The 57,671-nt window shown below is 36.2% G+C and carries 60 protein-coding genes, 1 tRNA gene, 1 CRISPR repeat array and 2 other annotated features (1 of these 64 cut by a window edge); of the genes, 49 read left to right on the top strand and 12 right to left on the bottom strand.

The genetic code is table 11. The features are described 5' to 3' along the window. The first annotated feature begins 167 nt into the window (after window positions 1-167). Window positions 168-413: a binding site (T-box leader), on the top strand. A gap of 323 nt (window positions 414-736) precedes the next feature. Continuing rightward, window positions 737-987: a binding site (T-box leader), on the top strand. An 85-nt stretch (window positions 988-1,072) separates the two neighbouring features. The 5 genes from IGL36_RS08740 to IGL36_RS08720 all read left to right on the top strand — a co-directional run bounded on the left by IGL36_RS08740 (window position 1,073) and on the right by IGL36_RS08720 (window position 6,811). Continuing rightward, window positions 1,073-2,143, top strand: a complete 1,071-nt coding sequence (locus IGL36_RS08740) for a methionine ABC transporter ATP-binding protein (RefSeq protein WP_002356948.1) — start codon at window positions 1,073-1,075, stop codon at window positions 2,141-2,143. A gap of 18 nt (window positions 2,144-2,161) precedes the next feature. Then, window positions 2,162-2,842, top strand: a complete 681-nt coding sequence (locus IGL36_RS08735; protein WP_002359998.1) for a methionine ABC transporter permease — start codon at window positions 2,162-2,164, stop codon at window positions 2,840-2,842. 19 nt (window positions 2,843-2,861) lie between these two features. Further along, complete coding sequence (locus tag IGL36_RS08730; protein ID WP_002374505.1) at window positions 2,862-3,695, top strand: MetQ/NlpA family ABC transporter substrate-binding protein; 834 nt, start codon at window positions 2,862-2,864, stop codon at window positions 3,693-3,695. A 14-nt stretch (window positions 3,696-3,709) separates the two neighbouring features. After that, window positions 3,710-4,903 (top strand): amidohydrolase, encoded by a 1,194-nt coding sequence (locus IGL36_RS08725; RefSeq protein ID WP_002398070.1) that lies wholly within the window; start codon window positions 3,710-3,712, stop codon window positions 4,901-4,903. Window positions 4,904-5,272: 369 nt separating this feature from the next. Then, window positions 5,273-6,811 (top strand): ABC-F family ATP-binding cassette domain-containing protein, encoded by a 1,539-nt coding sequence (locus IGL36_RS08720; protein WP_002362078.1) that lies wholly within the window; start codon window positions 5,273-5,275, stop codon window positions 6,809-6,811. Window positions 6,812-6,865: 54 nt separating this feature from the next. Here IGL36_RS08720 and IGL36_RS08715 read toward each other — a convergent pair whose 3' ends face one another. From IGL36_RS08715 to IGL36_RS08705, 3 genes are read right to left on the bottom strand one after another with little or no spacing between them, the layout of a single operon-like run. Continuing rightward, complete coding sequence (locus tag IGL36_RS08715; protein WP_002356954.1) at window positions 6,866-7,792, bottom strand: metal ABC transporter substrate-binding protein; 927 nt, start codon at window positions 7,790-7,792, stop codon at window positions 6,866-6,868. Then, on the bottom strand, window positions 7,779-8,648 hold the full coding sequence (locus IGL36_RS08710; RefSeq protein ID WP_002369145.1) for a metal ABC transporter permease: 870 nt from the start codon (window positions 8,646-8,648) through the stop codon (window positions 7,779-7,781). Before IGL36_RS08710 ends, IGL36_RS08715 begins: the two co-directional genes overlap by 14 nt. Continuing rightward, window positions 8,645-9,394, bottom strand: coding sequence for a metal ABC transporter ATP-binding protein (locus IGL36_RS08705; RefSeq protein ID WP_002360005.1), 750 nt, complete (start codon window positions 9,392-9,394; stop codon window positions 8,645-8,647). The genes IGL36_RS08710 and IGL36_RS08705 overlap by 4 nt, the downstream gene beginning before the upstream one ends. A 212-nt stretch (window positions 9,395-9,606) precedes the next feature. Here IGL36_RS08705 and IGL36_RS08700 point away from each other — a divergent pair, with 212 nt between their 5' ends. The 4 genes from IGL36_RS08700 to mnmA all read left to right on the top strand — a co-directional run bounded on the left by IGL36_RS08700 (window position 9,607) and on the right by mnmA (window position 13,645). Next, window positions 9,607-10,581: a ribose-phosphate diphosphokinase gene (locus IGL36_RS08700; protein WP_002356957.1), complete on the top strand. Its 975-nt coding sequence runs from the start codon at window positions 9,607-9,609 to the stop codon at window positions 10,579-10,581. Window positions 10,582-10,737: 156 nt separating this feature from the next. Beyond that, window positions 10,738-11,883, top strand: a complete 1,146-nt coding sequence (locus IGL36_RS08695) for a cysteine desulfurase family protein (RefSeq protein ID WP_002356958.1) — start codon at window positions 10,738-10,740, stop codon at window positions 11,881-11,883. A 67-nt stretch (window positions 11,884-11,950) separates the two neighbouring features. Beyond that, window positions 11,951-12,295: a DUF1831 domain-containing protein gene (locus tag IGL36_RS08690; protein WP_002356959.1), complete on the top strand. Its 345-nt coding sequence runs from the start codon at window positions 11,951-11,953 to the stop codon at window positions 12,293-12,295. A gap of 225 nt (window positions 12,296-12,520) precedes the next feature. Beyond that, a complete protein-coding gene (gene mnmA / locus IGL36_RS08685) occupies window positions 12,521-13,645 on the top strand; it encodes a tRNA 2-thiouridine(34) synthase MnmA (protein WP_002398071.1) in 1,125 nt (374 codons plus the stop codon). A 179-nt stretch (window positions 13,646-13,824) separates the two neighbouring features. Here the strand turns inward: mnmA and IGL36_RS08680 are convergent, their stop codons facing one another. After that, entirely contained in the window at window positions 13,825-15,063 is a 1,239-nt protein-coding gene (locus tag IGL36_RS08680; protein ID WP_002356962.1) for a multidrug efflux MFS transporter, read from the bottom strand. A gap of 16 nt (window positions 15,064-15,079) precedes the next feature. Further along, entirely contained in the window at window positions 15,080-15,595 is a 516-nt protein-coding gene (locus IGL36_RS08675; protein ID WP_002425753.1) for a YbhB/YbcL family Raf kinase inhibitor-like protein, read from the bottom strand. A 132-nt stretch (window positions 15,596-15,727) separates the two neighbouring features. Here IGL36_RS08675 and IGL36_RS08670 point away from each other — a divergent pair, with 132 nt between their 5' ends. The 8 genes from IGL36_RS08670 to cydC all read left to right on the top strand — a co-directional run bounded on the left by IGL36_RS08670 (window position 15,728) and on the right by cydC (window position 26,780). After that, window positions 15,728-16,297, top strand: a complete 570-nt coding sequence (locus tag IGL36_RS08670; protein ID WP_002364252.1) for a TetR/AcrR family transcriptional regulator — start codon at window positions 15,728-15,730, stop codon at window positions 16,295-16,297. A gap of 97 nt (window positions 16,298-16,394) precedes the next feature. Continuing rightward, complete coding sequence (locus IGL36_RS08665; RefSeq protein ID WP_002356966.1) at window positions 16,395-16,760, top strand: DUF1033 family protein; 366 nt, start codon at window positions 16,395-16,397, stop codon at window positions 16,758-16,760. A gap of 130 nt (window positions 16,761-16,890) precedes the next feature. Next, window positions 16,891-18,972 (top strand): DNA topoisomerase III, encoded by a 2,082-nt coding sequence (locus IGL36_RS08660; protein ID WP_002362072.1) that lies wholly within the window; start codon window positions 16,891-16,893, stop codon window positions 18,970-18,972. Between the two features lie 84 nt (window positions 18,973-19,056). Next, window positions 19,057-19,920, top strand: a complete 864-nt coding sequence (locus IGL36_RS08655) for an AraC family transcriptional regulator (protein WP_002398073.1) — start codon at window positions 19,057-19,059, stop codon at window positions 19,918-19,920. A 158-nt stretch (window positions 19,921-20,078) separates the two neighbouring features. Continuing rightward, window positions 20,079-20,378: a CRISPR direct-repeat array (repeat unit 36 nt; unit sequence GTTTTAGAGTCATGTTGTTTAGAATGGTACCAAAAC). Between the two features lie 472 nt (window positions 20,379-20,850). Next, on the top strand, window positions 20,851-22,269 hold the full coding sequence (locus tag IGL36_RS08650; protein ID WP_002356974.1) for a cytochrome ubiquinol oxidase subunit I: 1,419 nt from the start codon (window positions 20,851-20,853) through the stop codon (window positions 22,267-22,269). Further along, window positions 22,266-23,279 (top strand): cytochrome d ubiquinol oxidase subunit II, encoded by a 1,014-nt coding sequence (gene cydB / locus IGL36_RS08645; RefSeq protein ID WP_002356976.1) that lies wholly within the window; start codon window positions 22,266-22,268, stop codon window positions 23,277-23,279. The genes IGL36_RS08650 and cydB overlap by 4 nt, the downstream gene beginning before the upstream one ends. A gap of 4 nt (window positions 23,280-23,283) precedes the next feature. Next, complete coding sequence (gene cydD, locus IGL36_RS08640) at window positions 23,284-25,017, top strand: thiol reductant ABC exporter subunit CydD (protein ID WP_002364369.1); 1,734 nt, start codon at window positions 23,284-23,286, stop codon at window positions 25,015-25,017. After that, window positions 25,014-26,780, top strand: a complete 1,767-nt coding sequence (gene cydC / locus IGL36_RS08635) for a thiol reductant ABC exporter subunit CydC (RefSeq protein ID WP_002364246.1) — start codon at window positions 25,014-25,016, stop codon at window positions 26,778-26,780. Before cydD ends, cydC begins: the two co-directional genes overlap by 4 nt. Window positions 26,781-26,859: 79 nt before the next feature. Here the strand turns inward: cydC and IGL36_RS08630 are convergent, their stop codons facing one another. Further along, on the bottom strand, window positions 26,860-27,840 hold the full coding sequence (locus IGL36_RS08630) for a polyprenyl synthetase family protein (RefSeq protein WP_002360015.1): 981 nt from the start codon (window positions 27,838-27,840) through the stop codon (window positions 26,860-26,862). Between the two features lie 121 nt (window positions 27,841-27,961). Here IGL36_RS08630 and IGL36_RS08625 point away from each other — a divergent pair, with 121 nt between their 5' ends. The 12 genes from IGL36_RS08625 to comGD all read left to right on the top strand — a co-directional run bounded on the left by IGL36_RS08625 (window position 27,962) and on the right by comGD (window position 42,106). Continuing rightward, a complete protein-coding gene (locus IGL36_RS08625; RefSeq protein ID WP_002360016.1) occupies window positions 27,962-28,867 on the top strand; it encodes a prenyltransferase in 906 nt (301 codons plus the stop codon). A 28-nt stretch (window positions 28,868-28,895) separates the two neighbouring features. Then, window positions 28,896-30,107 (top strand): NAD(P)/FAD-dependent oxidoreductase, encoded by a 1,212-nt coding sequence (locus IGL36_RS08620; RefSeq protein WP_002360017.1) that lies wholly within the window; start codon window positions 28,896-28,898, stop codon window positions 30,105-30,107. A 313-nt stretch (window positions 30,108-30,420) separates the two neighbouring features. Beyond that, window positions 30,421-32,844: a DNA translocase FtsK gene (locus IGL36_RS08615; protein ID WP_159154277.1), complete on the top strand. Its 2,424-nt coding sequence runs from the start codon at window positions 30,421-30,423 to the stop codon at window positions 32,842-32,844. Between the two features lie 129 nt (window positions 32,845-32,973). Beyond that, window positions 32,974-33,675: a GntR family transcriptional regulator gene (locus IGL36_RS08610; protein ID WP_002356983.1), complete on the top strand. Its 702-nt coding sequence runs from the start codon at window positions 32,974-32,976 to the stop codon at window positions 33,673-33,675. A gap of 117 nt (window positions 33,676-33,792) precedes the next feature. Further along, on the top strand, window positions 33,793-34,542 hold the full coding sequence (locus tag IGL36_RS08605) for an ABC transporter ATP-binding protein (RefSeq protein ID WP_002381711.1): 750 nt from the start codon (window positions 33,793-33,795) through the stop codon (window positions 34,540-34,542). Next, window positions 34,532-36,361, top strand: coding sequence for an ABC transporter permease (locus IGL36_RS08600; protein WP_002391458.1), 1,830 nt, complete (start codon window positions 34,532-34,534; stop codon window positions 36,359-36,361). Before IGL36_RS08605 ends, IGL36_RS08600 begins: the two co-directional genes overlap by 11 nt. A 125-nt stretch (window positions 36,362-36,486) precedes the next feature. Continuing rightward, window positions 36,487-37,560 carry a 23S rRNA (adenine(2503)-C(2))-methyltransferase RlmN gene (gene rlmN / locus IGL36_RS08595; RefSeq protein WP_002356987.1) on the top strand — a complete coding sequence of 358 codons (1,074 nt, stop codon included), beginning with the start codon at window positions 36,487-36,489 and terminating at the stop codon, window positions 37,558-37,560. 289 nt (window positions 37,561-37,849) lie between these two features. Continuing rightward, window positions 37,850-39,178: an APC family permease gene (locus IGL36_RS08590; protein WP_002360022.1), complete on the top strand. Its 1,329-nt coding sequence runs from the start codon at window positions 37,850-37,852 to the stop codon at window positions 39,176-39,178. A gap of 241 nt (window positions 39,179-39,419) precedes the next feature. Next, window positions 39,420-40,388, top strand: coding sequence for a competence type IV pilus ATPase ComGA (comGA, locus tag IGL36_RS08585; RefSeq protein WP_002398077.1), 969 nt, complete (start codon window positions 39,420-39,422; stop codon window positions 40,386-40,388). Further along, on the top strand, window positions 40,345-41,391 hold the full coding sequence (comGB, locus tag IGL36_RS08580) for a competence type IV pilus assembly protein ComGB (protein ID WP_159154278.1): 1,047 nt from the start codon (window positions 40,345-40,347) through the stop codon (window positions 41,389-41,391). The genes comGA and comGB overlap by 44 nt, the downstream gene beginning before the upstream one ends. Next, window positions 41,391-41,666 (top strand): competence type IV pilus major pilin ComGC, encoded by a 276-nt coding sequence (comGC, locus tag IGL36_RS08575; protein WP_002356991.1) that lies wholly within the window; start codon window positions 41,391-41,393, stop codon window positions 41,664-41,666. The genes comGB and comGC overlap by 1 nt, the downstream gene beginning before the upstream one ends. After that, window positions 41,663-42,106, top strand: a complete 444-nt coding sequence (gene comGD, locus IGL36_RS08570; protein ID WP_016617790.1) for a competence type IV pilus minor pilin ComGD — start codon at window positions 41,663-41,665, stop codon at window positions 42,104-42,106. Before comGC ends, comGD begins: the two co-directional genes overlap by 4 nt. 27 nt (window positions 42,107-42,133) lie before the next feature. Here the strand turns inward: comGD and IGL36_RS08565 are convergent, their stop codons facing one another. The 4 genes from IGL36_RS08565 to IGL36_RS08550 all read right to left on the bottom strand — a co-directional run bounded on the left by IGL36_RS08565 (window position 42,134) and on the right by IGL36_RS08550 (window position 44,839). Further along, on the bottom strand, window positions 42,134-43,282 hold the full coding sequence (locus IGL36_RS08565) for a tyrosine-type recombinase/integrase (protein WP_002381716.1): 1,149 nt from the start codon (window positions 43,280-43,282) through the stop codon (window positions 42,134-42,136). 99 nt (window positions 43,283-43,381) lie between these two features. Then, window positions 43,382-44,110, bottom strand: coding sequence for a potassium channel family protein (locus tag IGL36_RS08560; protein ID WP_002381717.1), 729 nt, complete (start codon window positions 44,108-44,110; stop codon window positions 43,382-43,384). A gap of 35 nt (window positions 44,111-44,145) precedes the next feature. Beyond that, a complete protein-coding gene (locus IGL36_RS08555; protein WP_002378467.1) occupies window positions 44,146-44,490 on the bottom strand; it encodes an ImmA/IrrE family metallo-endopeptidase in 345 nt (114 codons plus the stop codon). A gap of 16 nt (window positions 44,491-44,506) precedes the next feature. Then, a complete protein-coding gene (locus IGL36_RS08550; protein ID WP_002364355.1) occupies window positions 44,507-44,839 on the bottom strand; it encodes a helix-turn-helix domain-containing protein in 333 nt (110 codons plus the stop codon). A gap of 311 nt (window positions 44,840-45,150) precedes the next feature. On the opposite strand from IGL36_RS08550, the gene IGL36_RS08545 reads away from it, so the two are divergent. The 3 genes from IGL36_RS08545 to IGL36_RS08535 are packed head-to-tail and all read left to right on the top strand — an operon-like array spanning window position 45,151 to window position 46,413. Continuing rightward, a complete protein-coding gene (locus IGL36_RS08545; RefSeq protein WP_002364354.1) occupies window positions 45,151-45,327 on the top strand; it encodes a helix-turn-helix domain-containing protein in 177 nt (58 codons plus the stop codon). A 10-nt stretch (window positions 45,328-45,337) separates the two neighbouring features. Then, on the top strand, window positions 45,338-45,649 hold the full coding sequence (locus tag IGL36_RS08540) for a hypothetical protein (RefSeq protein WP_002381719.1): 312 nt from the start codon (window positions 45,338-45,340) through the stop codon (window positions 45,647-45,649). A 38-nt stretch (window positions 45,650-45,687) separates the two neighbouring features. After that, complete coding sequence (locus IGL36_RS08535) at window positions 45,688-46,413, top strand: Rha family transcriptional regulator (RefSeq protein ID WP_002381720.1); 726 nt, start codon at window positions 45,688-45,690, stop codon at window positions 46,411-46,413. 25 nt (window positions 46,414-46,438) lie between these two features. On the opposite strand, the gene IGL36_RS08530 is transcribed toward IGL36_RS08535, so the two are convergent. Further along, window positions 46,439-46,627 (bottom strand): YegP family protein, encoded by a 189-nt coding sequence (locus IGL36_RS08530; protein WP_002357001.1) that lies wholly within the window; start codon window positions 46,625-46,627, stop codon window positions 46,439-46,441. 54 nt (window positions 46,628-46,681) lie between these two features. Between IGL36_RS08530 and IGL36_RS08525 the strand changes: the two genes are divergently transcribed. Both IGL36_RS08525 and IGL36_RS08520 read left to right on the top strand, forming a co-directional pair. Beyond that, on the top strand, window positions 46,682-46,891 hold the full coding sequence (locus IGL36_RS08525) for a hypothetical protein (protein ID WP_002381721.1): 210 nt from the start codon (window positions 46,682-46,684) through the stop codon (window positions 46,889-46,891). Window positions 46,892-46,927: 36 nt separating this feature from the next. Beyond that, complete coding sequence (locus tag IGL36_RS08520) at window positions 46,928-47,122, top strand: hypothetical protein (protein WP_002381722.1); 195 nt, start codon at window positions 46,928-46,930, stop codon at window positions 47,120-47,122. Window positions 47,123-47,548: 426 nt separating this feature from the next. On the opposite strand, the gene IGL36_RS08515 is transcribed toward IGL36_RS08520, so the two are convergent. Beyond that, complete coding sequence (locus IGL36_RS08515) at window positions 47,549-48,103, bottom strand: hypothetical protein (RefSeq protein ID WP_002357006.1); 555 nt, start codon at window positions 48,101-48,103, stop codon at window positions 47,549-47,551. Between the two features lie 219 nt (window positions 48,104-48,322). On the opposite strand from IGL36_RS08515, the gene IGL36_RS08510 reads away from it, so the two are divergent. The 15 genes from IGL36_RS08510 to IGL36_RS08440 all read left to right on the top strand — a co-directional run. Next, window positions 48,323-48,640, top strand: a complete 318-nt coding sequence (locus IGL36_RS08510; RefSeq protein ID WP_002401330.1) for a hypothetical protein — start codon at window positions 48,323-48,325, stop codon at window positions 48,638-48,640. Further along, a complete protein-coding gene (locus IGL36_RS08505) occupies window positions 48,633-49,367 on the top strand; it encodes an ERF family protein (protein ID WP_002381724.1) in 735 nt (244 codons plus the stop codon). The genes IGL36_RS08510 and IGL36_RS08505 overlap by 8 nt, the downstream gene beginning before the upstream one ends. A 4-nt stretch (window positions 49,368-49,371) precedes the next feature. Then, window positions 49,372-50,013, top strand: a complete 642-nt coding sequence (locus IGL36_RS08500) for a putative HNHc nuclease (protein WP_010717044.1) — start codon at window positions 49,372-49,374, stop codon at window positions 50,011-50,013. A gap of 4 nt (window positions 50,014-50,017) precedes the next feature. Further along, window positions 50,018-50,218: a hypothetical protein gene (locus IGL36_RS08495; protein ID WP_002357010.1), complete on the top strand. Its 201-nt coding sequence runs from the start codon at window positions 50,018-50,020 to the stop codon at window positions 50,216-50,218. After that, window positions 50,218-51,075 (top strand): helix-turn-helix domain-containing protein, encoded by an 858-nt coding sequence (locus IGL36_RS08490; RefSeq protein WP_002357012.1) that lies wholly within the window; start codon window positions 50,218-50,220, stop codon window positions 51,073-51,075. The genes IGL36_RS08495 and IGL36_RS08490 overlap by 1 nt, the downstream gene beginning before the upstream one ends. Before the next feature lie 3 nt (window positions 51,076-51,078). Continuing rightward, window positions 51,079-51,381 (top strand): hypothetical protein, encoded by a 303-nt coding sequence (locus IGL36_RS08485; RefSeq protein ID WP_002357013.1) that lies wholly within the window; start codon window positions 51,079-51,081, stop codon window positions 51,379-51,381. After that, on the top strand, window positions 51,382-51,681 hold the full coding sequence (locus IGL36_RS08480) for a MazG-like family protein (protein WP_002357015.1): 300 nt from the start codon (window positions 51,382-51,384) through the stop codon (window positions 51,679-51,681). A gap of 8 nt (window positions 51,682-51,689) precedes the next feature. Continuing rightward, window positions 51,690-52,124, top strand: a complete 435-nt coding sequence (locus tag IGL36_RS08475; protein ID WP_025192316.1) for a RusA family crossover junction endodeoxyribonuclease — start codon at window positions 51,690-51,692, stop codon at window positions 52,122-52,124. A gap of 907 nt (window positions 52,125-53,031) precedes the next feature. Beyond that, the gene (locus IGL36_RS08470; RefSeq protein ID WP_002357018.1) at window positions 53,032-53,448 is read left to right on the top strand and encodes an ArpU family phage packaging/lysis transcriptional regulator; all 417 of its coding nucleotides are present in this window, start codon (window positions 53,032-53,034) and stop codon (window positions 53,446-53,448) included. Window positions 53,449-53,829: 381 nt separating this feature from the next. After that, a tRNA-Trp gene (locus tag IGL36_RS08465) sits at window positions 53,830-53,901 on the top strand. Window positions 53,902-54,164: 263 nt separating this feature from the next. After that, the gene (locus IGL36_RS08460; protein ID WP_010717042.1) at window positions 54,165-55,139 is read left to right on the top strand and encodes a DUF6731 family protein; all 975 of its coding nucleotides are present in this window, start codon (window positions 54,165-54,167) and stop codon (window positions 55,137-55,139) included. Window positions 55,140-55,160: 21 nt separating this feature from the next. Then, the gene (locus IGL36_RS08455; RefSeq protein ID WP_010717041.1) at window positions 55,161-55,754 is read left to right on the top strand and encodes a hypothetical protein; all 594 of its coding nucleotides are present in this window, start codon (window positions 55,161-55,163) and stop codon (window positions 55,752-55,754) included. 371 nt (window positions 55,755-56,125) lie between these two features. Continuing rightward, complete coding sequence (locus IGL36_RS08450; protein ID WP_002400650.1) at window positions 56,126-56,356, top strand: hypothetical protein; 231 nt, start codon at window positions 56,126-56,128, stop codon at window positions 56,354-56,356. Window positions 56,357-56,387: 31 nt separating this feature from the next. Continuing rightward, window positions 56,388-56,822 (top strand): terminase small subunit, encoded by a 435-nt coding sequence (locus tag IGL36_RS08445; protein ID WP_002364295.1) that lies wholly within the window; start codon window positions 56,388-56,390, stop codon window positions 56,820-56,822. Continuing rightward, a protein-coding gene (locus tag IGL36_RS08440) for a PBSX family phage terminase large subunit (protein ID WP_002381730.1) crosses the window boundary here: on the top strand, window positions 56,803-57,671 show its 5' portion. 415 nt of this gene lie beyond the right edge of the window; the window shows 869 of its 1,284 coding nt (coding positions 1-869); it begins with the start codon at window positions 56,803-56,805; the stop codon falls past the right edge of the window. The genes IGL36_RS08445 and IGL36_RS08440 overlap by 20 nt, the downstream gene beginning before the upstream one ends.

Below are 57,671 nucleotides of genomic sequence, written 5' to 3'. Positions count from 1 at the left end.
CCTTTTGAAAAATCGTACAAATCTCGTGCACAAGAAATAGAATAACGTATAGACGAAAGTTTGTCAATTGCTCTTTCGTAAAAAAAGAAAAATGATTTTTTTCTAAGAAAAACTGTTGACAATCTCTTTTTTCTCTAGTAAAGTGTAAATCAACATCACAGATAACTATTCATTCGTTGAAGAGAAGAGTAAATTTTGATGACCTTCAAAAGAGAGTCCTGATTGGTGAAAAGGGACAAGGTTCAGAAAAGTTGAAGATGGCCTCTGAGAATAAATTGCTGATAAGTAAGCAATTTCGGCTAAGCACCCGTTACCATGTGCACCAAGTTAATAAAGACTTGGATAAGAGATGAGATATAAAGAATCAGTTATATTTCGAAAAAAGGTGGTACCGCGAATCATTCGCCCTTTACTAGCAAAACGCTAGTGAAGGGCTTTTTGCTGTGAATCACTACGACTGGCGCGAAGCGACAGAGTAGATGCTGTCTGCGATTACTCGACGCAGTATGGCCTTTGTAAGTGATGAACAGTACAAGATGACCGAAGGGCAAGTTGTGTCATTTGCACGAAAGTGTTCCTACGATTCTCGCCACAGTCAAATCCTGTTGAGAAGAACTACGACTGATGCAAAGAGAGAGCAGCTATTATCTGCGATTACTCGATGCTTGAAGGGGTAGGAACTCTAGTCTGTTTGATTTTGAAAATAAACGAAAATCAGTTTAAAATGAATAGAAATAAAAAAGCAGTGATATAGTAAGTACAAGACTTGATTTGTCTAACAGAGAGCCTAGGTAGCTGAGAATAGGTGACAAAGACGTTTTGGAAAATGGCTATTGAGCAAGCGCTCCGAGTGTTAAACACAAGGCGGCGACGGGGGCTCCCGTTATCGAGCTAGGGTATCGAACATGTTGTTCCGTACTTGAAAAGGGAATTTGTGTGAGCAAATTCTGAACATGAGGTGGTAACACGCAAAAAAGCGTCCTCAACGATACAACTCGAGTTGTGTCGTTGAGGATGCTTTTTTCTTTTTTATGAAAAAATGCAGGTTGGTAAGAATGAAGGGGGATAAAGAATGATTGAACTAAAAAATATCAGTGTGACATTTCAACAAAAAAAACAAGAAATTCAGGCTGTCCAAGATGTGTCTTTGACAATTGATAAAGGGGATATCTACGGAATTGTTGGTTATTCCGGTGCTGGAAAAAGTACGCTAGTACGGGTAATTAATTTATTGCAACGACCAACAGCGGGCACCGTTATTATTAACAAAGAAAATATTTTAACTTTTTCTAAAAAGGAATTACGACAACAACGAAAAAAGATTGGAATGATTTTTCAACATTTTAATTTGATGAAAGAGCGGACCATATTTAGTAATATCGATTTTTCATTAAAATATTCTGGGCTAAGTAAAAGTGAACGGCGTCAAAAAATCAGCCATTTATTAGAGCTAGTTGGACTAAGTGAAAAACGGGACGCTTACCCCAGTCAACTATCAGGAGGGCAAAAACAGCGAGTTGCGATTGCCCGCGCTTTAGCAAATGATCCTGAAATTTTACTTTGTGATGAAGCGACGAGTGCGTTAGATCCAAAAACAACGGGACAGATTTTAGCCTTGTTAAAAAAGTTAAATCAAGAACTGAACTTGACGATTGTCTTAATCACCCATGAAATGCAAGTGGTTAAAGAAATTTGTAATAAAGTCGCGGTGATGGAAAATGGCTGCGTTGTCGAATCAAACGATATTGTTTCGATTTTTAGTCAACCCCAACAACCTTTAACCAAAGATTTTATTCGGACAGCAACTCATATTGATCAAGCATTAACCACGATTCTTGAACATCCTAAATTAGCTGATTTAGATAAAAATCAAGAATTAATTGAGTTTTCTTATGTGGGAGATCAAACGAACGAGCCATTAATTGCACAATTGTATAGCCAATATCAGGTGTATACGAATATCCTTTATGGCAATGTCGAAATTGTTCAAAATGTTCCTATTGGCCATTTAATTGTGGTGCTTTCTGGTGATGAGGCCCAGCGTCAACAAGCCCTTACTTATTTAGCGAAACAAGGCGTGCGAACCAATGTTTTGAAAACCTATCAGCAAACGAAGCAAAAGCAGAATTTACAGGTGATTTAAAAAAGGAGTGAACTGAGAATGTATCAATTATTTGAGAAATATTTTCCGAATGTTGTCCAATTAAAACAAGAGTTTCTTCAAAGTACATGGGAAACATTATACATGGTTTTTTGGACAGCATTGATTGCTGGTGTGTTAGGAGTCTTGTTGGGTGTCGTGCTTGTTAGTACTGGCCCCAGTGGTGTTTTGAAAAATCCACCCCTGTATAGTGTCTTAGAAAAAATTATTAATGTTTGCCGCTCTATTCCTTTCATTATTATGCTTGCACTGATTCAACCATTAACACGAATTTTGGCAGGAACGACAATTGGTACAACCGCAGCGTTAGTCCCATTAGTTATTGGCGTAATTCCGTTCTTCGCGCGCCAAATTGAAAATGCGTTATTAGAAGTGGATCCTGGCGTTATTGAAGCGGCAGAAGCCATGGGGACGAGTCCCTTAGGGATTATTTTTCGGGTTTATCTAATTGAAGGGTTACCAAGTATTATTCGTGTTTCAGCGGTGACAATTATTAATTTGATTGGATTAACAGCCATGGCAGGAGCGATTGGAGCCGGTGGTCTGGGCAACTTAGCGATTACTCGAGGATACAATCGGTTTCAAACCGATGTGACATTTATGGCCACGTTAATTATTTTAATTATGGTATTTATTAGTCAAGCCATTAGTAATCAATTAATCAAAAAAACATCACATTAGAAAAAAGGAGAAATGACAAATGAAAAAATTTAGTAAATTAATTGGACTTATTGGGGTATTAGCTTTTACGATTGCAGGTTGTGCATCGGGGGCTGCGAAGGATACTAAGACAGAAACCGTTAAACTAGGGGTTGTAGGAACAAAAAATGATGAATGGGAATCGGTCAAAGACCGTTTGAAAAAGAAAAATATTGATCTACAATTGGTAGAATTTACAGACTATACGCAACCCAATGCAGCATTAGCAGAAAAAGAAATTGATTTAAATGCCTTTCAGCATCAAATCTTTTTAGACAATTACAATAAAGAACATGGGACGAAATTAGTATCAATTGGCAATACAGTCAATGCACCATTGGGAATTTACGCCAATAAATTGAAAGATATCACGAAAATTAAAGACGGCGGAGAAATTGCTATTCCTAATGACCCAACGAATGGTGGGCGGGCGTTAATTTTATTACAAACTGCAGGACTGATAAAAGTTGATCCTGCGAAACAGCAACTACCGACTGTCAGTGATATTACTGAAAATAAACGCCAATTGAAAATAACTGAATTAGATGCTACGCAAACAGCGCGCGCTTTACAAGATGTCGATGCTTCAGTGATTAATAGCGGCATGGCTGTCGATGCTGGGTATACACCAGATAAAGATGCTATTTTCTTAGAACCTGTAAACGAAAAAGCGAAACCTTATGTGAACATTGTCGTGGCCCGAGAAGAAGATCAAGAGAATAAACTTTATCAAAAAGTTGTAGAAGAATATCAACAAGAAGAAACGAAAAAGGTCATTGCAGAAACATCAAAAGGCGCCAATGTTCCAGCCTGGGAAACATTTGGTAAAAAATAAAGGAGGCATTTATAATGAGTACAACAACGATTCAAACAATCCAAGAAGCTATTGCTACAGAAAAGGAATGGATAATCCATTTAAGACGCCATTTTCATCAATACCCTGAAGCAAGTTTAAAAGAATATGAAACGATTAAGCGAATTAAAGAAGAACTACTAGCCTTAGCTATTCCTTTTGTAGAAGTAGGGGAAACGGGTGTTTTAGCAACCATTGAAGGAAGTCTTGGCGCTGGCAAAACGATTTTGTTACGTGCAGATATTGATGCGTTGGAATTGCCAGATGCAACAGGTGCTGCCTATGCTTCTAAAAATCCAGGACTCAATCATGCTTGTGGACACGATGGTCATGCGGCAGCATTGCTAGGTGCAGCTAAAGTGCTCAAAAAACATCAGGATACCTTTTCAGGAACGATTAAACTGGCCTTCCAGCCAGCTGAAGAAATTGGTGCAGGCGCTCGACAATTTGTGGAAGGAAATTATTTAGAAGCAATCGACCAAGTGTTTGGGATTCATTTAGATTCTAGTGTGCCGGTCGGGAAATTAGTCGCTACCAAAGGCGCCACCAACGCCTCTTGTGATATTTTTAAAATTGAAGTCAGTGGTCAAAGTAGTCACGTCGCTCAACCACAGAATGGCCGAGATGCTGTTTTAGCAGCAGCCAGTATCGTTGTGGAATTACAAAAAATTGTAGCTCGCGAGATTGATCCTTTAGATTCTGTCGTAGTAGGAATTGGCGTTTTACAAGCAGGAACACGCTATAATATTGTAGCAAACCAGGCAACCATTGAAGGTACTGTTCGAACATTTAGTCAGGAAACGCGCCAATTTGTTTTACAACGAGTCGAAGAAATTGCCCATGAAATTGCCCAGTCTCATCGCACAGAAATTGCTGATTTTTCTGTTTATGCGGCAGCGAATCCATTAATTAATGAAGAACAAGCAACCAAGCGTGCACAGCAGGTAGCCAGTGAAATTGTTGGTTTTGAAAATGTTGTGACCGATCATCCTAAAAGTTTAGGGGCGGATGATTTTGCTGATTACTTAGCGGTAATTCCTGGTATCTATGGACGGGTCGGTTCACGAAACCCTGAAAATCCTGCTACTCATTTTGGACACCATCATGAACAATTTGATATTGATGAACGTGCCTTACTTTTAGCAGCAGAGTACCACGTACGCTATGCATTAAACTATTTGTCAGAATAATAGGGATAGGGAGCCGACAAAATGATTGTTTGTGGGCTCCTTTCGTTATAAACCAACGTGGCTTGCTTTCTTGTCATTCTATGGTAGAATACAAGCATAAGAAAGGTGATTCACATGTTTTTTGTTTTAACTGATAAATTAACAAGAAAAGTAGCTCCCGATAGTTTAAGAACAGATGAAGCACTGTTGTGGAGCCGAGCAATTAATTTCTTCATCGCTTGATAGCACATTTTTTGACTAGAAAAGCTAGTCTTATTTGAGTGTACGTACAAGCGGTTGTCGGGGTTTCTGTCAGGATGGACGACGTGCAGACGTGGTTCTTTTTTTGTTGTCCCAAAATAATCAGTTAACAAGAAAGAAGTGACGAAAATGAGTATTTTAACTATTGAACATTTAACGCATCGATTTGGCGAAAAGGTCTTGTATGAAGAGGCTTCATTGCAAGTGAATAAAGGGGATCATTTAGGCTTAACTGGCCAAAATGGTGTCGGCAAATCCACCTTAATTAAAATTTTAACGGGGGAAGTATTGCCAGACGAAGGAACGATTCAGTGGCAAAAAAATTGCAAGATTGGGTACTTGGATCAGCATGTTTCTGTAGAACAATCACTAACGATGGTTGATTTTTTGAAACAAGCCTTTCAAGAACTTTTTGATAAAGAAGCGAAACTGACAAAACTTTATGAAGAATACAGTCAAACGGCTTCGGAAAAACTTTTAGAACAAGCAGGCAAATTACAAACAGATTTAGATGAAAGTAATTTTTACCAAATCGACACGATTATTCAGGATTTAGCCAATGGGTTAGGACTACAAGCAATTGGTTTGGATAAAAAGTTAGGGGAGCTAAGCGGTGGTCAACGTTCAAAAGTGATTTTAGCAAAATTATTGTTAGAGGCCCCTGATGTGTTACTTTTAGATGAACCCACCAACTATTTAGATGATACACATATTCAATGGCTTGTTCGCTATCTGAATAATTTTGAAGGAAGCTTTCTATTAGTCTCTCATGATTATCAATTTTTAAATGAAGTGACGAATTGCATCGCAGATATTGAGTTTGGCAAATTAACCAAATATACTGGAAATGTAGAAAAATCTTTTGCACAAAAAGAGCAGAATAAACAAACCTATTTGAAACAGTATCAGGCCCAACAAGAAAAAATTGAAAAAATGGAAGCTTATATTCGTAAATACAAAGCTGGAAATCGAGCAACGATGGCTAAAAGTCGACAAAAACAATTGGACCGGTTGGAACGATTGACTCCGCCAGGTTCCTTGACTAAGCCAGCGATTGAATTTCCTTATCAAGGGTTAGTTGCAACGCAAGCACTAACGACCCAGAAGTTAGTTGTCGGCTATCGGGAACCTTTGTTAGAACCGTTAGATTTAATGGTTCATGTCGGTGAAAAAGTCGCATTGAAAGGCTTTAATGGGATTGGCAAATCAACATTAATTAAAACGTTGACGAAAGTGATTCCTTCATTAGATGGAGAATTTCATTATCCGCTGAATACCAAAATTGCTTATTTTACCCAAGACTTAGCGTGGCCTAATGAGCAGTTAACGCCGCTAGACTATTTATCAGATCGTTTTCCAGATACAACGATTAAAGAGCGAAGAAGTCATTTGGCTAGAGCAGGTTTACCAGATAAGTTAGCAATGCAGTCGTTAGCCCTGTTAAGCGGTGGTGAGCAAACAAAAGTAAAACTAGCGGAACTAATGATGCAAACTAGTAATTTGTTATTTTTAGATGAGCCAACCAATCATATTGATGAAGCGGCCAAAAAAAGTTTACAAGAAGCAATTCACGTTTATCCAGGAACGGTTTTTCTGGTTTCCCATGAAGCAGATTTTTATGAAGAAATTGTGGATCGAGTAATTGATATTGAGGAATTAGTTAAATAAAGAAGAAAGAACCAAGTTGAGGGGGAGTCAACTTGGTTCTTTCTTCTTTATTATTTATTTACTCATTAAGCCATCATGGATTTTTGTTAAATTCCAGTTCATCATGCTGTAGTACGTATCGCCTTCTGTTCCTTCTTTGGCAAGGGAGTCTGTGAAAAGTGTATCGTAAATTGGTCGTTTCACTTCTTTTGAGACCCGTTCCATACTACGTTTATCGACACTGGTTTCAACAAATAACACAGGTGCTTTTGATTTCTTAATGGTATCAATAATCGTGGTCATTTGTTCAGGTGTTCCTTGACTTTCTGTGTTAATTTCCCAAATATAAGCGGCATTTAAATCATAAGCTTTGGAGAAATATTTAAAGGCACCTTCACTTGTAACTAATAATTTTTTATCATCAGGAATATCAGCAAATTTAGCTTTGGCTTCCTCATGTAGTTTGCTAAGTTTTTCGGTATAATTTTTCGCGTTTTCTGTATAGAAATCTTTATTTTTTGGATCTTTTTCTACTAACACGTCACGAATGTTTTCTACATATTTGATGCCATTTTCAATGTCTAACCAAGCATGCGGATCTTCTGTTTGTTCTTGACCGGCACTTGTTAAATATTGTGGCGTAACATTTTTGCTTGTAGAAAAGTAATCTTTATTCTCAACTTTTTTGGCCGTTTTCATTAATTTGTTAAACCAGCCATTTCCGCCTGTTTCTAAGTTCAAGCCGTTAAAGAATAAAATGTCCGCTTCAGAAGCTTTCGCAATGTCTTCTGGTAACGGTTCATATTCGTGAGGGTCTGTCCCAATTGGCACAATACTATGCAGCTCAATTTTGTCTTGCCCAACATTTTTCACTAAATCAGATAGGATCGAGTTCGTTGTCACAATTGCTAATTTTTCTTTCTTTTCAGCGGCTTGATTCCCGCAAGCAGCTAACGTTAACCCTGCTAAAAGTGTTAAAAAAAATAAACTAAATTTTTTCATTCGTTGATTCCTCCATTTCTTTCTCACGGTTTACAAATACTAGGCCTTTCTTTGGTGAGAAAAAGAAAGCCAATAAAAAGAATAAGGCGGCGGTTAAAACAATCGTCGCACCAGAAGCTAAGTTATAAGAATAACTGAAGAATAGGCCAATCACTGAACTTAAAATCCCAAAAGTAGAGGCTAAGCCAATCATTGTCGGTAAGTGATTTGTTAATAGATAAGCTGTTGCCGCTGGTGTAATCAGCATGGCAATGACTAAAATAGTTCCGACGGTTTGCAAAGAAGAAACAGCGACTAATGTTAGTAAAAACATCAATGCATAGTGGAAAAATTGAATATTTAAACCATAAGCCTGAGCCATTGTGGGATCAAAAGAAGTGAGTTGCAACTCTTTATAAAACAATGCCACAAAAATCAAAACAATCACGCCGACGACACAAGTAATTAAAATATCGGTATCTGCGACCGCTAATACATTTCCAAACAGAATATGATATAAATCGGTGGAACTTTTTGCAAAAGAGATAAAAATAATCCCTAAAGCAAAAAAAGAACTAAAGACAACACCAATGGCAGTATCATTTTTTAGTGGACTTTTTTGGGTAATAAAGCCGATCGATAATGCAGCTAGTAAGCCAAAAATAGAAGCGCCAAAAATATAATTGAAACCAAACATATAAGAAACAGCGACCCCTGGTAAAACAGCATGTGAAATCGCATCACCCATCAAAGACATCCCACGTAAAATAATGAATGAACCAATTACCCCTGAAATGAGTCCGACAATTACAGACGTCAAAAGGGCATTTTGTAAAAATTGATAACGGAATAAACCATCAATAAATGCAGCAATCATTTTGCAACCCCCTGTATTAATAAATCACCTAACAAATCACCGTATGCTTCTTGGAGCGTTTCTGCAGTAAACGTTTGTTCAACAGGACCCGCAGCAATTAGCCGGTTTTTCAAAACGATTAATTCATCAAAATAGTGGGATACTTTGTGCAAATCATGGTGAACAATGATAATCATTTTACCTTGATTTTTTAATGATTTAAGAATATCCATAATCACTTTTTCACTAGACATATCAATGCCGACGAAAGGTTCATCTAAAAAAATCACCTCAGCACCTTGGGCCAAAACACGGGCGATAAACACACGTTGTAATTGGCCACCAGAAAGTTCGCCAATCTGGCGTTGCGCATAGTCTTCTAATTGCACCATTTTTAATGCAGCCATGGCTGCTTGCTTTTCTTTCTTTCCTGGGCGTTTTAATAGTCCCAAGTTTGGATAGGTTCCTAGCAAGACCGTTTCAAAAACGCTAATTGGGAAACTAAGATCCAAGGCGCTACGTTGTTCTACATAGGCAATGGTTGTTTTTTGTTGGTCAATCGCTTGATTATTTAACAAAACATCACGTTCCTTTGTTTTAATCAAGCCTAATAACCCTTTAATAAATGTTGACTTTCCAGCACCATTTGGTCCGATAATTCCAGTAATTTTACCGGAGGGAATAGTAACGTGGATATTATTTAAAGCGGTCCGTCCTTGATATTGAACGGTTAACGCTTGAACAGCTAAGTTAAAGCTTTTTCTCATGAAATTCCTCCTTTTTAGGTTTGCCTTAAAATCAGTATAAGGGATAGTTTAAGAAAATGCAAATAATTTTTAGGTGCACCTAAATACAAGCGCTTTTTTCACAAAGAAAACCGTTTCTTTCAATAAATTAAGGAGGATCCCATGATTTTTATGACAAAAAATGGTAGAATATGAATGAAAACGACTATTATTTTATATTGACGGAGGATATCATGACCGAAAACTATCAAGATGACACCTTACGCATCTTCAGTTTAAATGCAAATCGACCACTTGCTGAAAAAATCGCAGCATCAGTAGGAACAGAATTAGGAAAAAGCACCGTGCGCCAATTTAGTGATGGCGAAATTCAAATTAATATTGAAGAAAGTATTCGTGGCGATCATGTCTACATCATCCAAGCAACGAATGCTCCTGTAAATGATCATTTGATGGAATTGCTTATTTTAATTGATGCATTAAAACGTGCTAGCGCAAAAACAATTAATGTTATTTTGCCTTACTATGGTTATGCTCGCCAAGACCGCACAGCGAAACCAAGAGAGCCCATTACTGCGAAATTAGTTGCTAATATGTTGGTAGAGGCAGGCGCAACACGTTTGTTAACATTAGACTTGCATACTGTTCAAGTCCAAGGATTTTTTGATATCCCAGTAGATAATTTATTTACAATGCCTTTGTTCGCTCATTATTATCGTCAACAAGCATTAGTAGGGGAAGAAATTGTGATTGTTTCGCCTAAAAACAGTGGCGTTCAACGCGCACGTAGTTTATCGGAGTACTTAGATGCGACCTTAGCAATTGTAGACCATGAAGAGATTGATGGGGTGCGTCAAGAAGGTTACGTTATTGGGAATGTCGCTGGGAAAAAATGTATTCTTGTTGATGACATTTTGAATACTGGTCAAACGTTAGCCACAGCGGCGGAAGTTTTAATGAAAAATGGTGCGCAAGAAGTATATGCTTGCGCCTCGCATGGTTTGTTATCAGAAGGCGCAAAAGCAACCTTAGAAAATGCGCCAATTAAGGAAATTAGTATTACTGACTCTGTTTATACGACAACAGACCGCCAACCAGCAACCTTGAATATTATTTCTTGCGCTGAGTTAATGGGGGAAGCGTTACTTCGTATTCATGAAAATAAACCAATGAGTCCATTATTCCGTTTAGAACCAAAAGGAGAATAAGTGATTCCTTAAACTAGAAATAGGTCTAACAACTTTAATAGTGTTGGGCCTATTTTTCTTATCTCTTTTATAAATAGAAGAGAAAGTATTCTGATTTTGTGTTTTAAGCTTTTTATGCTAGAATAACGCCAGAACATAAGGAAAGGGACGAGTCATTTGGAACCCATTTATTTAGATCATGCGGCAACAACACCGCTTCATCCAACGGTCATTCAAGCGATGACTGAAAATATGCAAACGACTTTTGGCAATCCATCAAGTATTCATCAGTTTGGACGAAAGGCACACGGTCTTCTGGAAGAAGTGCGTCAAACGATTGCCGAGAGCTTACAAGCCAAACCCCACGAAATTATTTTTAATAGTGGTGGCACAGAAGGGGATAACACAGCCATCTTGGCAGTTGCTTTTTCTCGTCAAAAGGAAGGAAAACATATTATTACTACGGCAATTGAACATCCCGCTGTGTTACGAACGATGGAATACTTAGAAACGTTAGGCTTTGAAGTGACTTACTTGCCTGTGAATGAAAATGGTCAGATTTCAATGGATCAATTCAAAAAGTCTTTACGCGAAGAAACGATCTTGGTTTCAATGATGTATGGCAATAATGAAATTGGAAATCGATTACCGATTGCTGAAGTTGGTGCAATTCTTAAAAATCATTCGGCGATTTTTCATACAGATGCCGTCCAAGCTTATGGAAGTGAAGTCATTTTACCTCATGAATTAGGGATCGACTTATTAAGTATTTCCGCTCATAAAATCAATGGTCCAAAAGGCGTAGGTTTTTTATTTAAAAGCGATGCAATCCAATTACCACCTCTTTTACATGGTGGGGAACAAGAAGAAAAACGACGTGCGGGCACGGAAAACTTAGCTGGAATTATTGGCATGGGTACTGCCGTTTCATTACTAACTTCTGCAGAAAAGCAAGCAAGAAAAACAGCCTATCAAAGTTTTCAAACGATTATTTTAAAAGCGTTAGAAGAAGCCAATATTGATTTTTCAATTAATGGTGAACCAACGAATCGTTTAGCGCATGTCTTAAATCTTCATTTAAAAGGAGTTCCCAGTGATTTGCTCTTAATGCATTTGGACTTAAGAGGTATTGCGATTTCAACAGGATCGGCTTGTACAGCGGGAACTGTGGATCCTTCGCACGTGTTGACAGCGATGTATGGAGAAAATTCCTCAGCTATTAAAGAATCAATCCGGATTAGTTTTGGCTACGGGAACACACCAGAAGAAATTGCGACTTTTTCTGAAGTACTAGTTGCAGTGATTCAACAATTGAAAAAATAATCTGATTGCGGCAGCTACAGGTTTTCGCTATAATGAAGATAACAATGAAAATAATGAGGTGGAACCCATGGCATTTACAACAACGGCTGCTGTTGAAGGCTCAACAGTTTTTTACAAAGTACATCCTAGTGCAAAACGCTATACATTAAAAGATAACGGCTTTACTGAAACAAAATCAGGGAACTTTCAATTGATTCGTTCCTTAGATCCAACGCCTCAGAGAAATGAAGGCTTCAAATTGAAAATTACGATCACTGCTGATCTAAAAGAGTTGAAAATGTCCATTACAACGGCAAATGGTTTAAAACCAATGAATATTTTCAAGAATGAACAACATGAAATGAGTAAAGAAAAATACTTTTTCTTAATGGATGGCTTAATTAGCCGTGGTGTATTAGAGAAAGTAGAATAATTTAGAGAAACCTGAAGAAACAAGTGAAAGTAGCTTGTTCCTTCAGGTTTTCTGTTTATTTGAAAGCAACAGCTTGTTGGCTGTGTCTTTGTTCCAAGTATTTTCTCATTATACGCCCGGCTTGCTTTACTTATTTCAAAAAAATAGTATAATGAAAAGCACTGAAAAGTTACGACCTTCAAATCGTGGATGATTTCAGAATCTAATTGAAATGATGGTGATAAAATGGCAGATAACAGCAAAACGCGTGTCGTGGTAGGCATGAGTGGCGGTGTCGATTCATCTGTCACAGCGTTGCTTTTAAAAGAGCAAGGCTATGATGTAATTGGGATCTTTATGAAAAATTGGGACGATACAGACGAAAATGGTGTCTGTACCGCAACTGAGGATTATAAAGATGTCGCAAAAGTAGCGGATCAAATTGGGATTCCGTATTATTCGGTCAATTTTGAAAAAGAATATTGGGACCGTGTGTTTGAATATTTTTTAGCAGAATATCGGTTAGGACGGACACCAAATCCAGATGTCATGTGTAATAAAGAAATTAAATTTAAAGCATTCCTAGATTATGCTATGCAACTAGGCGCTGACTATGTTGCAACTGGCCACTATGCGCAAGTAGAAACGGATGAAAATGGCGTAGTGCATATGTTACGTGGAATTGACAATAATAAAGACCAAACCTATTTTTTAAGCCAATTATCACAAGCCCAATTGGCAAAAACAATGTTTCCATTGGGTGGCATGGAAAAATCAGAAGTTCGTGCAATTGCTGAACGTGCTGGATTAGCCACAGCCAAGAAAAAAGACTCAACGGGCGTTTGTTTTATTGGTGAAAAGAATTTCAAAGAATTTTTGAGTAATTATTTACCAGCTAAAAAAGGCAACATGGTGACAGAAGATGGCGAAATCAAAGGACAACATGATGGTCTGATGTATTATACTATCGGTCAACGCCAAGGCTTAGGAATTGGTGGCGGCGGTAAAACACAAGAACCATGGTTTGTGATTGGGAAAGATTTAACCACCAATACATTATATGTGGGACAAGGATTTCACCATGAAAAACTATATGCAACACATTTAGAAGCTAGTGAGGTTCATTTTACTGTTGATACACCAATGCCAAAAGAGTTTGACTGTACGGCTAAATTCCGTTATCGTCAAGCAGATATTCCAGTGCATGTTTCCTTATCTGAAGATGGCACAAAAGCAACCGTTACGTTTAAGGAACCAGCGCGCGCAGTCACTCCAGGTCAAGCTGTTGTTTTTTATGATGGGATGGAATGCTTAGGGGGCGGCTTAATTGATCTCGCCTACCAAGATGAAAAAGAACTACAATACGTCTAAAAAGTTTCACGAGTTGTGAAACAAAAAGGATGAAGTTAACCAAAAGAAAAGCGGATATGCTGGTTATAAAACCAGTAAATATCCGCTTTTCTTTTTTGTTTTATATGCCTATTTTTTTTAAAATAAGAAAAAGAGAAAAATTAAAAATTCAAATTGTGGATAACTTTTCTGTGTATAACTTAGTCATCATTTTTCTCTTTTTTTAATTCGGCGGTGCTTCGACGAACCCATAGAAGGTTAATGAGAACCAGACAAGAAGTGGAAATAAAGACTCCACGATAACCGAAAGCGGCAGATACGCTTGAACCAATCATAGGACCAATCACATTTCCTGTCGCTTGGAAAGATTGATTGTAACTGAAAATACGACCTGCAGCGTCACTTGGGGAATAACGAGTGATCAACGTTTGAACAGCTGGTAGTAAACAGGCATCGGAAATCCCAACTAAGAAACGAAGCATGGCAAGCTGCCAGACATTTTGAACAAAGGCCATTGGTAGGTAAACGAAAATGGCTAAAATTAAGCCAATTGTCAAGATGCGTTCACTGCCAATACGATCGCCTAACCGGCCGAAACGAGGGGCGGCTATTAACGTTGCAATCCCTGGAATAGAAGCAATGACTCCGCTAATTAAGGTGACATTTCCGTGACCACCCAACAATTGTTGAATATATAAACTGATGATGGGACTAATTGAATTATTGGAAGCTTGAATGATTAATGTCGTAATAAACATTCCAAGAATCACGTGGGGATGTTCTAGTTTTTTTAAAATTTGTTTCCCAGATGCGGCTTGATTTTTTTCAATTGGCACAAACTCTTCATGGACAAAGACGAGACTCAAAACAAAAACGAGTAATAAAATCGTACCAGTAATGAAAAAGGTTGGCCGATAACCGAAAATAGACGCAGTGACACCGCCCAAAAGAGGACCAAGCAACGTGCCGGTAACAGAACCAGTGGCTAAAGTACCAAGCACTTGACCGCTTTTTTCCTTAGGTGTGCCTGTAGCAACTAACGCAGTCGCATTACTGATATAACCAGAAAAAACACCTTGTAATAAGCGTAAGCCAATCAATTGATAAACACTTGTGACTGCGCCCATTAAACTAATGACGATAGCCATCCCTAATGAAGCGCGTAATAACATTAACTTGCGTCCTTTTCGGTCGGCTAAACGGCCCCACCAAGGTGAAACAATGGTTGTGACTAAAAAAGTGGAAGAGAACGTGATTCCGCTCCAAAAATTCAATTGTTGGTGGGTAAAAGTACCTAATGTGTTGATATAAAGAGGCATGAATGGCATCACTAAGCTAAAGCCAATACCAGCCATAAATGTGCCAAACCATAAAACAAGCAGATTTTTTTCCCAAGGTTGTCTTGGACGGAAAATTTTACTTTTAATTAATTCATACATTCTATTTCCTCACTTTCTAGTAAAGAAATTCAAATTTGGCTTTGGCGAGTCGTTGATCATTCAATGCTTGATGCAATTCATTCGCAAAAAAGCCTTCTTTTAAATTTAGTGGATTTTTTGTAGCGTATACATATAACGTATAGATGTGCACACCAGAGCGAGGGCTTAACCCCAGATAACGTTCGGTTAACTCAGGTAACGTTTCAGTGGCAAGCGCAGGAATCATCTGTTTCCCCAAAGGAGAAGCAAGACTATTTTTTCCTTGAATGGTAGGCTTGAGTGCTGTTCGACTAAAGTCTTCAGGAATCTCATTGGTTACAGGAACATTGGCAGCTAACCAATGAATAAAAGGGAAACCAATTAGAGGAATCGTGTCATAATCAATTAATTCCCAGGATAAATAACGGGCTTCTTTAGGAATGGCCGCTAAAGAAATAGGAAAAGATAAAATAGGACGTTCGTGTAATAAAAATTCTGCACTGGTTCGTTTGCCATAACGATCGGCCAAATGAGAACGGTTGGTAATATGCATGCCAAACAGCCTTCTTTCAAAAATGATGTTTACAAATTATTATTATAAACTATAATTTATAGTTTAAAAAGAGTCAATAGATATGATAAACTAATACTTGTCCAAAATTTAAGAATTGGAGGCGTCAGAAAGATGGCAAAAAAACGGAATTTAACGAAAGCCAAAATCCTTGAAAGTGCCCGCAACCTAGCGGAAGAATTGGGCGTTCAACAATTAACCTTTCAAAATTTAGCCGTTGATTTAGGCATCAAGTATCCTTCACTCTATAATCACTTTAAAAATATTGCTGAAGTAAAAAATGCTCTAGTGGACTTGTTAATTCAAGAATTAAATGATGCATTGCGAAGAGCCTTAGTGGGTAAGAGTGGCGCAGAAGCAATTCGGATATATGCTGAAACGTACCAACAATTTGCTTTTGAAAATTCTGCAGTCTATGAATTACTTATCAGTGTGCCGAAAACGCAAAACCAACAATTAATTGAAGGCATCCATGAAACCAATCAAATTATTTTACAACTTTTAGCTTTTTATCCATTTAATAATGAAGAACGACTGCATAAAAGTCGAGAATTACGTAGCTTAATCCATGGTTATATTACCTTACGTTTTTTAGGTTATTTTCAACGCGAAGAAGCCACGCCGGAAGAAAGTTATCGTCGCATGATTGAAGATTTTATTGCTTCTTTAGAAGTGGCAAGATAAAATAAATTTCAAAAATTTCTCAGTCCGAAACCAAATCCTTGCAACTTTTTCAGAAAGTGACTATGATACCTACAGTAGCAAAAAAAGGAGCGGTTCAATGTATCAAGTAATTACAATGTATGGCGACAATGAACCTTGGTGGTTTTTTGATGATTGGCAAGAGGACATTGTTCAAGAAAAAACCTTCGATAACTTGACCGATGCAGAGACATATTATGTGGAAGTTTGGCAAAAACTTTCTCAGAATTATACATACGTCAACACAAAGCCTAACTATTTAACGGCTTTCTGGAATGATGGGGAAGAACGCTGGTGTGAAGAATGCGATGAAGATTTACAACAATACTTCGGTTTAGCATTACTAGAAAATCATCATGCGGTTACTTTTGAAAATAAAGCTGAGTTTACCACAATATCCAATCATTTTGGCAAAACAAAATTCTGCAAACGGAAAGTTATTTGAAACGCATGAGTTTAAAGAAAAACCTCAGGGAATTTTCTTTAAACTCTTTTTCTATTCTCGGAATTTAGAGAAAATCGAGCTAATATTTGGTATAATACGAAAAGATAGCACTCAAAAAGGAGCGAAACTAGTGGTTGCAAAACAATTAATTATTGCTGAAAAACCTAGCGTAGCAAAAGATTTAAGCCGCGTTTTAGGAGCAAATCAAAAAAATAAGAATTATTATGAAGGACCCAACGTGATTGTCACATGGGCTTTAGGCCATCTCTTAGGACTAAAAATGCCAGAAGATTTAAACAAAGAATGGCAAACGTGGCAAATGGAAACTTTACCGATGATTCCTAAGAATTTAGGGATTAAACCGTTACCGAAAACGGGACATCAATTAAAAGCGATTAAACAATTAGCCAATCGTAAAGATGTTTCTGAAGCCGTGATTGCCACCGATGCTGGTCGTGAAGGTGAATTAGTAGCCCGCTGGATTTTAGAATATGTCCGTTTTAACAAACCAGTCAAACGCTTATGGATTTCATCTCAAACAGACAAAGCCATTAAAGACGGGTTTAAGAAAATTCGCCCAGCGAAAGACTACGATAATTTGTATTACTCTGCCTTGGCGCGCGCAAAAGCTGACTGGTTAGTTGGGCTAAACGTCACACGGGCCTTGACAGTGAAATATCAAGATAACTTATCCGCAGGTCGTGTTCAAACACCAACTTTAGCAATGGTGCGCCAACAAGAAAAAACGATTGAACAATTTAAGCCTCAAACTTATTTTACTATCTCGTTATCTGTTGAATCAGAAAAAGCAAAGATGACCCAAAAAAATCCATACGCTTTAAAAGAACGGCAGGAAGCAGAACAATTAGTCAAAGAACTCTCAAAACAAAAGGGCTTAGTTACCGATATCCAAGAAAAAGTTAAAACAGAAAACGCGCCGTTACCGTATGATCTAACCGAAATCCAGCGTGAAGCCAACCAGCGATTCCAATTTTCTGCAAAGAAAACGTTGTCTCTTGTACAAAGTTTATACGAAACCCATAAAATTGTTTCCTATCCTCGAACTGACAGCAAATATCTAACAACGGATATGAAAGGAACGATGAAAGAACGACTTCAAGCCATTGCTGATTTTTCACCTGAAGTGAAAGGCTACCTTAAAAATGGGGCTGTTGTTAAACAACAAAAAGTTTTCCAAAATGCAAAAGTCACGGATCACCATGGGTTGATTCCAACTGAACAACGTCCTCGTTATGAAAAGCTAAGTAATGATGAACAAAAAATCTATCAAATGATTGTTCAACGATTCTTAGGTTTGTTTGCTGAGCCAAATCAAACCAAACAAACAAAAGTTACAGTCGCTTTTGGAAAAGAAACATTTGTCTTTCATCAAAATAAAGTAGTTGTTGCTGGCTGGAAAACAACAGCCGAACAGCCGCTATCCACTGTCCAATGGCAAAAAGGCATGACCGTTGCGCCAAACTTTACCATTAACAAAGAATTAACGTCGCCGCCAAAACCATTAACCGAAGGAACGTTGTTAGGAAAAATGGAGAAACACAGTTTAGGCACACCGGCAACGCGAGCTGAAATTATTGAAAAACTGATTAAATCAGAATTGATGGAACGAACCAATAGCGGTTTAAGTGTCTCTGCCAAAGGAAAGCAACTATTAGACTTGGTGAATCCATCACTTGTGACACCTGAACTAACGGAAAAATGGGAAAAGTCGCTCGAAGCAATCGCTTCGGGTCAACAAAAGAGTCAACTTTTCTTAAAGGATATTGAAGAGGATACGAAAAAATTAGTCCGTGAAATTAAACAAAGCGAGAAAAAATATCAAGATTTTTCCATTACGCAAAAAAAATGTCCAGATTGTGGCTCAAACTTACGGGAAAAAAATACGAAAGATGGGAAGATTTACGTTTGTACAAACCAAGAATGTTCTTATCGTCGGCGAAAAGATCCTAAAGTATCCAATCACCGTTGCCCACAATGCCATAAAAAAATGGTCATCATAGAAGGAAAAAATGGTCGTTCTTTCAAATGTAAATTCTGTTCGATTACTGAAAAAATTCCCGATAAAAAAGAACGAAAACAAAAAATGACTAAACATGAAGAACGTCGTTTGATGAAAAAATATTCACAACCAGACGAACCAGAAGAAAGTGCTTTAGCACAGGCCTTAAAAGCCGCTATGAATCAAGAGTAGCGACTTGACGAATGTTGGCTCTAAATAATCAAGTCATCCTTGTTGGTCTTTAGTAAACTTTCAAATAGAAAGAGAGGGACACGGATGCTCGCAAATTTGAATCAAGCAATGGATTATATTGAAGAACATTTAACGGAAGAAGTATCCTTCGATGAATTGGCGAAAAAGACAGGGATTTCTGTTTACCATTTTAAACGAACTTTTTCGTTTATTGCGGGGATGAGTCTGGCTGAGTATATTAAAAAGAGACGTTTGGCGGAAGCAAATTTAGCATTACTTGCTGGTGAAAAAGTGACAGATGTAGCTTTTAAATATGGTTATCAAAGTATTGAAGGATTCTCAAGAGCCTTTCGCGATTGGTCAGGACAAGCCCCTTCTGAAGTAATGAAAACACAAATCCAAAAAACGTTCCCTAAATTCTCTTTCTATATTGATATTAAAGGAGGACAATCAATGGATGTTAAATTGATTGAAAAACCAGCGTTTCAAATAGTCGGAGTTAGTCAGAAGGTTCCCTTGCAGTATCAAGGGGAAAATCAAGCAATCATGGAATTAGCACAGCGCATTACACCACAACAACGAGCGGAAATGCATACATTTGATGATGTATATCCTTATCAAGTAGTAAATGCTTCTTTTGACTTTCAAGAGGGACGAACAACAGAAGGTGGAGAAATGACACACATGATTGGCTTTGCCACTTCGCAAGAAAATACCTATGAAGATTTGGAGCAACTAAGCGTACCTGCTCATACATGGGCGGTTTTTCCAAATGAAGGTCCTTTCCCTCAAACTTTACAAGAAACCTGGGCAAGGATATTCTCTGAATGGTTGCCTTCATCTGGTTACCAAGTCGTTGCAGCACCAGAAATTTCGTTTACGCAATATCAAGGACCAGCAGAAGCTAAGTATAGTGAAATCTGGCTCGCTGTTACAGCTACTAAATAAAGAAAACCCACCATTGAATAATGGTGGGTTTTTCCGCCAAGAAGGAGAAAGTTTGGTATAATAAACGTGAAGAAAAAATTCAGACCTTCTAAACTGAAATCTAGCTATGGATAAGTGATGCGAATACGGAATCATGGAGAAAAAAATAATTCTCCGAGGTTTTAGAGTCATGTTGTTTAGAATGGTACCAAAACCCTATTATAATTAGTAGGGGTATCATGATCGTTTTAGAGTCATGTTGTTTAGAATGGTACCAAAACCTGCTCTATATAAAGGATATTATTTGGCTTGTTTTAGAGTCATGTTGTTTAGAATGGTACCAAAACGAAAAAATCAAAGAAAAAGCGGCAGAAGTTGTTTTAGAGTCATGTTGTTTAGAATGGTACCAAAACTCTAGAAGAATATAGAGCTACTAAAAACAAGTTTTAGAGTCATGTTGTTTAGAATGGTACCAAAACACCAGAAAGAGTTTTACGATACTATGATGAGTTTTATAGCCATGTTGTTAAAAAATAAACTATCACCACAAGCAATCCGTAATTTTCATCACAAGATTAGAATTTTTATCATCAAAGACGAGCTGCTTCGATTTTCGAAAACTAATCAAGTGATAAGTCAAAATGTTGATAGATTGAGATTAGTTCTTCCTTTTTTTAGGAAGGGCTTTTTTTATTGATAGAAGAAAGGGAAGAAATCTTGGTAGCACCTAAAAAAATTGTGAGAAATGCTTCTGTATTGTTTGGTTTCTGCCTCAGAAAGTTGTATACTTAGATTGGAATTATTCTATATTACATGCATTTTCACACTTTTTGGAAAAGTTCACTTGAATTTTCTTTTAGTTTCGTAGATAAAAGGAGTCATCGCTAATGGAAATGAACAATTCAGGTAAGCTTGTTTCTTTGTGTGGAGGCAAATCAGGGAGGAAATAATATGTTTGATATTGTAACATTGGCGAGAATCCAATTTGCGATGACAACAGTTTTCCACTTTTTCTTCGTACCGTTTTCAATAGGATTAGCACTTGTTGTAGCAATTATGGAAACAATGTACGTTGTGAAAAAAGAGGAACGTTATCGTAAAATGGCCAAGTTTTGGGGAAATATATTCCTATTAAGCTTCGCTGTTGGGGTTGTAACCGGGATTATTCAAGAATTTCAGTTTGGGATGAACTGGTCTGATTATTCTCGATTCGTCGGAGATATTTTTGGGGCACCGTTGGCGGTAGAAGCGCTCTTAGCTTTCTTCTTAGAGTCAACATTCTTAGGTTTATGGATCTTTACTTGGGATAAAATGAATCCAAAAGTTCACGTAACCTTTATCTGGTTAGTCGTATTCGGTTCAATGATGTCTGCTTTCTGGATTTTAGTTGCCAATAGTTTTATGCAACATCCAGTAGGTTATGTCATCAATAATGGCCGTGCTGAAATGGTGGATTTTGTAGCTGTCATCAGCAATCCAAAAGTTTGGTATGAATTTTCACACGTTATCATGGGCGCCTTTACATTGGGCGGCATGGCAGTAGCTGGTATGGCTGCTTTCCAATTGTTGAAAAAACGGGATATTTCATTCCACAAAGCATCTATGCGCATTGGCTTATGGGTTACTTTGTTCGGTTCAATCGGCGTTTTATTAGCTGGCGACTTGCAAATGAAAGCTCTAATTGAAGGACAACCAATGAAATTTGCGGCGATGGAAGGGGCCTATGAAGACTCTGATGATCCTGCTGCTTGGACATTGATTGCTTGGGCAGATGAACGAGAACATAAACAAGTTTTTGGTATCGATATTCCATATATGCTAAGTATTTTATCGTATAACAAATTATCAGGTTCGGTTGATGGGATGGATACAGTCAACAAACGCTTGGTAGAAAAATATGGGGATGATAAAAATTATTATCCACCAGTTAACACTTTATTCTGGAGCTTCCGTATTATGGCTGGTTTTGGTGCCTTAATGTTATTGGTTGCTGCCTTAGGACTATTCTTTACAAGGAAGAAAAAACCATCGCTGTACGAGAAGAAATGGATGCTGTGGATTGTTGCTTTATGTACGTTCGCACCATTCCTTGCGAATACAACAGGTTGGTTAGTCACTGAATTAGGTCGTTATCCGTGGACTGTCTATGGATTATTTACGATTGAACAAAGTGTTTCACCAAATGTATCGGTTGCTTCATTAATTACGTCAAATGTCATTTATTTCTTATTATTTGCTGGTTTAGGTAGTGTCATGGTTTACTTGGTCATTTTAGAATTACGTAAAGGACCAGACTATGAAGCGAAAAAATTAGCGAAAGAAAATGAACCAGCGTTGGATCCATTTGATAAGGGGGTATTTGGCGAATGAGTACACTACAATTATTATGGTTTGTCCTTATCGGCGTCTTGTTCTCAGGTTTCTTCTTCTTAGAAGGATTTGACTTTGGTGTTGGAATGGCCGTTCAAACGTTGGCACACAATGACGACGAAAAAGATCAAGTCGTTGCAACAATTGGACCTGTTTGGGACGGAAACGAAGTTTGGCTATTAACAGCGGGCGGCGCAATGTTTGCCTCTTTCCCATATTGGTATGCTTCATTATTTAGTGGCTACTATTTAATTCTATTTACGATTTTATTTGGCTTAATTATTCGCGGAGTTTCCTTTGAATTCCGCCACAACATGCCGGAAGGTAAACGTCGTCGGATGTGGAACTGGACGCTATCAATTGGTAGTTTCCTTGTACCGTTCTTCTTTGGTATTTTGTTTATCAGCTTAGTCCAAGGGATGCCTTTAGATGCAAACGGCAATATGCATGCGCAATTTACGGATTATTTTAATCTGTTTTCAATTGTTGGTGGAGTAGCCTTAACATTACTTTGCTACTTACACGGCATGAACTATATTGCTTTAAAAACAGAAGGCCCAATTCGCGAACGTGCTCGAAATTATGCAGAAATCTTATACGGCGTTTTATATGTTGGTTTAGTTGTTTTTGCAGTGTTGATGTACTTCAAAACGGACTTTTATGAAAAGAACTTTGCGGTCACTTTAATTTTAACGTTAGCAATTGTGGTCTTAACGGTTATTGCCAATGTTGGGGTGTTTAAACGCAAAGAGATGTTAGCTTTTCTAGCGAGTGGTTTAACATTAGTTGTACTAGTTGCTCTCTTGTTCAGTGGCTTGTTCCCACGTGTTATGATTGGTAGTGAAGGTTTTGATTTGTTGATTAAAGATGCAACAAGCACACCATATACACTAAAAATTATGACGTGGATTTCTTTAAGCATTTTACCATTCGTGTTAGCTTATACTGCTTGGTCCTATTATATTTTCAGAAAACGTATTTCACAGACAGCCGTACCAGAGGGGTATTAAATCTATGATTGATAAAGACATCTTACAGATGCCTAAAATCAAAAAAATTCTTGTCTTGCTTGCAGGTTTTTCTTTCCTGCAAGCAGTCTTTATAATTGGGCAAGCTTTTTTTCTTTCAAAAGCCATTGTCGGCCTTTGGAGTGGCGGGCATCTTAACCAACAACTACAGAGTATTTTACTCTTTTTTATTTTTTATCTTGGTCGACATGTTATTACGTATTTTCGTGAGAGAATGCTCGATACATTTAGTTATGAACGCTCGAAAGAATTACGCGAACAATTATTAACCAAAATTTTCCGTTTGGGGCCAAATGTTGTTCAAAAAAATGGAACTGGAAATATGGTTACCATGGCTTTAGAAGGCATCAGTCAAACCGAAAATTATTTACAATTGATTTTGACAAAAATGATGAATATGATGATTATTCCTTGGATTATTTTGGCCTTTGTTTTTACACAAGATATTCGTTCAGGCGTAACATTGCTGATTGTTTTTCCGATTATTATTATTTTTATGATTGTGTTAGGTTATGCAGCACAAAGTAAAGCGGACAAGCAATATGCGGCGTTTCAAATGCTTTCCAATCATTTTATTGATTCCTTACGAGGAATTGACACGCTGAAACTGTTTGGGTTGAGTAAAAAATATGCTGGGAGTATTTACCATACAAGTGAACGATTCAGAAAAGCGACCATGAGTACATTGAAAATTGCTATTTTATCAACCTTTGCGTTAGACTTTTTTACGACATTATCGGTAGCTGTTGTGGCAGTTTTCCTTGGATTAAGTTTATTAAACGGCACGATTTTATTATTTCCTGCCTTAGTTACTTTAATTTTAGCACCTGAGTTCTTTTTACCGATTCGTGATTTTTCAAGTGATTATCACGCGACCTTAGATGGAAAAAACTCTTTTCAAGCGATCCAAGCGGTATTAGCATTGCCAGAAGCAGAACAGACCGATGTGCTCACGTTAGATGATTGGCATCAAGAAAGTCAGTTGTCAGTCACAGCGTTAAATTTTTCCTATGAAGATGCAACGCAAGAAGCGATTCAATCGTTACAATTCTCTGTTGATGGTCGCAAAAAGATTGGAATTATCGGGGCGAGTGGTTCTGGTAAGTCAACGTTAATTAATTTATTAAGTGGCTTTTTATTACCAACAGAAGAAACGAGTCAATTGGCGATAAATGGTCAAACGATTCCACATTTTTTACAAAAAGACTGGCAAAAACAAATCCTTTATATTCCGCAAGCACCATATATTTTCCAAGATACTTTGGCAAACAATATTCGCTTTTATACACCTGAAGCAACAGATGAGGCGATTCAGCAAGCGATTCAGTTAGTTGGCTTAGACGAGCTGGTTAAAGATCTTCCCGAAGGAATTCATACCTTGATTGGGGAAAGTGGTCGAATGTTAAGTGGGGGACAAGCGCAACGAGTAGCGTTGGCCCGCGCCTTTGTCGATCAAAAACGCCACGTCTTGCTGTTTGATGAGCCGACAGCGCATTTGGATATTGAAACAGAAGTTGAAATGAAAGAGCGCATGTTGCCATTAATGAACAATCATCTTGTCTTCTTTGCGACACATCGTCTGCATTGGATGGAAGAAATGGATTACATTTTAGTGATGGAAAAAGGTCAATTAGTGGAACAAGGAACGCTAGCAGAGTTGATTGAAAAAGATGGCTACTATGTTCAATTAATGAAGCAAATGAGAGGAGGACGCCAATGATGGAAAAACAGCCGACAACGAAAGACGTTTGGAAAAACGATCAATGGGTTCGTCCTTTCTTAAAACGCTATAAAAAAACCTTGTATTTTGCCTTACTTTTAGGCTTCTTGACGTTCTTTAGCGCAGGGGCATTAATGTTTACGTCTGGTTACTTAATCAGTCGTGCGGCTTCCTTACCAGAGAATATTTTATTAATTTATATTCCCATTGTTTTAACAAGAGCATTCGGGATTGGCCGTCCTGTTTTTCGTTATGTGGAGCGTCTAACGAGTCATAACTGGGTGTTAAAAATGACCTCTGATCTGCGCTTGAAACTTTATAATGTACTAGAAAAAGATGCGATTTTCTTTAAGACAAAATATCGCACTGGGGATATCTTAGGTTTGCTTTCGGAGGATATTAATCATATCCAAAACTTGTATTTACGAACGATTTTCCCAACCGTTATTGCTTGGATTTTGTATATCTTTTTAGTGATTGCGTTAGGTTTCTTTTCTTGGTGGTTTGCTTTATGCATGTTACTGATGTTAGGAGTGGTTGTTTTTCTATTGCCACTTGTTTCAGTTCTAGTGAATGGTGCGCGTCAAGAAAAACATAAATATGCCAAAAATGAGTTATATCAAACACTAACCGACAATATTCTAGGTGTGTCTGATTGGGTATTTAGTCAACGTGGCTCTGAATTCGTTGCTCGTTATGAAACAGATGAAGCGAATGTTCGTGCATTAGATGAAAAAATGAAGCAATTTAACCGTGGCCGAGACTTTGTTTTACAACTTCTGTTTGGCGTGATTGCGATTGCTGTCTTAGCTTGGACTAGTGTGCGGTTTCCAGGTAATCATGGGGGCGCAGCCAATTGGATTGGTGCCTTTGTTTTAACCGTTTTTCCGTTAATTGATGCCTTTGCTCCGCTACCTGCTGCAGCACAGGAAACAACGATTTATAAGGATTCCATTCGTCGTTTTAATGAGCTTCCTGAAGGGGAAGATGACTCAACAGAAGCGCCTGTTCAGCCAAATGGCACCAGTTTATCGATAGAACATTTGTCTTTTGCATATGAAAATCAAGAGAAAAAGGTATTAAATGACTTATCGTTAACAATTCCTGAAAAACAAAAATTAGCGATTTTAGGGCGCAGTGGTTCCGGAAAGAGTACGTTGGCTTCGCTCATTCGTGGTGATTTACGGCCTACTTCGGGAGAAATCCTTTTAGGAAATATCCCAACTGAGGCATTTGGTGAGACGATGACTGAATATATTGGGGTTATGCATCAAGCACCGTACCTATTTCGAACAACCATTTTAAATAATATTCGGATTGGTAGAGAAGAAGCAAGCGAAGCAGAAGTTTGGGCGGTTTTAGAAAAAGTTGGCTTAAAAGAAATGGTTGCCCAATTACCAGAAGGTTTACAAACAATGGTGGATGAAGCAGGTTTACGTTTTTCTGGTGGCGAACGACATCGCTTGGCGCTAGCGCGGATTCTTTTGCAAGATACACCGATTGTGTTATTAGACGAACCAACTACTGGTTTAGATCCAATTACAGAACAGCAATTGCTGGAAACCTTTTTTGAGGCATTAAAAGATAAAACCGTCATCTGGATTACCCACCATTTGCAAGGCGTAACTTTGATGGATCAAGTGATCTTTATTGAAGATGGCCAATTAGAGATGAGTGGTACGCCAGAAGAATTACTTGCAACCAATGCGCATTATCAAAAACTTTACCGAATTGATCGTGGCATTAGTTCTTTCGAGGAATAAAAAAACGACTGGTTGTTGATTAAAGCAAACAATCAGTCGTTTTTCTATTTCAATTAATGGCAATTCTTCCATAAAACGTTTAAAATGAACGATGTAATAAGAGCTCAGTTAAGGAAAGTAAGGTTTCTTTTGCTGTGCCATCAGGCAATTGTTGAATATCAGTGATTGCTTTGTTGGTTACTTTTTTAGCAAAAGCTTGTGCTTCTGTAACGCCATGATAGTCATTGACTAGCGCCGCAACTTCAGCTGCCTCTTCTAAGGTAATGGCGCGTCCTTTATCCAAATAAGGGCTGAATACGTCAGGTGCTGCTTGATAAGCGAAGAGAAGAGGTAACGTATAAACACCTTGTGACAAGTCTTCTAAAGCGGGCTTTTTCAAGGTTTCCGTGTCGGCAGTATAATCTAAAATATCGTCATAGACTTGAAAAGCAATGCCAATATGACGGCCAATTCGTTTAGCTAAACGTTGGACTTCTTTTGAACTATGACCGAAATAGGCCCCTTCAAGACAGCTTAGTGAAAAAAGTTCGGCTGTTTTGCCGTTGACACTTCTTAAATAAGCAGGAATCGACATGCGGCGGTCAAATCGATGACTCATTTGATCGAGTTCACCAAGTAATAACCGTTTCATTCCTTGTGCATTGATTTTCATAAATTCAGAGCCATTCATGGCATCTGCAATCAAAGTAAAGAATTCAGTGAATAGTAAATCACCTGTGTAAACAGCCACGTCTTTACCATATTGTGATTGAATAGTCACAGCGCCTCGGCGCAATGGAGAATCGTCAATAATGTCATCGTGAATCAACGTAGCCATATGTAGGATTTCCAAAGATGCAGCTATTTTTAATAGTTGTTGTTTCTCTTGTTTTTCTTCATCACCCAGTTGAGCAAAAAGAAAGAAAAAAGCGGGGCGTAATAATTTGCCGCCAGAACGAGCCAAAGTTACTAAGGCTTCTTCAATGTCTTCGTTGCGTGTATGCAACGTTTGTTCAATTAATTCACATGTTTCCGTTAAAGAACGTTCAACGTCAGGAAACGACTTCCAAAATGTGTTCATAAATATACTACGATCCTTTCAGTGGTTCAATACTATTTGATTGTATACGAATTGGCGACAGAAATACAGTAATTAAGTTTTAAAAGTAACAAAGTTTGTAAAAAAGTAGCGGAGGGATAGTTTGAATCGAGAAATATTTTTTGAATTAGTAGAATTAAAAGCAAAAACAGCTAGTGTTTTGCCATTTTTGTTAGGAATTTGTTTTAGTTGGTACCAATATGGGCGGCTCCATGTTGGTTATGTTTTAATTTTTTTCATTGCGATGTTTATTTTTAATATGGCGGTCGATATTTTAGATAATTATAATGATTACCATCATGCCACAGAAGTTCATGATTATAAGGAAAAAACGAATATTATCGGTCGAGAAAATTTATCTTTGCCATTAATACGCAAAATGATTTTTTGGATGATTCTCGTTTCTGCTTTAATGGGGATTGGGTTGTCATTTATTGTCGGCTGGCCGTTATTAATTATGGGTCTTTATTGTTACTTAATTGGTATTTTTTATTCATCAGGACCGAAACCTTTGTCCAGTCTACCATTAGGGGAAGTTTTCTCAGGATTTACAATGGGGTTCATGATTACCCTTATTTGTGTCTACATTAATACGTTTGAAGTTTTCAATTGGTCAGCAGCTAACTTATGGGGGATTTTCTTAGTCGCCTTACCTAACACTTGTTACATTGCTAACTTAATGTTAGCAAATAATATCTGTGACTTAGAGGAAGATGAAAATAACAAGAGATATACATTAGTTCATTACCTTGGCAAAGCAAGTTCTTTGAAATTATTCGTCGGATTAAATACAATAGCAATGTTAGCCATTTTGTTAGCTGTCGGTTTAGGATTGACGCCGCCAACAATGTTACTCATGCTTTTAACTTTACCTTTTGTACGGAAACAAACCCAAGCCTTACTGAAGGAACAAGTGAAGAGTAAAACATTTGTTTGTGCTGTGAAGATCTTAGCTGTGGGAGCAACTGCACAAGTGCTATTTTTTGCCATAGGTTTGTGGTGGCTGTAAATTTTTTATAGAGTGGAAGGGAATCAAAATGAATAAGAAACATGTTGTTATTTTAGGTGCTGGTTACGCAGGCTTAAAAACATTACGCGAATTACAAAAAGGCGCCAAAGACGTCGAAATTACTTTAGTGGATCGTAACAACTATCACTACGAAGCAACGGATTTGCATGAAGTTGCTGCTGGAACACAACCAGCTGAAAAAATCACATACAATATTATGGATGTTGTCGATGAAAAAATGACCACCTTTATCCAAGGAACAGTTAAAACAATTGATGCTGCAACACAAACAGTTGCTTTAGAAGATGGTCAAACAATCAATTATGATTACTTAGTTGTTTCTCTTGGGTTTGAATCAGAATCATTTGGTATCCCTGGTGTGCAAGAACATGCTCTACAAATGGTAGATGTGAAAACGGCTTTAAACGTGTATGAACATATCCAAGAACAAATGCGTCAATACAAAGCGACTCAAAACGAAGAATTCTTAAAAATTGTTGTCTGCGGAGCAGGCTTTACAGGGATTGAATTATTAGGTTCTCTTGTTGAAAACAAACCAAAATTTGCTGAAATCGCAGGTGTCTCAGCAGATCAAATCCAAATTTATTGTGTCGAAGCAGTTACTCGCCTATTGCCGATGTTTAACGAAAAACTTGCGAACTATGGTGTGCAATTATTAAAAGATTCAGCTATTCATTTATTATTAGGTAAACCGATTAAAGAAATCAAACCAGGCGCAGTTGTTTATCAAGATAACGAAGCAGGCGACTTGGCAGAACTTTCTGCTAAAACAATTATTTGGACAACGGGTGTTAGTGGAAGCCACGTTGTAGGCGATTCTGGATTTGAAGCTCGTCGTGGTCGTGTCATGGTTCAACCAGATTTAACAGATGCGAACCATAGCAACGTCTATATTATTGGTGACTGCTCAGCAGTTATGGATACAGAAACTAATCGACCTTACCCAACGACAGCACAAATCGCCTTGAAAATGGGGGCGCATGCTGCTAAAAATATTCAAGCACAATTGAAAGGGGAAGCAACTAAACCTTTCAGCTTTAAATCACAAGGTTCTGTTTGTTCTGTCGGAAATACACGTGCTTTAGGAATTGTTGGTAAAACAGACATTAAAGGATACCCAGCTTCATTCATGAAAAAAATTATTATGAACAAAGCGCTCTTTGAAACAGGTGGTACCAAAGAAATGATGGCTAAAGGTCGTTTCGACTTATACCATTAAGAATCAGCAAAATAAGAAATAATGAGGTCGGGACAGAACCGTTTAGCTCCGAGAAATAAGAAGAAATTTCCGAAAATTGCTCTTTGATTTTTGGAGAATTTCGGCTTATTTCCGAAGGAGTTGGTTCTGTTCCCGCCGTTTATCAGTTTTTGAGCGTGGAGCAAAAATCCAAAGTGATTTTTGTCCCACGCTCATTTTTCTTAAATGAAAGTTTTTAAAAAATTTCCATGATTTTTCAAGTAAAATGAGGTGGGCACTTTTGTTCGATTCCATTTTTATGTATAATGAGAAGTGATGGAAAGAGGGAAGTTAAATGGCACAAAAAAGAGCAACAAATAAGAAAAAAAGTACGACAAAGAAAAAGACCAAAAAACAACAGCAACAACAAGAACGTTTAAATTATATGTTTCTTGGCCTGATTTTTATTTTATTCGGTGTCTTTGGACTCTTTCGCTTAGGGTTTTTAGGCACGTTATTAGCGAATTGTTTACGCTTAGTTGTAGGTAATACCTTTCCATTTGCAGCGATTTTACTAATCCTGTATGGCTTATTAGTCATGATTTATGGGAAAGATTTTCCGTTAAAAAGAGGGCGCCCTATTTTTGGGGCTGTTCTGATTTATATTAGTGTTTTGTTATTTTTCCATGCCTTTATGTTTCGAAATGTTAGTGGCAGTCAACCAGATATTTTAGGTAACACTTGGGAATTTTTGCAAAGCGATCTAAAAGCTAACCAAGTGACGCAAAACGTAGGGGGCGGTATGATTGGCGCACTGCTTTATCAAGGAACGTACTTTTTGGTGGCACAATTTGGTAGCTATTTAATTGCCACCTTGCTACTGTTAGCGGGTATTTTCTTGATGAGTATGTGGGATTTTCAGCAAATTGTTGATCATTTCCAAAGTATTCAAGATCGCCTAAGTCATGTTTCGGCAAAATCACAGGCGCGACAAGAAGAAAAAGAGGCGAAGCGAGCAGCGAAGAAAGAAGCCAAAGCTGCAGAACGCCAAGCAAAAATTGAAGCCGCTGCCCAACAAAAATTACAAGAGCGGGAACGCATGGAACAAGCGGCAGCCGAGCGCTTAACAAAAACACCTGTTGAAACCCACCAACCAATGGTGGAAGAACCGGCCGCACCAACGCCTGTTCAAATTGATTCGTTTCAACAGCAAAATCAGGCGATGCCTGTACCACCAATTGCAGCAACAAAACCGCAACGAGAGCAGGAAGAAGAGGCGGCAGATGAAGCTGGTGTTCTCGAATTTGAAATTTCTGAAGAAGCGGAAGATCGTGATTATCAACTACCACCAACTGATTTGTTAGATACAATTCAAGCAACGGATCAAAGTGGTGAATATGAAAAAATCGAAAAAAATATTGGCGTCTTAGAACAAACCTTCAAGAGTTTTGGTGTTGATGCTAAAGTAGTCAAAGCTAGTTTAGGACCATCTGTCACAAAATTTGAAGTTCAACCCGCTGTTGGGGTAAAAGTTAGCAAAATTGTTAACTTGACGGATGACATTGCTTTAGCGCTTGCGGCCAAAGACGTTCGTATGGAGGCTCCGATTCCTGGGAAATCACTAATCGGGATTGAAGTTCCTAATAGTGCAATTAGTACAGTATCCTTTAGAGATATTGTTGAGGCACAACCAAGTCATCCAGATAAACTATTAGAAGTACCTTTAGGTCGAGATATTTCAGGGATGGTTCAAACTGCAGATCTATCAAAAATGCCGCATTTATTAATTGCGGGATCGACAGGGAGTGGGAAATCGGTTGCTATCAATGGCATCATCACAGGTATTTTGATGCAAGCGAAACCTCATGAAGTAAAATTAATGATGATTGACCCGAAAATGGTAGAATTGAATGTGTATAACGGGATTCCTCATTTATTAACGCCAGTGGTTACTAATCCGAGAAAAGCAGCACAAGCCCTGCAAAAAGTAGTTCAAGAAATGGAATTTCGTTATGAAAAATTTGCAGCAACAGGCGTCCGAAATATCACTGGTTACAATCAACTAATTCAACAGAAAAATGCGGAAGATGGCGAAAATCGTCCAATTCTACCATTTATTGTTGTCATTGTTGATGAGTTAGCTGATTTAATGATGGTGGCAAGTAACGAAGTAGAAGATGCGATTATCCGTTTAGCCCAAATGGCACGGGCAGCAGGTATTCATATGATTTTAGCGACACAACGGCCAAGTGTGGATGTCATTACAGGAATCATCAAAGCAAATGTCCCTTCTCGAATGGCTTTTGCGGTCTCAAGTGGGACAGACTCGCGTACCATTATTGATACCAACGGGGCGGAGAAACTATTAGGTCGAGGCGATATGCTCTTCTTACCAATGGGAGAAAATAAACCAATTCGTATCCAAGGGGCCTTTATCTCTGATCAAGAAGTCGAACGAGTGGTTGCGTTTGTAACGGATCAACAAGAAGCTGAATATCAAGAAAGCATGATGCCAACAGATGAACCGACCATTTCAGGCGGTGGCGAAGCTCCTCAAGATGAGTTGTTTGAAGAAGCGAAAAACTTGGTGGTTGAAATGCAAACAGCTAGTATTTCATTGCTACAAAGACGTTTTAGAATTGGCTATAATCGTGCGGCTCGCTTAGTAGATGAATTGGAAGCACACGGAGTTATTGGACCATCAGAAGGTAGCAAACCAAGAAAAGTCTTTCTACAAGCGGAATCAGAAGAGGCAGCAACCGAGACGCCAGAACAATAAACAAAAGAACAAAAATAGATAAATTTATCTATTTTTGTTCTTTTTTTATAATTTCAGCAAAGCATCATGTTATAATCATCATTTTCTGGTAAAATAGAAAAGAATAGTGCGGTTGGGAGGGAGCGTATCATGAGAAGAAAGAGCGTGCTTTATTTAGAAGTAGCAGATCAGATTAAAGAAGATATTTTGAGTGGCAAGTATCCAGTAGGAACGTTTTTACCAACAGAAACAGAATTGGAAGAGATGTTTAACGTTAGTAAAATTACGATTCGGCGGGCAATCGAAATGTTAGCAACAGAAGAATTTGTTGAGAAAAAAAGTGGCCGGGGCACAACTGTGTTAAGCAATCGTCCCTATAATAAACTATCAAAAGCAGGGACATTCACTGAATTTTTGAATGAATCAGGTCAGAAAGTAACTAAAAAAGTTTTACAAGTTGAAAACTTGACGTTGTCAAAAGAGATGCCGGCTTATCAATTTTTAGGAGAAGAAGTGGTTCACCTTTCACGGTTATATTTAATCGATGAACAACCCTACATTTATTTTAATTACTATTTGCCAGCTGCCATGAAAGACGTATCATTGACTGAATACAAAGAAGAATCCTTGTATCGTTTGATGGATCGACATGCCATTGAAATTTATAAATTTGAAGACCGTTTTGAAGTTGCAACTTTGACAGAAGCAGAGCAAAAGATGTTGCAAACAACTGAAACAACGGGCTTAAAAAGAATTCGGCGTTCGTTAAGCCCAACAGGTCGTTGCGTAGAATATTCAGAAGCTATTTATAATACGAAGATTCATCCTTATGTGATTGAATATGAAGCATAACTTTTAAAAGAATAACAGTGCACTTACAGTAATGTAAGTTCATTGTTATTCTTTTCTATTGTCGTTTTTTTTCGTTTTCGATACACTAAATGAGTGAGAAGAATAGGAGTGGAAAATATGTTAGAAGTACAAAATTTGAAAAAAGTTTACGGAAACGAAATTAAATATGAAGCTTTAAAAGGGATTAATTTAACTGTCCAAGATGGTGAATTTATTGGTATTATGGGACCTTCTGGAAGTGGGAAAAGTACACTTTTAAATTTATTGGCAACAATCGATAGTCCAACAGACGGTGAAATACTTTTAAATGGAAAAAATCCAAACAATTTGAATCAAGAACAAATTGCTAAATTCCGTCGTACAGAATTAGGATTTGTTTTTCAAAGCTTTAATTTAATGCCAACATTAACTGTTGAAGAAAATATTATTTTGCCATTGACGCTTGATGGAGAAAAAGTCTCTGTAATGAAACGACAATTAGCAGAATTAAGTGAGCGTTTAGGTATCAATCATCTGTTGAAAAAACGAATTGCAGAAATTTCTGGTGGACAAGCACAACGGGTCGCCGTTGCTCGGGCAATGATTCATCATCCACAATTATTATTGGCTGATGAACCAACAGGAAACTTAGATACGAAATCATCTAAGGATGTGATGGGCTTGTTACAACAATTAAACGAAGAAGAAGCGGCGACTATTTTAATGGTAACCCATGATCCGCTAGCCGCAAGTTATTGCAAGCGCATCGTCTTTATTAAAGATGGTGAATTAATTGATGAAATTGTCCAAAATGGCAATCAAAAAGAGTTCTACGATTTAATCATGGTGAAACTGGCTGAGATTGAAGGTGTCGATAATGAATTTTAATCAGTTTGTTATAAGAAATACGATTCGAAATAAGCATTTATACTTGGCTTATTTCCTAAGTACAATGTTTTCTGTGATGATCTTTTTTACGTTCACTGGTTTTGTCTTTCACCCAGCCTTAGCTAATGGTTTAAATCCTAAAGCACAAATGGGAATGACGGCTGCGGCAATTATAATCTATGGTTTCTCTTTCTTATTCGTTTTATACTCGATGGATGTCTTTATCCAATCTCGGAAAAAAGAGTTTGGAACCTTGATGATTCAAGGGATGAGTCCAAAACAGTTAAAGAAAATGATTTTTATTGAAAACTTAGTGATTGGTTTCTTTGCTACAATTTTTGGTAGCATTTTAGGTGTTGGATTTTCACAATTTATTTTATGGATTAGCAATTTATTGATGCATCTAGGTTTAGGTTTTTATTTGCCAGTGATGCCGTTTATCATTACTGTCATTTCATTTGCGGTCTTGTTCTTAGTAATTTCTTTCTTTATTCAATTCCGCTTGCCAAAAGCGACACTTCAAGAGCTATTAAAAGCAGGAGAAATGGGTAAAGGTGAAATCAAAAGCTCTAAAGTTAAATCTTTCTTAGCCGTGTTGCTTTTAGTTGTCGGTTACGGAATTGCTTTAGTTGCTAAGGGACAGTTAGTTTTAATGGTGATGTTCCCAGTAATTTTCTTAGTTATTTTAGGGACAAAATTCTTATTTGACCAATTGAGTGTTTCTGTCATTGAACGTTTAAAACGGAAACCAAAAATCTTTTGGAAAAAAACCAATATGGTCGTTTTATCAGATTTGGCTTTCCGTATGAAAGATAATGCACGTTCGTTCTTCTTGGTTTCGGTGATTTCAACGGTCGCTTTTGCTGCCATTGGAACGTTATATGGCGTGAACGAGATGATTTTTAAAGGAATAAGTTCTGTACCGTACGAACTGACATTGTCTGATTCGACCAACCCAGAAAATCAAGAAATGAAACAATTTGCGACAAAAACATTCCAAGAAAAAAATATTCAGTTTGATCAGATTGATTACACAATGTACAAAACAAGTGCCGGTATCCAATTAATCAAAACATCTGAATATAATAAACTCGCAAAATTTATAGATGAACCAACTTTAACAGGTGAGAAAGTAGTTAATTTATCACAAAAAGATGCTCCTTCTGCTGCATCAGTAGATGTCAAATCTGTTCAATTGGCAAATGATCAAGTTTTAAACATTGATAAAACAGAAGAAACCAATGTATTACCGACTTTTGGCGGTGTGGTTGTTATCCCAGATAGTACCTCAACAGATGGAATCAAAGCGGAAACAGAAACAATTTGGCAGCCCAAAGCAGGAACCAATCGTGAAGAATTGATAAAAGCAGAAAATATTATTGGTGACAAGTATCCCATGTTAGTAGGAACAGCTGCAATGTCGGCAGCCATTACGCAATATTATACGCCAGTTCTTTTTGTCGGACTATTTATCGGTATCGTGTTCTTTGTTTCGGCGGGTAGTTTCTTATACTTCCGTTTATACAGTGATATGAATACGGACGTTGAAAAATTCAAGATGATTTACAAACTTGGCTTGACGAAAAAAGAATTGAAGAAAATGATTTACCAACAAGTAGGTATTTTATTCTTTACACCGATTGTTGTTTCATTTATTCATGGAGCTGTTGCTTTGAAAGCAATGTATGCCGTGTTAGATCAGCCAATGCAATTAGCTGGCTGGCAAGTTTTAGGCGTTTTCTTATTGATTCAGGTCGTTTACTATTTAATTGCCAGAACGTTCTACTTCAAAAAAGTTTATCACTTAGTGAAAGATTAATTATAAAAAATCGTTAAGTATGCACGCTTAACGATTTTTTTTTGAGGCTCTTCGTGATATTGCATTCAAAGTGAGAATACGTTATAGTTATGAAGCGAATGTAATAGCAGAAATGAGGAAAAGAAATGCAGAAAGAATCCATTTATGGACTGACGAGAGAACAGCTTGTGGACTGGTTTTTAGCCCATGGCGAGAAGAAATTTCGCGCAACACAAGTGTGGGAATGGTTGTATACAAAACGTGTTGCTTCATTTAGTGAAATGTCGAACATTTCTAAATCGTTGATGACTTTATTAGAAGAAAATTTTTCATTAAATCCATTAAAACAAGTCATTGTGCAAGAAGCGCAAGATGGTACCGTGAAGTATTTATTTGAATTACCAGATAAAAATATGATTGAAACAGTCTTGATGCGTCAAGAATATGGATTATCTGTTTGTGTGACCACTCAAGTTGGCTGCAATATTGGGTGTACATTTTGTGCTAGTGGGCTATTAAAAAAACAAAGAGATTTAACTGCTGGCGAGATTGTTGCCCAAATTATGTGGGTGCAACATTATTTCGATGAACGTGGGTTGGATGAACGTGTTAGCCATGTCGTTGTGATGGGAATTGGTGAACCATTTGATAATTATGCCAATGTCATGAACTTTTTACGAACGATTAATGATGATAAAGGCTTGGCTATTGGTGCCCGCCATATTACAGTTTCAACAAGTGGTTTAGTGCCAAAAATTCGTGAATTTGCAGACAGTGGACTACAAGTAAACTTAGCAATCTCATTACATGCTCCTAACAACGAAGTCCGTACATCAATTATGCGGATTAATCGTAGTTTTCCAATTGAAAAATTAATGGCAGCAATTGATGAATACATTGAAAAAACCAACCGACGTGTTACATTTGAATATATTATGTTGAGTCAAGTGAACGACCGACCAGAACATGCTCAACAATTAGCAGATTTACTACGGAATAAGAAAAAACTTTCTTATGTTAATCTGATTCCGTATAACCCAGTGAGTGAACACGATCAATATAGCAGAAGCTCTAAAGAAGCGGTTTTAAAATTTTATGATGTACTCAAAAAGAATGGCATCAATTGTGTTATTCGTAAAGAACACGGAACAGATATTGATGCGGCTTGCGGACAATTACGCAGCAAACAAATGAAAAAAGAAAAAGTCAAAAACCAATAACGTAGTTAAAATCGGATCAGAAAGGTTTCTTTTTGATTCGATTTTTCGTTTATTTAATAAAAAATCGTCGGTTTTTCAATTCTTGTTTATAAACAAAAGATGAATGCTCTAAAACTTTTATGACAAATTTTCTTTTTGTGGTTTTCAAACTTGAAATTCTAAAAGAAATAGCTATACTGAAAAGAGATCGTCACAGAATTTTTCATGAAAACAGCTATTATTTTCGTTATCTTTTCAAGAAAGTGAAATTTTGTTACGCTTTTTTAGTTTAAATGAAATGAGGGAGTCTATGGAGAAAAAGCAATTAAAAAGAGAGATAACAACGTTTGGTGCGTTATCCACGGTAATGGGTACGGTGATTGGCGCTGGTGTTTTCTTTAAAGCTGCGAGTGTCGTTGGACACGCACAGTCAGCTAGTTTAGCTATCTTTGCTTGGGTGTTAGGTGGTGCCTTAACCATTTGTGCAGGATTAACCAGCGCCGAACTTGCTACAGCAATCCCTGAAACAGGTGGCGCAGTGAAGTATATTGAATATACATATGGTAAATTAGCTGGTTTTCTTTTAGGGTGGGCACAAAGTATCATTTATTATCCTGCCAACATTTCGGCATTATCCATTATTTTTAGTACACAACTAATCAATTTGTTTCATCTATCGGCAAATTTATTGATCCCGATTGCCATTCTTGCGGGAACTAGTATCACCGTAATTAATTTATTAGGAACAAAAATTGCTTCTTTGGTCCAATCCACGACATTGGTAGTAAAACTGATTCCAATTGCCTTGATTTCTTTAGTAGGATTATTTACTCCCGGACAGGTAGCTGTTTCACTTTTTCCTGTTGAAACAACAGCGAATACTGGCTTTTTAGTTGCTTTTAGTGGCGCCTTAGTCGCCACCATGTTTGCTTATGATGGCTGGCTAGGTGTGGGTAACGTGGCTGGTGAAATGAAGCGACCAGAAAGAGACTTGCCTAAAGCCATTATTTTTGGTTTGTTATTGATTACTTTAATTTATGCTTTAATTAATTTTGTATTTCTAAAAACATTACCAATTGAGCAAATCGCTGGGAATTTGAATGCAGCTTCGGATGCTTCTGTGGCTATTTTTGGACCAATTGGCGGCAAAATCGTAACTATTGGGATTTTAATCTCTGTATATGGTGCGTTAAACGGCTACACAATGACAGGGATTCGGATTCCTTATGCCTTAGCCTTAGATAATCTGATGCCTTTTAGTCGTCAGTTTCAAAAGTTGTCTAAACGCTTTGTTGTTCCTTACGTTGCTGGAATTTTCCAGTTAGCTGTAGCCATTATCATGATGTTTTTCGGAACCTTCGATTTATTGACGGATATGTTAGTTTTTGTTATGTGGCTGTTTAATCTATTAATTTTCTTAGCTGTTTTTATTTTAAGAAAACGAGAACCTGAATTAAAACGACCGTATAAAGTTCCTGGCTATCCAATTATTCCAATTATCGCAAGTCTAGGTGGTATCTTCATCTTGGTTACAACGAGTATTACACAGCCTATTCTAGCATTGATTGGTATAGGGATTACGCTTCTAGGAATTCCAGTTTATTTAGTTAATAAACAAAAAACGAAGCCAAAAACGTAAACGATCCAATCGGATTATCATAGTTTTTCTCAAAAATTTTGTGATTCAGAGAAATTTTTGAAAACTAAACGCAAGATTTTTTTAGTATAATACTAAGTGTCTAGGAAGTTCCACTATTTTGGGGAAGATAGATGGACAGCGCAAACTTCAAAAAAAGAACCTTCATCTTATTGGTGGAGGTTCTTTTTTTTGCTGAAATCATAAAATAAATGCGTAGTTTATTAGTGAGAGGAGGAAATGAATGACTGAAAATGTAAAAAAATTAGCTCATCAATTAATTGAATGGGGCGTCCTTCATGGGGCGCAAGACGTTTATTTTTTACCCAATGATACCGAAATAGCCATCTCTTTTCGGACAGGGATGCAACGGACACTTTACACACAAGTTTCCGCAGAAATAGGCGAAAAGTTAATTTTCCACTTTAAATTTATAGGCGGCATGGATGTCGGAGAAAGACGAAAAGCACAATTAGGCGCGACAACTTATCTAATTGGCGAGACGAAGCAACGCTTGCGTTTATCATCTGTGGGAGATTTTCAGAATCGAGAGAGCTTGGTAATTCGTTTTTTGCACCGATTTGGTGAACAAGCTGAACATTTTTTCTTTCCCCACCAGCTGAATGAAATTGAAGCATCTTGTCAGAAACGAGGACTTTATTTATTCAGTGGGCCAGTTGGTTCTGGGAAAACAACAACCATGTATCGTGTGGCTAAAAAAAGAAGTGGCGAACAACAAGTGATAGCGATTGAGGATCCTGTTGAAATTGAGGAAAAGCGGTTTTTACAGTTGCAAACAAATGAAAAAATTCAGTTAACGTACGAAGCCTTGATAAAAGATTGCTTACGCCATCATCCTGATATTTTGATTATTGGTGAAATTCGTGATGGCGAGACGGCTCAAGCAGTTATTCGAGCCGCCTTAACGGGTCATACTATTTTTGCGACAATTCACGCCCGTAACTTATTGGGGGTGCAACGGCGTTTGATAGAATTAGGTGGCCCAGAGCATGAATTGGCTGAATGCTTGCAAGGTATCATTTATCAACAGATTTTGACAACCACGATTAATAAGGAACAAGTAGCAGGAATTCTTTATGATTATTTCTTCTTTAAGGAAGCCATTATAAAGAGTAGTTGGCAAAAGAATCTAAGAAAGGCGTGGGCGTATGGGTTTATTACAGAAAAAACGTATTTTCAAGCCATCGAATAAATTAACGAAAAAACAACAGCAGCTTTTTCTGAAACTATTAGCGGATTTGCTTGCAAATGGTTTTAATATACAAGAAAGTTTTTCCTTCATGAAAAAATCAAACGCCTTACCTCAGCACAGTATAACTTTTTTAGTTGAAGGCTTTTCCTCAGGCATTGCCTTACAAGCTTTAGTCGAAGAATTAGGATTTTCAACAATGGTCTCGGCACAATTGTCGTTTGCTACTGCACACGGGGATTTGGTAGGGACACTACAAGCGATTTCCGAACATTTTTTTCAAACGGAAAAATATCGGCAACAGTTCTATAAAATAATTAGTTATCCGCTGCTCCTGATTGTTTTTTTGATTCTCGTCATTGTTGGTATTCGGCAATTTTTATTGCCCCAATTAATGGAAAATGATGCCAATAGTTATTCTAAAAATATTGGGATTCTTCTGATTGTTTACAGTCCATATATTCTGGTTACCTTAGTTTTTGTCCTCTCATTTAGTTTCTTCATTTTAAACCGTTATTTGAAGCATCAATCTGCTATTCAGCGGGCCTTCGTATATCTGAAACTGCCAATTATCCGTGGCCTTTATCGGGAATACGTCAGTGCTTTTTTTGCACTAGAATGGGGGAAGTTGCTTGCGCAAGGATTAGAAATGAAAGAGGTCATCGATTTGATGCGCCATACAACCAATTACCCCTTAATGAAAGAATTAGCTGGAGCAATTAGTGAAGGACTGCTAGTTGGTGAAACCTTACATAGACAATTAGCTGCTTATCCTTTTTTTACGAAAGCATTGGGTTTAATGATTCAACAAGGGGAAGTAAAAGGAAAATTAGGCAAGGAGTTGATGGTTTATAGTAATGTCTGTTTCCAAGGTTTTTTCAAAAAAATTGAACGAGTCATTACCCTTGTTCAACCATTTATTTTTATCATAATTGCTTGTTTAATTATCGGTGTCTATGGGGCAATGTTGCTGCCTATTTATGGCAATATAGAAGGAGTTTTATAATGAAAAAGAAACAAAAATACGCAGGGTTTACATTATTAGAAATGTTGATTGTCTTATTGATTATTTCCGTATTGATTTTACTTTTTGTTCCTAACTTAGCGAAACATAAAGAAACAGTTGATAAAAAAGGCAATGAAGCAATCGTAAAAATTGTAGAATCACAAATCGAGCTCTACACACTAGAAAAAAATAAGACGCCTTCTTTAAATGAATTAGTCAACGAAGGCTACATTACTAAAGAGCAGTTAGATAAATATACAGCAGAAAAGCAATGAACAAGTCAGCAGGATTCACATTAATGGAAACACTTGCTAGTTTGACGATTGTTTGCTTTATGACTATGCTCCCAACACTCGCTATTCACCGCTGGCAAGAAACATTAAAAATTGAACAGTTTCTTGCTACGGTAGAAAAACAACTTCGTTTTGCGCAACAGCAAGCAATTGTTTTAGAGGAAACACAAGAAGTTTGGTTTTTTGAAGAACAACAAAGCTTTTCATTTCCTGATAAATTGAACCAATCAGCTGGAAGGACTTCGCTAGCTGTACCTGAAAAAATGACAGTGAGTGGCCCAAGCAAACTCAGTTTTCTTCATTCGTCAGGGAACAATGGCCGTTTAGTGAAATATATTTTTACTTGGACTGAAAAGAAACAACAACTTATTTTACAATTTCAGATGGGGAGTGGTAGAGTGCTTATATATCAATGGTTTTGAATGTTTTTACCACAGTTTTACCACAAATCACAAGTTCTCAATAAGTTTATCCATCATATCAGCTGTTTCTTTTTCTTCTTCTTTTAATACATCGCTATAAACATCCAAAGTTATATTAATATTCTTGTGTCCCAACCTGGTTGAAACATATTTAATGTTTGCTCCTGCTTCAATTAGAAACGTTGCATGTGTATGTCTTAGCCCGTGCACGGTTATGTTTTGAACTTCTGCCTTTTCACATAACAGGCGAAATATATACGTAATTCTTGATTGTTTGATAGGTAAATTTCGAGAACTTAAAATAAAATAGTCCTTTTCTCTTAAAATTATACCTTCTCTAAGAAGCCGTTCTTTCTCGTGATTTTTGTATTTTTTTATTAAAGTGAGTAATGAGTTGTCAAAATAAACTTTACGAATACTGGTTTTTGTTTTAGGTTTGTTTTCACCGTAATCACCACGTGTAGAATTGATATCGAAATATTTTTCGTTTAAATCAATATCATTCCAACGAAGCCCCATCAATTCACCTTTTCTCATTCCAGATTTTAGCAGAGTCAAAAATATAACTTGTGTTTGAATATCTTCGTTTTCTAAAACCGCCACAAATCGCTGTAATTCCTTTTTAGAGAACGAACGAACATTATTACTTAAATCAAATTTAAAGCCTGTTAGCGTGTTGCTAGGGATGATTTGATTGTGTACTGCAGCGTTAATCATCCTCATTACAATTTTATGCCAAGTTTGGATGGTAGATTCTGTATATTTGTTTTTTTGTCTTAATTTATCAATAAATTCTCGTTTATAGGTAATCTTATTTAAAGAAGATAGTTTTTGATTTCCAATTAATGGTGATATGTGAAATTTGATAGCAGATTCAATGTTTTGTTTAGTTGAAACACTCCAATTGTCTTGGGCGTAAGGTATCCATACATCGATCCATTCATCTATGGTGAGTTGTTTATTTTCGATGAAGGAAGTGTTTTGTGTTTCTAAAGCATATTGGATTTTTAGCAATGCTTTATTCGCTGCTCTTTCGCTTTCAAATCCACGTTTGCTAGCTTCTTTTCGGTGTTTTAGAGAGTTGTAATAAGGATAGCGATATCCCCAAAAAGTTCCTTTTTTATTTGAGTAAGAAAAAACATATTTGTATTTTTTGGACCAATTTAGTTTCGCCATATTTTCACGTCCTTTTCTTTGTGGTAAAATAGGCGTAACAAAATAAGCCTATTTTGTTTCTATTTTTAACGCACTAACTTCTTGGTCGGAGAGGGTGCGTTATTTTTTTATTTCCTCTTTTAGTTGTTCAATCGTAGTTTCTAATTGATCAATTTTATTAATTAGTATTTCAATTTTATCATTTGATTCTTCATCTTTATTATTACTTTTATTAAAATATTCTGTAATAGTTGAAGTAAGCATACCAATAAATCCAATTCCTAAAATCATTAAAATGATTGCTGCAACTCTACCTAATGGCGTAGCTGGTGAAATATCGCCATAACCAACAGTAGTTGTTGTCACTAAAGCCCACCAAAATGCATCAATATACGGGACATTTTCTGCATATGAGTAAATCATTGCTGAAATAACAATAAGAACTGAGCTTAAATAAATCACGTTTAAAAATCCATTCGTATTTAAAAATGATTTAGTGTTTCTTGTTAATTTGCCAACCACACCTATCGCTCTTGTTAGCTTTGCAAGTCTAGCTATTTTAGCTATTCGAAATAACCTAGCGATTCTAAAGAAAGAAAAAATAGCATCAAAAGGAATTATTGCAATCAGATCAAAAATATTTTCTTTAAAAAATTTGATTTTATTTTTTGAAATAATGAATCTAGCAATGTAGTCAATTGTAAATGTGATTAAGATAAAATTATCAATAATGTTAAATGGTGGATCACTAATATTAATAACATTTGAAAAATCAAAAATAACTAAAGCAATTGAAATTAATGCTAAGACAACAACAGAGTAATTATAGATTTTTTGATTTATCTTCAATGAAATTCTCTCACTCTCTAAATACCAAGCTTTTTTTAATTTAAATAAGTTTCCTGTCCCATCTTTAAATTGTAATGAGTAATCACATTAGAATAATTAAATTGCCCGTCATGTTTTTCAATAAGACATTTAAACATATGATAATCTGCCTCAGCTTCCATCTTATTTCTAAAAGAAGGAATTTTATATAACTCAATATAATCCGAATGGGAGACAACATGTTTGAACTCATGGAATATAGACTCTTCTTGTTCTTCGATAGATAAATTTTGATTTACGAAAATTATTCTTTTGACTGGCTCGTAACATGCGCGCTTATTTATTGGAGCGAAAACTAACTCTACTTCATATTCTTCCACCAACTCTTTGATACTTTTCATATAGAACACCTTTAAATTATTTTCCGAATCTCCCTTTCAAATAAGCACGAATAACTTCCCGATCATGATCATCCAAAGGCTCACCATCGAAACTCATCACATTGTCTAATACTTCATCTAAATCATCAGATGGTTTAGCACCAGCTTGGTTTGGATTTTCAGTACGACCTAATAAATAATCAACAGAAACATTAAAATAATTGGCTACAGCTTCAAGTTTATCCGAAGAAGGTGTTCGCTTATTCCATTGATAAATAGTATTTCGTCCAATATTTATTTCTTCTTCAAGCTGATAAATAGACACATCTCTATCTTTTGCTAGTTTTTTTATACGTTCCAAGAGGTTCATATGAATGCATTCTCCTTCTAGTTACGCGTTATTTACAAAAAAAGTTAGTAAAAACATTTGACATTTACAATATTTGTTAGTAATATAATCACGTAAGCTAATTTATTAGCTAATAAGTTCTCAAATAAAACCTACAAACAAAACTTAAAAATCGTTGGGGAACGGTAAAAGTATTGATTTAGAAGGCTTTTAAAGTCTTATTTAGCTATGGGTTCATTTTACAATATGTGTTAGAAAGTGTCAACGGATTTTATTAAATTAGCTAATTTTTTAGCTTACAATTTAAAAATAAAAGGGAGTGAGTAATAAATATGTCACAAGACTTAGCGATTGATGTTAGAGCAGCTCTAATTCGTGCAGGGAAAAACCAATCTTGGTTAGCAAAACAACTAGGGATTTCAAGTCCGTACTTATCAGATATACTTCATGGCCGCAGACGTTCAGAAGAGCAAGTTCAGAAAATCAAAAAAATCTTAAATATCAAGTGAGGTGATTAGAATGGAAAATTTTCTAGATTCATCTTCAAAAAACTTTCTATACAACATTATAGAAAAGATTCTAAGAAAAATGTTTGAGCAAGTAATAGATGAAGCTAGCCAAGGATTAAATGAACGTGCCGAGTATTTAGACATCAAACAATTATCGTCAAGGTATTCAATGTCTGTTCCCGAAGTTGAACAAAATTTTGTAAAAGATAAACGTATGCAAATGATCGAGAAAAGAAAGCCTGGTACTAGCAAGGGAAAAAGATATTGGCCTGCTAAAGAAGCTATAAAAATTTGTAATGACATCATGAATCATTGGGATTAAAGGAAAGAGCGATACAGAAACAATTTAAGGAGGAAAAAATGGACAACTTAGTAATTATGAAAAACCAACAAGCAGTAACAACTAGTTTACAAGTTGCTGAAGTATTTGAAAAACAACATAAGCATGTTATTGAAGCAATAGAGGCTAAAATTCAATCGGCCGAAAATTCGGCTTATTACCAAAACATGTTTGCTGAAGGAGAATACAAAGATTCAAGAGGTAGAAAACAAAGATTGTACTACATGAATCGAGATGGCTTTTCTTTCATTGCATTTGGATTCACTGGAAAAAAAGCAGATTCATTCAAACTGAAATACATTGAAGCTTTTAACCAAATGGAGGAATTGCTTAAAACTCAATCAAACTTACCGATTAATAACACAGAATTGTTATTAGAAGCTGCGTTAAAACATGAACGTGGATTGACTCTTGTAAATCAACGTTTAGATAAGCTAGAAACAGAAACTACAATTAATAGAAGCCAACAACGAAAGATACAAGGGCTAGTTTCATCAACCGTTATCAAAGTATTAGGTGGCAAAAAAACATTGGCTTATCAGGATTCAAGTATTAAGCAATCAGCCTTTAGTAATTGCTATAAACAATTGAAAGCATTATTCGATGTAGCCTCTTATGTAGACATTCCAAAAGTTCGATATGAAGAAGCTTTAGCTCTAATTCCTAGATGGAAGCCTAACTTAGAATTACAAGCAAGAATTGATAAGGCTAATGGTAATGGAGATATGCTTAAAGAAATAGGCTAGTAATGATAAAAGGATAAGCCTTAACTTATCCCCAGTTAAAAGTAGTGTCAACAATAATAGCTTTTTGATCCATATCACTTTTGATGGATTCAATAATTTCTAAAACAGAAGATTTATAGTAATAAGTCTTACTTGATGCGATTACTTCATTTTCTTCGGTTTTAATTACAAAATAGTATTTTTTATTAGAAGCTTTCTTTATTACAAAAAACATTTTGACACCCCACTTTCAACTGAATTATATCAAAAAAACTATAGGAGGGTAAATATGAAAGCAATACGTGAATCACGATTGATAGGCGCATTTTTATTGATGATTGCGCTAGGTGTGTTATTGAAAATCCACTTTTCAGTTCCAGTGTTGGCAACAATAAGTGTACCTTTTTTTATCCGTTGGTTTTTCAACTGGGATGAAGCGGAGTATCAGCATTTTCAAAAAAGACAAAATAAAAAGCCCCAATCGTCTGCCAACGATTAGGACACATACAAAATGAACTAAGGAGAGTATACCAAAATGAACGATAAAATTCAAAAATTGATTAAAAAACTAGCAAAAGAATGTCAGAAAGAAGATGTAGCTTTATCTTTGGCAGCTATCGATTTAGAAGGAGAGATGGCAATATCTCAAGTTGGAAAAGGCACGATAGTAGCCATTGCTGCACATAGCCAATATACACTAACAAAAAAAACTGGAACAATCAGATTGTGATTGTCCAAAACATCGTTTATTAAAGGAGATGTACGGTATTGCAACAGAAACTACGACTAAAAATACACATACTTTTGTCACAGATGATCCAAACGATTTGATGGATATATTATCGAAGATTTTTCGAGGTGAGTTGAAATGACTAGAAAAGAAAAGTTAAACCAAGCAAAAAAAGTAAATACTCCAAGCTGTTTATAAGAGAGGAGTATTTCAAATTTATTAAAGGTAGGTACTTCTGTATGAAAAAATTTATCGGAACGTTTTTAATATCAATGTTGTTAATCATGGCATTTTTTATAGGGGATTCGCTAGTGTCATGGATAAATATTATAAAGAAAAGTCCTACAAATTTCTTATATGACTCTGTCGGCTTATTAATTTCGGTTGCATCTATTGTATTAATTGTTTTAGCGATATTGACAATTTTTAACGATATGGTGGATTAATTCCATTTTTATTTAAAAAAGTTTCGTATTTGGGATACTCCATGAGGCGCCCTTGTTGATCCCTATACCATTCAACATTTCTAAAATCCGTAAAAAATATTATAGGTACACCATGAATGCCCCCCATAGCATTTGGTAAAACAGGAAGACTTAATTCGACTTTTCCTGGTGGCAGAGTTTCTAAATATTTATAGCTGTTAAATTCTGAAGCGAAAGATACTTTTTTAGATAATGAATCATTGTCTATTTTATTAGGAATAGAAATAACAAATACTTTATATACTGGTGCTTGATTCGAATTATTAGCTATCACATTTGGAATTTTTTCGAGCGATATGGGGCTATTTTTATTTGATTGTTCATTGTTCCAAACAGAAATATTTTTTGATTGTTCTAACTTTATATTTTGCTCATTTTCATAATTAACTTTTTTTATTTGATTGTTGTTTTGCATCACATTCCAAATAGCAAATAAAGCTCCGATAGTAGTTACACATTTTACAAAAACATCAAAATATTTTTTCAAATTATTCATCACCTTTCAAGTTAAAGTATGGCAAAGAAAGTAGGTAGAATTAAATGACAAGAAAAGAAAAACTAAAGCAAGCCCCAAAAATTGCTGATTTATGGTACCAGCAACAAAAAGAGCGCAGAGGTGTCGCATGACGACAAAAAAGCGACTTAAGCCGCCAAACAAATAGTCGCATACAAAATTATACTAGAAAAATTTTAACACAGAAAAGAGGTTTTGTGAATGAATCGTAGAGAAGCTAATGTACTAGATAGATATTTAACAGAGCCGACTGAAAAACTATATAAGGAAACCTATGAAGATGATCCAGTGGACACTACTGATTGTTTTGGAAATGAAATTGCTGATGAAGACGGTGTGTTTGAGCTAACTTTTGCAATGAAATGTCTTTATACAGGACAACCAGTACTCACCTGTAAAAAAATTGCTACACAAGATACAATCGTTGATTTGATAGAAGAATTAGGCGAAGAAAACGTGTATTTAATTGAATATGTGAGTTCAGGAAAAAGATATAAGGAGGGCTTATTGAATGACTGAAGCAACCAAAACAGATTTTTCTAAGTTGAATGTTTATCAAAAATTAGCGTATGTGAGACAAAAAGCACCATATATTCAAAAAAGTAAACGTGGCCAGCAGTACAGCTATGTGGGGTCAAGCGATGTACTATCCGCATTGAATACAGTCATAAATCAAGTTGGATTAATTTTGAAGCCAGAAATTGTTGCTCATCAAGTTCGGGAATCACAAGATGAGGTATGGAAAGCGGATAAAGTAAAGAAAGAGCCTGTAGCCAAAAAACGTACAACGTATTTTACAGAGCTAGAGTTAATGATGACATGGATTAATATTCATAATCCTTCTGAGATTGTTGCTTGTTCATGGTATAGCCAAGGAGTAGATATTGAAGGAGAAAAGGGTGTAGGAAAAGCACTAACGTATGCGGAAAAATATTTTTTATTGAAATTTTTTAATATCGCAACAGATGATGATGATCCTGATAAATACCAAAAAGAACAGCTAAAAAATACTGCAATTACTGAACGGCAAATTGATATGTTGAACGCATCAATTAGTAGAGTAGCCGAGCTGGCAGGGCAAGAATTTGAAGCTGTGAAATCGTTAGCTATAAATGATTCTGATTTGAATCCTAAAAAAGCATTTGAAGAATATAGTGCTTATGATTATGGTGTTATTTCTAAATTGCTTGCGAAGTGGATAAATTTTTATGAATCTAGGCAGAAGGTTCAAGAAGATAAGAAGTGATTGAATGATTGGAAAAATCATAAAACACAAAGGAAATAAATTGGCGATTGAGTTTGAGGATGAGATCAACTCGAATTTCCTCAAACTCCTAGCTAACAACGATGACAATTTAGTAAAAGTTGAACTATTAGATAATCGACAAATGTCTCAAAAACAGAATGCACTTTCTCACGTTTTAATAGCTGATATAGCTCGTTGGAGTTATGACGAACCCAAATGGATAGAGGAAGTTTTAAAGTATTACTACGAAGCTAAAAGTGGCGTGTATTTTGAACATAGTAAGGCTACACGACATGAAGCAACAGAATGGATTAGTTTTTTAATCGAATTCATTTTGAAAAATAATGTACCACTAGAAAAGAGATACCAATACTTGCTAGAAAATAACAAATGGTTTTATTACTGCCTTAAATACCGTAAGTGTTGTATTTGTGGGAAACATGCCGATGTTTGTCATATCGAGGTAGTCGGTATGGGGCGAAATCGTCAAAAGATTAATCACGAAACATTTACTTTTTACGCTGGTTGTCGTCAACATCATCAAGAAGAACATCAGATAGGTACTAAGAACTTTTTAAACAAGTATCAAATTAAACCAGTAAAACTAAACGTTGAAGAACGTAAGAAGTTGAATATCGGAGGTTAACAGTTTGGTAGAGGAATTACTTGAAAAATACAGGCAATTAACATCGAGTCAAAAACTATTTTTTGAACTATTAGCATTTGTCTATATCGGTTCAAGAAATGGTAAAGGAATAGCTATTGAAGCACAAACAATAAAAAAAGTCGTTAACGGAGAAATTAAGCATAAATATGTTTATACGGTCGTTGTTGATGAGGAGGATAACTAGTGAATGAACATAGAGGATATTACGCCATTATCCCAGCGATTGTTCGCTATGATAACCACTTAAATGGGAATGCAAAATTATTGTATGGAGAGCTAACGGCATTAGCAAATGAAAGAGGCTATTGTTGGGCAACGAATCAATATTTTGCAAATCTGTATAACGTTAGCAAGCGAACAATTATTTCATGGCTGAAACAGTTAGAAGAAAGAAACTATATAAAAATGCAAATTTTTTATAAGCCAAACAGCAAAATGGTAGATCGGAGACATATCTATATCTTACCGTATCCAACTGATACAGAATTTTACACCCCTAGTGAAGAAAATTTCATCACCTATGGAAAAAATCATCAGGAGGGGGATGAAGAAAATTTCACTACCCCTAGTGAAGAAAACTTCACAGAGAATAATACATTAATTAATAATACAAAGAATAATACAAAGAATATATATAGTGTTGAACAAAGTTCAACCATGTCTGAATTATTTGAAAAAGTTTGGAAAACATATCCGAAGAAAACCAATAAGAAAAAAGCCAAAGAGCAATTCTTAAAGAAAATTAAGTCAGATGAAGACTTCGAACGGTTTAAAACAGGATACAAAGCTTATCTTAAGTATATCAAATTAAACGACTGGTATCATCCACAAGAATTGTTCCGCTGGATACGTGATGAACGTTTTAACGATGAATACGACTTGTCTGAAACGACAACGCAAGCAAGATATACGAATCCTCCAGTTAGACAAGAACAATTACCAGATTGGGTAAATGAACCAAAACAAGAAGAGGAAAAATTATCACCAGAAGAGCAAGCAGCTCTAAAAAGACAAATACAAGAATTGTCGGGAGGAGAGTAAATCATGATTGAAATGAAGGTACTTGATTATCGAATTACTAGCGATGATAAGCAAGTAATCGTAAATAAAGCGAGACGAAACGAACACGGAGAGTTAACCATTTTGACTGATAAAGACGGTACAGAAAAAGAGTCTCTCGCTTTGATTGGTTATTATGGCAATTTAAGTAAGGCTCTCGTCGCAATAGAACGCGATTATGTGCTTTCTAGTGGTAAAACAATACAAACAGTCAAAGAATACAAAAAAGAGCTAGAATCGATTCACAGCAAGCTAAAACGTGAATTAGATTTCGGGGAGGAATTTTAGATGAATGAATTAGTTAAATTAGTGGAAGAATGGGCGAAAGAAAAGCGTTTAGATAAAGCGGAACCCGAAAAGCAAATGCTAAAAGTGATTGAGGAAGTCGGAGAAGTTGGTGCTGCATTGGCAAGAAACAACGAAAACGACCTAAGAGATGGTATCGGTGATATGGTTGTGACATTAATTATTCTCGCTATGCAAAATAACATGGACTTATACGAATGCCTAAATCAAGCATATAGCGAAATCAAAAATCGCCAAGGGGAAATGGTAAACGGAGTATTCGTCAAAGAAGCCGATTTGTAAGGTTCGAGGTGGAAAAGATGCGAATTATTCTACCGATTGAGCCTAAGCCACAAAGTCGCCCAAGATTCGCAAGGCGCGGAAATTATGTTCAAACCTACGAAGATCGAGCGATGAAAGAATACAAAAATCAAGTAAAGAATTATCTTCGTAAATCAAGAGCAAAGTTGATTGAAAAAGAACCAGTTTTCGCACATGTGATGTTTTATATTTCTGCTCCTAAATATGTACTAAGCTCTAATAAGAAACGCTTAGAAGTGGAATTAGAGCGGAAATATTGCGATAAAAAGCCTGATTTGGATAATTATTTCAAAGCAGTCACTGATGCTGCCGAAGGTATTTTATATAAAAACGATGGTCAAATTGCTGTAATGGTTTGTCAAAAGTTGTACAGTATACGACCACGAACAGAAATAGAAATTACAAGTTTGGAGGAACAAGTGTAGTGGGTAAAACGGGTAAACAGATCAAAGAGAATTATTCGGTTAGAAAGCGAGTAAAGAAGATGCTTAAATTTAAAGAATTTAATATTCAATTATTCGACGTTCACATTTATATAAAAAGGCTAAGTAGTTTTAAAACCAACAAAAAATAGTATAAAAAAACTAACTAGTTTCCGCTAGCTAGTTATAGATACATTTTCATCTCAGATAGAGACAATTAATAATACATTACTATGAAATTTAAGGCAACAAAAAAAGCCAGCTGACCACTAGCTGACTTATGTGGTAGAAACAACTGTTTTCCGCCAGTTGTTCTTTAGGTGTGAGTTAGCACTTTCCCCAAATAAAGTGCTATTAAATAGCCGATTAAAAATCGACAATAAATCTCTTGTAGAGACGTGTACTACTATTAACTGTTTACCAGAAGTTAATGTAGAAAAGGAGGAAATTTATTTCATAAATAAAATCCCCAAGAAAGTTAAAGTGATTATACCATTGAAAAATAGATTTGAAAATACTTTCTATGCCAAAAATATTTATTAGATGGAAAATATCAAATGAATAAAGATGATGTGAAAGATGACGAATGGAAGATTGTAAAATATTGTAGAATTATTATTGTTTTCTTTATAGTCAACCAATAATTTGTTGACTACAAACATGTATGAGTGATGAATATTTTGATAAATAAATAGCCAGTCGGTTTCCGCCGACTGGCTGAGAAGTGAATAGCTATTGGAATAGTATTCTTAGTATAATTTATATCATATAGAGTCGCTGATGAGCAAAGAATAAGCATTTCTTATATATGTTTGGATAAATAAAAAAAGCTACTTAGTTTCCGCTAAGCAACTCTTAAATGATGATATGTTTATTATAAATTATTATACCATAAAAGGAGCGATTTCACTTGATTCTATTGTTAAAAGAAGTAGATTTTCGACAAACAAAAGCGAATGCTAGAAATGTGTTGAAGAGTTTTAGACGTTTAGAGCGAATAGCTGGTCGTTCTTTGATAGATTTAAAATCACCAATTATTACAGAGATGCCTAAAAGCCAAAGCCACGGAAACAAAACAGAAGATGCACTGGTACAATTAGCTGATGCAGAAGCAGAAAGAGATGCAATTTTATCTGCACTTATGGCTTTGAGTTTGACTAGTAGACAAATTCTGCACTACAGTTTTTGTGTGCAGGATCATTACTCTAATTACAAGATTGCTAGAGAAGTTGGATATTCTGAAAGAAGTATTCAACGTATGAAATCAGAAGCTTTAATTGAATTTGCTGAAGCGTATCGAAATGGAAAAATAATCGCCTATAGATAAAATTTTTGGCGGTTTTTTTGCGGAAAGTTGGCGGTTTTTATCAATATTTAGATGTTACTATGGTAGTGTCGAAAGATAAGGAAACGAGGTAAGGCATGCATTACCTATCTTAGCTCCGTTTCGCTTATCTTTTGAGGCTACCTACAAAAAAATAAAGAATAAGGATGTGGAAAGTCCAGTTCTTTTGGTCTCGTTTAGTCGTAGGTAGCCAAATATTGCAATAAACTTGGCATTAAGCTTACACGTAGACGTACGCTGAAAGCACTTGTCAAGATAGCGGTATGTAGTTTGCAAATGATCACTCACAAATCAGACGTTCTCAAACTAAAAGAAATGGGGTGTAATTCCTCTCTCTTTTTTCTACAGGTTTGTGAGTGTTAATGGGATATAGCTTAACTGGTAGAGCAGTGGTCTCCAAAACCGTCGGTATAGGTTCGACTCCTATTGTTCCAGTAAGTAGCTTTTGCTGCTTAAATAAAATTAGGATCGTCAATAGATGTTTCTACTACATTCATGATGAGACACTAGCAAGCTGGTGTCTCTTTTTTATTTGTAAGTACTAGTTACACTTGATCGAACGTTTGTTCTTGTGTATAATATGGATTGTAATCCTTATGATTATATCTACTAGAAAGAAGTCAAGAAAAATGCTTGTTTTTCTGACTTCTTTTTGATTTAATTAATATAGTAGATATAAATTCATGTGGAGGATTAAGATGAAAGCTTTGTATTTTAACGTGTTTATTTGTAAAAATGGTGAGAAAACGGACTACCCTATTAGTAACTTGATTGATCACATAAATAATAAACAAGCAAAGGATCGAACAAAAGAAGTTGATGGTAAATTCATCTTTTTATCTAGACATAGATTTCCTGAAATGAAACGTAAAGATAATGGTATGGCTATGGATGGTTATGAGTATGAAGTAGGGAACAGAACAGTTTGGATAGGTAAATTTCTTGAAGATAAGCCTTTTGCAGGCGAAATTGGATCTGAGCAATTAGAAGAAATATCTGGTGATGTTTACCAACCTAATACTTGTTTATTTATTTGTGAAGCACATCTTTTATTAATGGAATTCACTAATTTAGGTCCTAAAAAAAATGCTTTAGAAGGATATTTGAGTCAATTCCTTGAAGGTGATGAATATACGGTTAAATTAGTACCTATTATAAAAGAAAAAATGTTATCCTTAGTCAAAGCAAGTGAGAGCATAAAAGAAATCGTCATTACTGTTAAAAATGATGATTTTTCATTAAATTCTGTTTTTAAAGATTACGGAGAACATAAAACATTGTTGGAGAAGGCAGTAGAGTCACCGGTGAACGCTGGTAAAGAGATGGGGGCTAATGAAACAACCATCGTCTTTAAAAAAGGTAGAATGAGGAAAAATATGTCTTCTGACATGGTATCTAAGATTTTAGAAATGATTAATATAAAATCAGATTACTTAGTATCAGCCAAAGTAACTTTTTTAAATCCAAAAACTCAAGAAAAAGAAACAATCAATCTTAAATTGGATGGGTTATACAATACTGATTTAGGAGAGATAAAATCAAATGGTTTTGATTTTTTAGCAAATAAATTTACTGAACATTATTATGATTATCACAATAGAAACAAAAATCCTGAGTACCGTAAATTTTTACCACTTAAGAATATTTCTATTGACGAAATTAAATTAAAATAGAGGATGATAGGAGTGTTCCGGATGAAATTATTGGATAAATTATTGCATAGCATACTGATTATCTTGGTTGTCATGAGCACTCTTATAGCTGGTTTAGTTTTTTTTATATTTAAGGACGATATTAATATAGTTTATTCTATATTAGTAGATGCATTAGTTTATAAAAATGATAATATTATAACAGTTGCCACAGTTTTAATTGGTATATATTTTTCATTATATTCTTTTGTTTTAGGTGCAGATTCTAATTCTTTTTTTGGAAAGTTAAAAGATAAAGATGATTTAAAGTTTTTAATAAGAATGATTAATTTAGGTTTTTTTAGTTCGTCACTCTTTACGTTATTATCTTTGTTAAACGATTTATTATTTTCATTAATACATGGGTTCCTAGTATTAATACTAGGAATATTAGTTATAATAATGTTAGGAACGCTAATACAAATTATTATATACTATACTTTAATAATTCGGAAAGACATATTGTCTAAGTTTGAACGTATGGAAGATGAGAAAGTGAAAGAACATGAGAATGAAAAGCTAGCACGAGATTTAAGAATTTTTCTTAATGATTATAATGAAAAGAAATCTCAAGAACTATACAAAAAAGATAAATAATATTAAAGATCACTCTTTGAGTGGTCTTTTTTTCGTACATAAAAAAGCCACTAGAAATGGGATCTAGTGGCTAGGTAGCGTTAGTGAAAATCTCGTGTCACTTGTAGTTTATGAACTTTAGCTATTATGAAAGAGTGCTACCTAAAACAAGTGTAACACAGCTGTCAAGTTTTGTCGGATATTTGGATTGTTTTCACATGAAGAACCACCAGATAAAATATCTAGTGGCCAGACAGCAGATTATGTTTTGAAATAACTGGAAGTGTTACATGAAGCAAAAAGGAGTTGCTGTCTTTCAATGAGTATAACAGGGATTAAAGTGTTTGTCTTACAATAAACAAATATACATAAAAACAATTAGGAGAGAGAACATGAAAAGCTATTGGTATGTATCGTTAACACATGAATATCCACAGCCGAAGCACTCAACTGTTTCAATGCGTGTTGTAATGTCTGTGCAGATAAAAAAGAATGCATCTATTGTCGAAATGACGAGAGAAGCCACACCAAAGGAAATTGATGATTGTAAGCTTGTTTATTGTGGGCATGGCGGTTGGAAAGATAAGCATATACAAGAGAATGTAGAGAAGTACATGAAGTGATAAATTATTAGACAGAAAGGCGGTGAATAACATGCGAATGACCGAGAAACAGAAACGATTTTGTGACTTTTACATCGAGACAGGAAATGCCAAAGAGGCTGCTATCAGAGCGGGATATAGCGAAAAGACTGCAAAGCAGATAGGACAGGAAAACTTGACTAAACCTGACCTCAGAGCTTATATAGACGAACGCCTCGCAGAACTGAAAAACGAACGAACAGCCGATGCCCAAGAGGTGCTAGAGTACCTAACAGCTGTTATGCGTGGCGAGTACAAAGAAGCAACGCTAATTGGTGTAGGCGAAGGCGCACAAGCCGTTGTAGACATCGATGTGGGCGCAAAAGACCGTTTAAAAGCAGCCGAGCTTCTTGGTAAACGTCATGCGCTGTTCACTGATAAAGTCGATTTACAAACGGGCGATATTGTGATTAAGGTTGGTGAGTGGGATGCAGACGAAGAAACGTAATATCGTTTTAGAGTTTAACTTCCCGTCAAGAGTTTTTAACAAATCGTTTTATGATCGATTGGTGGATTATTCTAAATTCACCGAGGTTTATTGGGGCGGCGCTTCATCTGGCAAAAGTCACGGTGTCGTTCAAAAGGTTGTTTTTAAAGCATGTCAAAGATGGAAGAAACCAAGAAAGATTTTATTTACAAGAAAAGTAGGGCATAGCTTAAAAGACTCTATTTTCGAGGATGTGAAAGCGTGTCTTTCTGATTGGGGACTGCTAGACAAGTGTAAAGTAAATAACACTGATTTTAGAATCACGTTACCAAACGGCGCAGAGTTTCTTTTCAAGGGAATGGATGACCCAGAGAAAATAAAATCCATCAAAGGGCTGTCTGACGTCGTGATGGAAGAAGCAACAGAATTTACACTAGAAGATTATACACAGCTTACTTTGCGTTTACGTGAACGTAAGCATGTGAAACGTCAAATCTTTTTAATGTTTAACCCAGTTTCTAAACTGAACTGGGTATATAAATCTTTCTTTGATGAGGAAGCAGAAGTCGACCAACGAAGAACGGGTATTTATCACAGCACCTATAAAGACAATCGGTTTCTTGATAGTGAAAATAAAAAGGTGATTGAGGATTTAGCCAAACGAAACCCAGCGTATTATCGCATATATGCTTTAGGAGAATTTGCTACGCTAGATAAACTTGTATTTCCAAACTATCAGAGAAAACGATTAGACAAGCACGACGAACTGTTAAGACAGATTGATTCAGATTTTGGCTTAGACTTTGGGTATGTAAACGACCCTTCCGCTTTTGTGCATGCAAAGGTAGACGAGAAGAACAAACGTATTTA

The organism is Enterococcus sp. AZ011 (assembly GCF_050548355.1).
In the GTDB taxonomy this organism is placed as follows: Bacteria; Bacillota; Bacilli; order Lactobacillales; family Enterococcaceae; genus Enterococcus; species Enterococcus faecalis.
This window is presented reverse-complemented; position numbering and strand designations above follow the sequence as displayed.

Coding starts and splice junctions, on each gene's coding strand:
- IGL36_RS08740 (WP_002356948.1), top strand. CDS start 1,073: ATGATTGAACTAAAAAATATCAGTGTGACATTTCAACAAAAAAAACAA.
- IGL36_RS08735 (WP_002359998.1), top strand. CDS start 2,162: ATGTATCAATTATTTGAGAAATATTTTCCGAATGTTGTCCAATTAAAA.
- IGL36_RS08730 (WP_002374505.1), top strand. CDS start 2,862: ATGAAAAAATTTAGTAAATTAATTGGACTTATTGGGGTATTAGCTTTT.
- IGL36_RS08725 (WP_002398070.1), top strand. CDS start 3,710: ATGAGTACAACAACGATTCAAACAATCCAAGAAGCTATTGCTACAGAA.
- IGL36_RS08720 (WP_002362078.1), top strand. CDS start 5,273: ATGAGTATTTTAACTATTGAACATTTAACGCATCGATTTGGCGAAAAG.
- IGL36_RS08715 (WP_002356954.1), bottom strand. CDS start 7,792: ATGAAAAAATTTAGTTTATTTTTTTTAACACTTTTAGCAGGGTTAACG.
- IGL36_RS08710 (WP_002369145.1), bottom strand. CDS start 8,648: ATGATTGCTGCATTTATTGATGGTTTATTCCGTTATCAATTTTTACAA.
- IGL36_RS08705 (WP_002360005.1), bottom strand. CDS start 9,394: ATGAGAAAAAGCTTTAACTTAGCTGTTCAAGCGTTAACCGTTCAATAT.
- IGL36_RS08700 (WP_002356957.1), top strand. CDS start 9,607: ATGACCGAAAACTATCAAGATGACACCTTACGCATCTTCAGTTTAAAT.
- IGL36_RS08690 (WP_002356959.1), top strand. CDS start 11,951: ATGGCATTTACAACAACGGCTGCTGTTGAAGGCTCAACAGTTTTTTAC.
- mnmA (WP_002398071.1), top strand. CDS start 12,521: ATGGCAGATAACAGCAAAACGCGTGTCGTGGTAGGCATGAGTGGCGGT.
- IGL36_RS08680 (WP_002356962.1), bottom strand. CDS start 15,063: ATGTATGAATTAATTAAAAGTAAAATTTTCCGTCCAAGACAACCTTGG.
- IGL36_RS08675 (WP_002425753.1), bottom strand. CDS start 15,595: ATGCATATTACCAACCGTTCTCATTTGGCCGATCGTTATGGCAAACGA.
- IGL36_RS08670 (WP_002364252.1), top strand. CDS start 15,728: ATGGCAAAAAAACGGAATTTAACGAAAGCCAAAATCCTTGAAAGTGCC.
- IGL36_RS08665 (WP_002356966.1), top strand. CDS start 16,395: ATGTATCAAGTAATTACAATGTATGGCGACAATGAACCTTGGTGGTTT.
- IGL36_RS08655 (WP_002398073.1), top strand. CDS start 19,057: ATGCTCGCAAATTTGAATCAAGCAATGGATTATATTGAAGAACATTTA.
- IGL36_RS08650 (WP_002356974.1), top strand. CDS start 20,851: ATGTTTGATATTGTAACATTGGCGAGAATCCAATTTGCGATGACAACA.
- cydB (WP_002356976.1), top strand. CDS start 22,266: ATGAGTACACTACAATTATTATGGTTTGTCCTTATCGGCGTCTTGTTC.
- cydD (WP_002364369.1), top strand. CDS start 23,284: ATGATTGATAAAGACATCTTACAGATGCCTAAAATCAAAAAAATTCTT.
- cydC (WP_002364246.1), top strand. CDS start 25,014: ATGATGGAAAAACAGCCGACAACGAAAGACGTTTGGAAAAACGATCAA.
- IGL36_RS08630 (WP_002360015.1), bottom strand. CDS start 27,840: ATGAACACATTTTGGAAGTCGTTTCCTGACGTTGAACGTTCTTTAACG.
- IGL36_RS08620 (WP_002360017.1), top strand. CDS start 28,896: ATGAATAAGAAACATGTTGTTATTTTAGGTGCTGGTTACGCAGGCTTA.
- IGL36_RS08615 (WP_159154277.1), top strand. CDS start 30,421: ATGGCACAAAAAAGAGCAACAAATAAGAAAAAAAGTACGACAAAGAAA.
- IGL36_RS08610 (WP_002356983.1), top strand. CDS start 32,974: ATGAGAAGAAAGAGCGTGCTTTATTTAGAAGTAGCAGATCAGATTAAA.
- IGL36_RS08605 (WP_002381711.1), top strand. CDS start 33,793: ATGTTAGAAGTACAAAATTTGAAAAAAGTTTACGGAAACGAAATTAAA.
- IGL36_RS08600 (WP_002391458.1), top strand. CDS start 34,532: ATGAATTTTAATCAGTTTGTTATAAGAAATACGATTCGAAATAAGCAT.
- rlmN (WP_002356987.1), top strand. CDS start 36,487: ATGCAGAAAGAATCCATTTATGGACTGACGAGAGAACAGCTTGTGGAC.
- IGL36_RS08590 (WP_002360022.1), top strand. CDS start 37,850: ATGGAGAAAAAGCAATTAAAAAGAGAGATAACAACGTTTGGTGCGTTA.
- comGA (WP_002398077.1), top strand. CDS start 39,420: ATGACTGAAAATGTAAAAAAATTAGCTCATCAATTAATTGAATGGGGC.
- comGB (WP_159154278.1), top strand. CDS start 40,345: ATGGGTTTATTACAGAAAAAACGTATTTTCAAGCCATCGAATAAATTA.
- comGC (WP_002356991.1), top strand. CDS start 41,391: ATGAAAAAGAAACAAAAATACGCAGGGTTTACATTATTAGAAATGTTG.
- comGD (WP_016617790.1), top strand. CDS start 41,663: ATGAACAAGTCAGCAGGATTCACATTAATGGAAACACTTGCTAGTTTG.
- IGL36_RS08565 (WP_002381716.1), bottom strand. CDS start 43,282: ATGGCGAAACTAAATTGGTCCAAAAAATACAAATATGTTTTTTCTTAC.
- IGL36_RS08555 (WP_002378467.1), bottom strand. CDS start 44,490: ATGAAAAGTATCAAAGAGTTGGTGGAAGAATATGAAGTAGAGTTAGTT.
- IGL36_RS08550 (WP_002364355.1), bottom strand. CDS start 44,839: ATGAACCTCTTGGAACGTATAAAAAAACTAGCAAAAGATAGAGATGTG.
- IGL36_RS08545 (WP_002364354.1), top strand. CDS start 45,151: ATGTCACAAGACTTAGCGATTGATGTTAGAGCAGCTCTAATTCGTGCA.
- IGL36_RS08540 (WP_002381719.1), top strand. CDS start 45,338: ATGGAAAATTTTCTAGATTCATCTTCAAAAAACTTTCTATACAACATT.
- IGL36_RS08535 (WP_002381720.1), top strand. CDS start 45,688: ATGGACAACTTAGTAATTATGAAAAACCAACAAGCAGTAACAACTAGT.
- IGL36_RS08530 (WP_002357001.1), bottom strand. CDS start 46,627: ATGTTTTTTGTAATAAAGAAAGCTTCTAATAAAAAATACTATTTTGTA.
- IGL36_RS08525 (WP_002381721.1), top strand. CDS start 46,682: ATGAAAGCAATACGTGAATCACGATTGATAGGCGCATTTTTATTGATG.
- IGL36_RS08520 (WP_002381722.1), top strand. CDS start 46,928: ATGAACGATAAAATTCAAAAATTGATTAAAAAACTAGCAAAAGAATGT.
- IGL36_RS08515 (WP_002357006.1), bottom strand. CDS start 48,103: ATGAATAATTTGAAAAAATATTTTGATGTTTTTGTAAAATGTGTAACT.
- IGL36_RS08510 (WP_002401330.1), top strand. CDS start 48,323: ATGAATCGTAGAGAAGCTAATGTACTAGATAGATATTTAACAGAGCCG.
- IGL36_RS08505 (WP_002381724.1), top strand. CDS start 48,633: ATGACTGAAGCAACCAAAACAGATTTTTCTAAGTTGAATGTTTATCAA.
- IGL36_RS08500 (WP_010717044.1), top strand. CDS start 49,372: ATGATTGGAAAAATCATAAAACACAAAGGAAATAAATTGGCGATTGAG.
- IGL36_RS08485 (WP_002357013.1), top strand. CDS start 51,079: ATGATTGAAATGAAGGTACTTGATTATCGAATTACTAGCGATGATAAG.
- IGL36_RS08480 (WP_002357015.1), top strand. CDS start 51,382: ATGAATGAATTAGTTAAATTAGTGGAAGAATGGGCGAAAGAAAAGCGT.
- IGL36_RS08460 (WP_010717042.1), top strand. CDS start 54,165: ATGAAAGCTTTGTATTTTAACGTGTTTATTTGTAAAAATGGTGAGAAA.
- IGL36_RS08455 (WP_010717041.1), top strand. CDS start 55,161: ATGAAATTATTGGATAAATTATTGCATAGCATACTGATTATCTTGGTT.
- IGL36_RS08450 (WP_002400650.1), top strand. CDS start 56,126: ATGAAAAGCTATTGGTATGTATCGTTAACACATGAATATCCACAGCCG.
- IGL36_RS08445 (WP_002364295.1), top strand. CDS start 56,388: ATGCGAATGACCGAGAAACAGAAACGATTTTGTGACTTTTACATCGAG.